Here is a 57,671-nt window from a genome sequence, read left to right as displayed (position 1 = left end):
TTGTACTGCTGAATTACGGAGCAACAGTGGTAAGCGTGGAGGCACCGGACCGAACCGGCAAAACCGCTAATATCGTTGCCGGATTTTCAAAGCCGGAAGAATACCTGGGCCTTCATCCTTATTTCGGTTCAGTGGTGGGACGGTTTGCAAACCGGATCTCCGGGGCAAAGTTTGAGCTCGATGGTGAAGTGTACCAGCTTTCGCTGAATGAAAAAGTGAACCAGCTTCATGGCGGCTGGGAAGGGTTTGATAGAAAGATCTGGCAGGTAGACAATGCATCTTCCAGCTCGGTCACCTTCAGTTATCTCAGTGCAGATGGTGAAGAAGGTTACCCTGGCACTCTTCGTGCGACCGTGAAATATTCACTTGCCGACAATAATACTTTGCTGATCGAATACAGTGCGGAGACCGATAAGCCAACGATCGTCAACCTCACCAATCACAGTTATTTTAACCTGTCTGGTTTTCAAGATCCGGCGATCCTTGATCACACGCTACAGATCGTTGCCGATAGCTATACCGTCAAGAATGAAACAAACACCTCGAGCGGTGAGGTTCGAAAAGTGGAAGGGACGGCGCTTGATTTCCGTGTTGCAAAACAAATAGGAGAAGGCATTGAAGAGTTTGGAGCAGACATGGGATATGATCATAATTATGTGCTGCGTGACAGCCCTCCGGGAACACAGGCATTTGATAAATCGAAATTTAAAGCGGCAACTTTAAAACATGGGTTAAGTGGCCGGATAATGAACGTATACACCGATCAGCCGGGAATGCAGGTGTATACAGCCAACTGGTGGAAAGGAGAGATCACCGGTGCACACGAAATTCCTTACATAAAACATGGAGCTGTTGCGCTTGAAACACAGGCTTGGCCTGATTCCCCAAATCATGCGAAATTTCCGTCAACAATACTGAGACCGGGAGAAGAATACCGGTCATTCACTGCCTATGAATTCCTGGTTGAGTAATACCGGGATACATTTATACAATCTCAGATCTTAAATCATGCGTATGTTACGTTTCTTTTCTTTGTTAAGTGCATCGTTTTTTTCGCTTATTGCAGCCGGCCAACAGACCATTCCCTTACTGACAAAAAATAATGCGCTGGTTCTCCAGGTGGATGCACAGAAAAATGTGAACACTATTTATTTTGGTGAGAAGCTGGGTAATACGGCTGAATATGCGAAAGTGCTTTCGATGTACCGGCAGGGAGAAGAATACACCGGTGTTGCAGATGCTGCCTATAGTTCAGCCGGTTCAAAAGATCTGTTTGAGCCCGCCATTTCTGCGGTACATGCTGATGGCAATACCAGTCTAGATCTCGCTTATGTTTCGCATAACAGCGAAAACATCGGGAAGGGTGCAACACTAACAACGATCATTTTAAAAGATCGTGTTTATCCATTCCAGGTAAAACTGTTCTATAAAACATATGCCGACCAGGATGTGGTGGAGATCTGGAACACGATCAGTCATACGGAGAAGAAGCCTGTTGTGCTGACCAAATTCGCTTCCGCCAATCTGTATTTCCGCGCACCAGAATTCTGGCTTAGAAATTATCATGGTGAATGGGCCCGTGAGATGCAGCCGGAAGAAGCAAAGCTCACACATGGTATCAAAACACTCGATACGAAACTGGGTGCAAGGGCAAACCTGTTCCAGCCGCCATTGTTCATGGTGTCTATGGGTAAACCTGCAACAGAAGATGACGGTGATGTGTTGGTGGGTTCTGTATCATGGACAGGAAATTTCAAAGTAGATCTTGAACTGGATAACCGTGATAATCTTCGTTTGACAGCAGGGATCAGCAATTTTCAGTCTGCGTATACATTGAAACCCAATGAAGAATTTGAAACAGCGAAATTCCTGTATACATTTTCATCTAAAGGAAAAGGATTGGCCAGCCGCAACCTGCACAACTGGGCAAGAGAGTTTGGAATGGTGGATGGACATGGATCAAGAATGACGTTGCTGAATAACTGGGAAGCGACCTATTTTGATTTCAACGAACAAAAGCTGGCGGACTTATTAAAAGATACGAAGAAGCTGGGTGTTGATCTCTTCCTGCTGGATGATGGATGGTTCGCTAATAAGTATCCGAGGAATGATGATCATGCAGGGTTGGGCGACTGGAAAGAGAATACAAAGAAACTGCCGAACGGTATTTCTTACCTTGTCAAAGAAGCGACAAATAATGGCGTGAAGTTCGGGATCTGGATAGAACCGGAGATGGTCAATCCGAAGAGCGAGTTGTATGAGAAACATCCTGACTGGGTGATCAAACAACCCGGCAGACCGGAGCATTATTTCCGCAACCAACTGGTGCTTGATCTGACGAACCCAACAGTACAGAATTTTGTATTTGGTGTGGTGGATGATCTGCTGACAAAGAATCCTACGCTGGCTTATATCAAATGGGATTGCAATGCGGTTATCTATAATGCGCATTCTGCTTTTTTGACCAATCAGCAACATCTGTATATCGAGTATGTGCGGGGCTTGTATAAAGTGTTGCAGCGGATCCGTGCGAAATATCCAACGATCCCGCTGATGCTGTGTTCGGGCGGTGGCGGACGTGTTGACTATGGGGCGTTGCAGTATTTCACAGAATACTGGCCGAGTGACAATACAGATCCACTGGAGCGTATCTATATGCAGTGGGAGTATTCTTATTTCTTCCCGGCCATGGCGTCTTCGAACCATGTTACTGAATGGGGCAAGCAACCGTTGAAATACCGGATCGATGTGGCGATGATGGGTAAAATGGGTTTTGATATTGTGATCAGTAAATTGCCGGAGAAGGAGCTTGCGCTGGCGCAGCAGTCGGTGCGGGTGTATGATTCTGTAAAGAACGTGATCTGGCATGGTGATCAGTATCGTTTATCTGATCCATGGAAAGAGCCGGTGGCTTCGGTGATGTATGTTGATCAGCAGAAAAGCAAGGCAGTGGTGTTCAATTATCTCGTGAATAACCGGTATGGTCAGGGGTCGGTGATGCCGGTGAAGTTGAAAGGGCTGGATGCCGGCGGTCAGTACAGGATCCGTGAGGTGAATGTTTTACCGGGTTCGAGGTCGGCTATCGATGCTGCTAGAACTTATACGGGCGAATTCTTGATGAAGATTGGATTTAATCCGGCAGTGAGGCAGGGAAGGAATAGCGTGGTGTTAGTGGTGGAAAGGGTTTGATCTTCGATCGGCGTTATTTAGTATCGCAAAGAACGCAAAGGGCCCGCCAAGAACGCAAAGGAGCACAAGAGAACGCAAAGGACCCGCAAAGAACGCAAAGGGGCGCAAAGCACGCAAAGGGCCGCAAAGCACGCAAAGACCTCCTTAGCGTGCTTTGCGGCCCTTTGCGTGCTTTGCGATACTGGAGTTTTTATCATTTTTTGAGGTTAGCAGATGCTGTAAGTGTTTTGCATTTTCAAACGCATTGCCTATCGTATTATTGAAATACGCATATACCGTTCTCCCATCTTTCAGCCAATCTTTAATTTGCGAAGCCTGCTGCTCCAGAAAAACATCGCTGTATGAATCTCTATAATCTCCTTTCGGTCCATGATACCGCAGGTATACAAAGTCTGCCTTGTCTTTCACTTCATTCATCTTCGCCTTGGGATGATCATGTAATACCATTCCTGCGGAGAACTCATTCAGCAGTTCCCGGGTTTCGCTGATGTACCAGCTGTTGTTCCGGAACTCTACCGCTTTATGCCATGAATGGTCATAATCCAGGGTGCTTATCTTTTCAAGGATCCGCTGCACTTCATTGAAATGATCAAGCGTGATCTTTCCGGGAAATTGAATAAGGAGGCTTCCTTTTTTATTACCGAGGCCCTTAGCTGTTTGCATGAACTTTTCAACAGCTTCTTCATTCCATTCCAGGTTTTTTGCATGACTGGCTTCTTTCGTGAGTTTTATAGAAAAGCGAAATGATGGAGGCACTTCTGTTGCCCATTTTTCATACGTTTTTTCCTGTGGGATTTTATAAAAAGAGCTATTGATCTCGACACTGTTAAAGATGCTGGCATAGTAATGCAGCCGGCTTGATTGCTGAAAGACGGGTGGGAAAGTTGTTTTATTACCGGGAACGACTACGTTGGAAGTACCGATCCAGATCTTGTTGGCGGGTGTCATAAGGGTGAGAGAACAAATGGTATGCCCGTCCCGCGTTTGCGACATGTACAGTTCTTTAAAAACGGTACGATCGGGCACTTTTGCGGTTGTAGGATTAACGCGAGGGAAATCCCAGGTACGCCAAAGATCTTTGTACTATTTAACCTCTTTATAGTCGGATTAAATATCTGCAAATACCCAATCCGTCCATGTTAAATTTTCCAATGATCATATCACATAAAGGGTTTAAGACGTCACCTTTTTTGTAAACACTTAAACCTGCCATTTTATGAATGGGATTCTCTTCAGCATTTCATCGCTGTTTTTTGCCGTGTCATTTTCTGCCCAACCTGAACTCAAGAACCTTTCATTAACGGATCCAGCCATGGATATTATTTATATCGGCGTGGTGAATGATCTGGCAGTAGAAGGTGTCTCTGAGAGGCAGAATATGGAGGTTGTTGTCGGGGGAAAAGACGCTGAGGGATCAAATGGCCGTTATTATGCGATGGTACATACACCCGGAACTGTTAAAGTGGATGTTTACAGAAAAGTACAAGGCGACAGGCGGTTGCTGACCAGTAAAGTGTTCCGTTCTGTACTCCTGTCACGCCCGAAGGCCAGGCTGATGGCTGCGGCAGATAGTAATTTATCAGTTGGCGTTATCATTGCCAACCCACAATTGGAAACCTTCTATCCTGGTAGCCAATTCAAGTCTGACTGCGATATCAGCAGCTTCATGCTGAAGATAACCGATAGCAATGGCGAAGAGTTGCTTGAGCAAACGGGCGGCGAAGAAAACCGTCTGACGGAGAAGATGATCACTTTGATCCGGAAACTTAAGCCAGGAGATAAATTGTTTTTCGACGAGATCCGGGTATTTTGCAGGGACGGACGGGGGCAGAAATTTGAGCCGTTCACCGTATATATAAAGTGAGACAAAGTTGCTCATTGTTGCAATTCATTGAATTTAAACGGAATAAAGGCGTTTTTTTAAGCTATCCATTCCAGCCTGCCGGAAGACACCGGGACAAACGGCTAAAAGACCGCATGTGGTTACTTATACGCGACAACTACGCCTGGTATACGCGACAACTACGCTTACGATACGCGACAACCCCACCCACAGACCGGAGATATAGTACAGATACATAGCTTAAGTACGCCCTGAACGATGGATCATCAGCTTGTGCAACTTTTAAGAGTGGAAGGACAATATGAAAGCTGAAGAGATCGAGGTGATGATTGTGGCTGAGGGAGCAGGGTAAAGCGAAATGAACAGGGATGTTCGTGATGGGTAGAATGAAATTTTATTGAGCCCATTCGGGCGATGAAATCCTTACGGATGCGGCGGAAACGGACTCAGTCCCCGGAATCCGACATTCGGTCCCCGATATTTACGTTTAGGACAGAAAATTCCGCCTTTTGCCCTATTATTGGTCAATTTTGCAGGAATTCATGGCTACCAGGAAAGACACATTTTTAAACAACAAGTACAGGCGGATCCTCTTCATCGTTTCAGCTTTCTTTTTGTCGTACCTGATCTCCTTCATCCTCGATCCTTATGCATATTTCTGGCAGGTCTATTTCGAGCGCAGCCTGTCGGATATGATCCTTGAATGGACGATCACCCTGGTTTTCTGTATTCTTGTTTCAGAGGCCAGTATCCGGATCGGCAATAAATTGAACGATCATCTTCCCTGGACGGAACGGCCGGGCAGGAGATTGATTGCGGAAGCTGGTTTCAATATGCTGGCTGTTTTTATCATCATCGGCATTATCAGTGTCGTTTGTTATTTCTTTCCTCCGGATGACAGGCTTTTTACCATTCGCCCTAACTATATTATTGAGCGTAATCGTGGCATGCTGCAATGGGTGGTGGTAAGCTCGATGATCGCGTTTATGATGATCGCCATTAATACCGGCAATTACCTGATCGTGAACTGGAAGAATACCGCCATCAAAGCAGCTGAGTTGAATGAAGTCGCCATGGAAGCAGAGTTACAGGCATTGAAACTCCAGATCGACCCCCATTTTGTATTTAATAATCTCAGTGTTCTTTCGGAACTCATTCTCGAAAGCCAGCAGCTCGGCTATGAATACGCAGAGAATTTTTCGAAGATCTACCGCTACATGCTGGTCAGCTCCAGGAAGAATACAACCTTGCTGGAAGATGAACTGAAGTTTCTCGACGCTTATATGTTCCTGATCAAAAACAGGATCGGCGAAGGCGTGATCTTTGAGATCAATGTAAGTGCAGACAGCCGGAATTTGTACATGCCTCCGCTTACGCTGCAGTTGCTGGTGGAAAATGCATTAAAACATAATAAAACGAGTAAGAAAGATCCGCTAAGGATCAGGATCTATACTACCGAAAAAAATGAACTGGTAGTGGAGAATGCCCTGAGGCCGATCGAAAAGCCGCTGGATTCTTCCGGTATTGGAATACGAAACATTGTGAGGAGATACGATCTTCTGTCACAACGCCAGCCGGAGATCTATAAAGACGAAAATATTTTCCAGGTAACCATTCCTCTTATCAAAGCATGATCAATACGATACTGATAATAGAAGATGAGAAGCCCAATGCTGACAGGCTGCTGCGGTTGATCCGCACGATCAGGCCGAAGGCGGTGGTCGTGGCTGTGCTGGATAGTATATCGGATAGTGTTGACTGGTTCCGTAAGAATGAACATCCGGATATAGTATTGATGGATGTGCGTTTGTCAGATGGGTTAAGCTTTGAGATCTTTGAAAAGACGACGATCAATTCCCCGATCATCTTCACCACGGCGTATGATGAGTATGCAGTAAAAGCATTCAAGTATAACAGTGTTGATTATTTGCTGAAGCCGGTGGAGCAGGAAGAACTGGCGGCGGCATTTGAGAAGTTTGAAACAATACCTTCAGCTGTTCAGCAGCCGGCGATTGAAGGGCTGATCAATTATCTGCAGCCGAAGGAATATCGGGGGCGGTTCTTATTGCCGTTCCGTGATGGGTATAAGACTGTACTGGTAAGCGATATCGTGTTCTTTTATTCAGAGTTGAAGATCACGAGAGCGAAGCTGTATAATGGGGCAGACGAGATCCTGCCGCAAACGATGGAGGAATTAGAGCAGCAATTGAATCCGAAACAGTTTTTCAGGGCGAACCGGCAATTCATCATTCATATTGATGGCGTGAGCCAGGTGCATAATTATTTCAATGGAAAGTTAAAAGTGGAGATGAAGGGAAATGCGGACACGGAGATCATTGTGAGCAGGGATAAAGCGCATTTGCTGAAGGGGTGGATGGATTATTGAATGGCGTAACAGTATCGCAGAGGGCGCAAAGAGACCGCAGAGAGCGCAAAGTTTATCTTCGCGCTCTCTGCGGTCTCTTTGCGCCCTCTGCGATACTTAAATGTTGATCAGACAGGTATGGACAATAACGGTACATTATTTCCCGAAGCCATCATCCTCGTCTTGCTTCGGTGCACCAGTGAATTCCAGAACCCGTATTTATATGGCACCATCACCAGCAGGTCCGCATTCGACTGCACAATTTCTTCACGTATCGCATCGATCACTTTCCTTGATTCTATATTCTTGTGGTAATAACTGATGCCGGACATTACCTCTGAGATCTTTTCTGTTTCCGCACTGGTACTGATCAGTTCGTCAATTTTTTCCCGCACATGAAATACTTCTACTGTTGAACCGAAATCCGCGGCAACTGTTTTTACCTGGTCAAGAATATGTTTCTGCACACCTCTTACGATATCAGCCGCAAAAAGGATGTTTTTGATACCCTTGTATTTTGCCTGAAGAGGAACAGCGAGGATCGGTGTCTTTAAGCGGTGAATGGCTGTAGTGGTGGTATCTCCCAGCAGATCCTGTTCGAGATATTTGCCGGCCATTCCCAGTACGATAAGGTCCGCGCTGAATGACTCAATGCATCTGTTCAATTCTTCAAAGAAATTTCCTGTTGCGAAATGCGGTACAACCGGGATCTTATAAGCTGAAGAAATGAGAGTGGCTGTTTCGTTCAGCTGATTGCTTTTTACAGTGATCAGTTCATAGAGGGCTTCGCCGGAGATCCTTGCATTCATGGCGTGAATAGACATATTATGCAAATGAAAAAGGATCAGTTCATATTGTTGTTCGGCGGCTGCGGCGGCGGCGTATTGAAGGGCATTGTCCGCTTCGGCAGAGAAGTCTGTGGCTACGATTATTCTTTTCATTGGGATGATTGTTGGATAAAACTATTTAATGCTATAACAGTAGTGGAGTGAGATTGTTCTGAGATGGAGAAAGATGTTTCCGAAAGGAGATTTTGGGTTGCTGAACCGTCTGGCGTAGGAGTATCGCAAAGGACGCTAAGAAATCGCAAAGTCCGCAAAGCATTCCTGGCGTCCTTCGCGGTTTCTTAGCGTCCTCTGCGATACTCTTACGCCAGACTAATTAAAACATCTTCGGTCTCCTCCATTTTCGCTTCGGCCCCGATTAATTCCGGTTGGGTCGCTTTTGATCGCCTGGTCAGCTGTTTTTTATGTTTTTTTGCGCCCTGAAATGTAATTACAGATATGGCAAAAAAAACTCAAACCAACATCAGCCTGCCGGCCACTTTCTTCTCGCTGGCAGTAATTTTAATAATGTCTTCCTGCGGCGGAGGTCAGCAGCCCGCTCCCCAGTTCGCCCCTACGGATGTTGATTTTCTGACACTCGCTTCCGGCGAAGCAAGTGTTGAAAAGAAATATCCCGGAGCAGTTGAAGGAACCGTGAATGTAGACATCAAAGCACAGGTAAGCGGTTATCTCGATCAGATCTATGTAAAAGAAGGCGATTTTGTTCAGAAGGGGCAATCACTGTTCCGCATCAAAGGCGATGTGTTCAATGAACAGGTGCATAACAGCGAAGCAGCATTGAAAGCCGCCATCGCTGCGCAGGCCAATGCCCAGCTGGAGATCGAGAAAGTAAAGCCACTGGTAGAAGGTAAAGTCATGTCTGAAATGCAGCTTAAAACTGCGCAGGCAAATTATGATGCGGCCACTGCACAGGTAGCGCAGGCGAAAGCCGCCCTTGGCTCTTCACAGATCAATGCGGCATTCAGCCTGATCAAAGCGCCGGTCAGCGGTTATATCGGACGCATTCCGAATCGTGTCGGCAACCTCGTAACACCGGCAGACGTTATGCCGCTGACTTCCCTGTCAGAGATCAACCAGGTGTTTGTTTATTTCTCCTTAAGCGAAGCTGATTATATCTCTTTTGTAAAAGACAGGAAAACGGATAAAGGAATGAATACCGTTTCCCTGATCATGGCAGACGGATCTGTTTATGATCAGAAAGGAACGGTCGAGATCGCGAGCGGTAATATCGAACGAACAACGGGAAGCATTCCGCTGAAAGCGATCTTCCCTAACCCTGACAAACTCCTTCGCTCCGGCGGTTCCGCGAAAGTGGTGATGACCCGTACGCTGGATTCCGCATTGACCATTCCCATGGCAAGTGTAAAAGATATACAGGACAGGTTCTTTGTCTTTACCCTTGCAGACAGCAATAAGGTGGCGATGACGCCGATCGAGATTGCCGGTCACTCCGGAAACAATTACATCGTAAAGTCTGGTTTGAAAGCAGGAGATAAAGTGGCGTTGAATCGTATTGATGTACTCAACGAAGGTATGCCTGTTACACCGGGCACACCGGCCGCAGCTACTGATTCAACTGCGAAAGCGAAGTAAACCAACCTTCAAACAGATTAAAGGATTCAAAGCATGTTAAAAAGAATAATAGACAGGCCAGTGCTGGCCACGGTGATCTCCGTGGTATTTGTGATACTGGGTATAATCGGGTTGATCCGCCTTCCGGTAACAAGGTTCCCCGATATTTCTCCGCCCACGGTGGCGGTAAGCGGTAGCTATCCCGGCGGTAACAGTGAAGCGGTTCTCCGTTCCGTGGTAACGCCACTGGAAGAACAGATCAATGGTGTGGAGAATATGCAATACATCAGCTCCACAGCAAGTAATGACGGTTCATTTAATGTTCGCGTGATCTTCAAACAGGGAGTGGATCCTGATCAGGCAGCTGTGAACGTTCAGAACAGGGTGCAGCAGGCAACACCGATCCTTCCACAGGAAGTGATCAGGATGGGACTGACCACCTCGAAGCAGCAGAACAGCATGATCATGATCTTCAATATTTATGCGGAAGACAATGCGAAGTATGATGAACTGTTCCTTCAGAATTATATCAATATCAACCTTGTTCCGCAGATCAAACGGGTGCCGGGTGTAGGCCAGGCACAGATCTTCGGTGGAAAGGATTACTCGATGCGCGTCTGGCTCAACCCGCAGAAAATGGCTTCTTATGGATTGATCCCGGAAGATGTTACTTCCGCTATCTCTAAGCAGAGTTTGGAAGCGGCGCCGGGTAAACTCGGTGAAGAATCCCATGCAGATCTGGAGTTCGTGATCCGGTATAAGGGAAAGAAAAACATGCCGGAAGAATATGAGAACATCGTAGTGAAAAGAGAAGGGAATAATCTTGTAAGGTTGAAAGATCTCGCACGGATCGAATTCGGTTCTATCTATTACGGGGGTAACAATATTGCCAATGGAAAGAATGCGGCAACAATTGCGATCCTGCAAACCTCCGGTTCGAATGCGAATGAGATAGAAATTGGTGTGAAAGCAGAACTGGAAAAAGCATCGAAGTCTTTCCCTCCGGGAATTAAGTACGCGAGCCTGATGAGTACAAAGGACAGGCTGGATGAAGCAACGGGACAGGTGAAGACAACATTGATAGAAGCGTTCATTCTGGTGTTTATCGTAGTGTTCTTATTCCTGCAGGATTTCCGTTCGACGATCATCCCGGCAATTGCGGTACCCGTTGCGATCGTTGGTACCTTCTTCTTCCTGCTTGCGTTTGGTTTTACGATCAATATCCTTACACTCTTCGCGTTGGTGTTGGCGATCGGGATCGTAGTGGATGACGCCATCGTGGTGGTGGAAGCGGTTCACAGCAAGATGGAAGGATCGAATATGAATGGTAAGGAAGCGACGCATAGTGCAATGGGCGAGATCACGGGTGCGGTTATTTCAATCACGATGGTAATGGCTGCCGTGTTTATCCCGATCGGGTTCATGACGGGATCATCAGGATTGTTCTATAAACAATTTGCGTATACACTCGCGATAGCGATCATCATCTCAGCGGTGAACGCACTTACGCTGACTCCTGCATTGTGTGCGCTGTTGTTGAAAAATCCGCATGCTGATGGTCATGGTAATCATCCGAAGAAGACCACCTTCAGCAAACGATTCTTCACTGCCTTCAACAGCAGCTTCAATAATATGACGGGTCGTTATGTAAGAGGGGTAAGATTTTTGGCAAAGAAAAAACTGATCGGTGGCGCATTGATCGCTGTAATCATTGCGGCAGCTGTATGGCTGATGACAAGTACCTCGAAAAGCTTTGTGCCGATGGAAGATGATAACTTCATCGCCTTCGCGGTAAGCATGCCTCCGGGTACGGCACTTGACCGTACGACCGTCGTCGCAGGAAAAGTGAATAAACTGCTGGAGGAGTTCGAAGCGATCGAGAATACCAATATCATTACAGGGTTCAATATCCTGAACAATAGCGCAGGCCCTGCCTATGCAATGGGTTTTATCAAGCTGAAAGAAAAGAAGGATAGGGGCGCTGTGCAGGATATCGATGTAATACACGGAATGATCTCGGAGAAATTCAATACCGTGAAAGAAGCTACGCTGATGGCATTCCGTTTCCCGCCGGTTGATGGTTATGGTGTGTCGAGTGGTGCGGAGATCGTATTGCAGGACAGGATGGGTAAAAGCCCTGCGTCATTGAAAGCGATGGCGGATAATGTGATCGGACAGATCATGGGGCAACCGGGCGTGCAGTTTGCGTATACCACCTTCCGTGCAGACTTCCCGCAGCTTGAACTGGAAGTGGATGAAGATAAAGCCAACCAGCTTGGCGTTGATGTAAGCAGTATGCTGAACACGATACAGGTTTATTTCGCCGGAGATCAGTCGATGAACTTTACCAGGTTTGGTAAGTTCTACCGGGTGAATGTAAAGGCAGATGGGATCTTCAGAACGGATGAAGATGCATTCAACGAGATCTTTGTACGTAATGAAGCTGGTCAGATGGTTCCCGTTAAATCAATGGTAACGCTGAAGAAAGTATACGGACCGGAATCTGTAAACCGGTATAATCTGTACAATTCCTTAACGATAAATGTTGTCGCCCTGCCTGGATTCAGCAATGGTTCGATCATGGAATCACTGGAGCAGAATGTGCTGAATAAACTTCCGCTGGATTATAGCTATGAGTGGACGGGGCTTAGCCTGGAAGAGAAATCTTCCGGCGGTCAGACCATGTTCATCCTTATGCTCAGCCTGTTATTTGTGTACTTCCTGCTGGCTGCACAATATGAGAGTTATTTGTTGCCACTGGCGGTATTGCTATCGATCCCGACGGGCGTTGTTGGAGCTTTCCTGGCGATCAAGGCAATTGGTTTGGATAACAATATTTATGTGCAGGTAGGTTTGATCATGCTGATCGGTTTGCTGGCGAAGAATGCGATCCTGATCGTGGAGTTTGCCGTGCAAAGAAGGAAATCCGGATTGTCTATTCTTGAATCGGCGCTGGATGGAGCGAAAGCGAGGTTGAGGCCGATCATCATGACCTCTCTGGCCTTTATCGTAGGTATGATCCCGCTGATGCTGGCGAAGGGCGGCTCTGCCATGGGTAATAAATCCATCAGTACAGGTGCGGCAATGGGGATGTTGAGTGGGGTGATCCTGGGAATATTCGTCATTCCATTATTGTATATGTTGTTCCAGTATCTGCAGGAAAAAGTTTCCCGGAAAAATAAAGTGATTCCTTCTTAAACTCAGTATAATGAAATTATTGAATCGATATACGGTATCAGGCGCTATAATGGTGTTGGCGCTTTCTGCCTGCACTGTCGGGAAGAAATATTCCCGGACGGAGTTGAACATGCCTGATTCTTTCCGTGAGCAGCCCGTTGCTGTAACAGGTGATACGGTGTTGCTGCCCTGGAAGACATTTTTTAAAGAACCCGTGCTTGTAGCACTGATAGAAAAGGCACTGGCAAAAAATAATGATGTTGCTGTGGCAATGATGACGATGCAGCAATTGGATCTGAATTACAAACAGGCAAAGCTTGGATTGATGCCTACGCTTGACCTGAGTGTGGGTGCGAACCGGAACTGGTTGTCGAAAAATTCATTGAATGGATCACTCAGTGAGCAGTTCATCGGAACAAGCTACCTCGATGATTACAGCGCAACGATCAGGCTTTCCTGGGAAGCGGATATCTGGGGTAAAGCGAAAATGCAGAAGCAGGTTGCATTGTCTAATTATTTCGCGCAAAAGGAAAATCTTTCTGCATTACGGACGCGCTTGATCGCGCAGGTGGCGCAGGCGTATTATAACCTGATCTCTTTGGATGAACAGTTGAACGTAGCGAAGAGAAATGTGGTGTTGGGCGATAGCACGCTGTACATGATCCGTCTTCAGTATAGTTCCGCGCAGGTGAATTCGCTGGCGGTTGAGCAGGCTGAAGCGCAGAAGAAAACAGCAGAGCTGTTAGTGCCATTGGCATTACAGGACATCGCCGTCCAGGAAAATGCGTTGAGCATTCTTTGCGGAAGTTATCCGGAGGCGGTTGACAGAACGGGTAGCCTGGATGCGGCAATGCCGGAGGAGGTCTTTCCAACGGGAGTACCGGCAATGTTATTAAGCAGAAGGCCTGATGTGAAAGCGTCGGAGTTTGCAGTGATGGCGGCTAATTCACAAACAGGGTTGGCCAAAGCGGCGATGTATCCGACATTGAGTTTGACGCCTTCGATTGGAACCAATTCATTCAAGTTTAACAGCTGGTTTGATCTGCCGGGGTCGTTGGTGAAGAATGTGGGGGCTAACCTGACGCAGCCGATCTTTCAGAAGAAGGCCTTGCGGACGGCATATGAGGTAGCGCAAATTGAGCAACAGAAAGTGGCGCTTCAGTTCAGGCAGTCAGTGTTGACAGCTGTGGGTGAGGTGACGGATGCACTGGCGAAGTCGAAATATGCCAATGAAAGGCGGGTGCTGGTTGATCAGAAAAAAGCATCGCTTACAAAGGCGACGAATGATGCGTTGTTGCTTTACAGGAATGGATATGCGAACTATCTGGAGGTGATCACAGCGCAGAATAATGCGCTGCAGAATGAGCTGGAAGCGATCAATATTAAACGTGAAAAGCTGAATGCGTTGACGGATTTATATAGGGCGTTGGGCGGTGGAGTGGAGTGAATCGCGCCCCTTGTTTTGCAACTGGCGTAGGAGGAGCGCGGCGGACGCAACGATACGCAACGGCCGCAACGAAAATACCCGGGAAAATTGTATTTCGCTGCGTTCGCCGCGTATCGCCGCGTCCGCCGCGTTACTCCTACGCCAGTTCTGACTTTTTAATACTCAACTGGTAATCTGTTTACAATTCTACGAATACCGTCCTTCAGGAAGACTGTTTTGAAATTGAGAATAACTCCCAGTCTTAGATCGAGGAACTTCAGATAGGTTAATGTTTGTGCGAAGTGTATATCGATGAGGGCATCGACGCATTTTATTTCGATCAGAACCATATTTTCTACTACAAGATCTGCGCGGTAGCCGCATTCGAGTTTTATGCCTTCAAGAATTACAGGGATAGGAACTTCCCGGCGGACGTTCAGTCCTGCTTTTTTTAATCGATATTCAAGATAATAGGAGTAGACGGACTCAAGCAAGCCGGGACCAAGCTTTCTATGAATGTAAAAGGCTTCATCGAGGATTATCTTAACGATTTCATTGTGTGTCATAGCTGGTAATTTTTATCAACGCGGAGAGCGCGGCGAAACACAGGTTTTTCCCCGGCTGTTTCGCTGCGTCCGCTGCGTATCGCCGCGCCCGCCGCGTTCCCCAAAGCAATCTATTACAAGCATCTCCATGATCCTCGGGTAAAACACCGCTCAAAAATGTTTTTTCCCCATAAAAAGTAAGAGTCCGGAAAAAGTTATGTGAATCCGCCTGATTGAGCTATTTTTCGTTTAAGCCCGATCCGGTTATGGGTAGAAGATCTGTGAAAAGGGAAGTTATGATCAACCTTAAAAAATCCAGATGAAACTTTTTCTCACTGCCTGTTCTTTCCTGGTATCCGGTGTACTGCTCCAGCTTAATGCCCAGCAGGAAATAATGCAGCAGATAGCACAGATCCGCAAAATGCCCCTTGACACTTCCCATGTAAACAGCCTGCGTCGTTTAGGCGGACAAATCACCGACAGCACTCTTTCAAAACAACTGCTCGATGAAGCTTTGCAGAAAAGCCTCCAGGTAGGCCATGTCAACACGATCACCGATTGCTATCGCGTATTAGGAGTATGGTACAGCAGTTATGACCTGAAAGATTCTGCGCTGCATTATTACCGGTTGTCCATGCAATCTGCTGAAAAAAATGACAACCTCTTCCTGATCGCCGGTGCACAATTCAACATGGGAAATATTTATTACTGGCAGGGTAAGTATGATAGTTGTATCATTTATTATCAACGAGCCGCAACGGTATATGAAGGCCAGGAGATATTGAAAGATAAAAGTGTTACAGAAAAGCAGCTCGACCGCCGTAAGTCTGATCTGTATGGTAATATGAGCGCAGTATTCAACATGCTGAAGAACCTTACCAAAGCGGACGAATACATTGATAAAGCGATCGCGATCTCCAAAAAATATAATTCGTCCGCAGCAGCTGATGCACTGGCATTTTATATGCAGACGAAAGCGGATAATTATACGGCCAATGGATTTGTTGAAAGAGCATTGCGCACAAGGCTTGAATTCCTGGGCCAGATGCAGGAAGGACAGAATGCAAAAGTGTATCTACAGCAATCTTATCAGAATATTTCCCGGGAGTATTTTTCGCTGGATAAGATCGATTCATCGCGGATATACGCTGATAAGAGTCTTGAACTGGCTTCATTATTAAAAGTCCCCGGAGCTATAGCAGCCTCTAATTGGCAGTTGGGGCGGATCGCGATGAAGAATGAACAATATGGGCAGGCGGAGAAATATCTGATGCAGACAAAAGACTTTTATGAGTCGAGCACGGATCCAGCAGAGCAGAAAGGTTACTATGATGTCATGCGCGAATTGAATTTTAAGTTGGGGAAATATAAAGAAGCGTATTTGTTCTTCGAGAAATACCAGGAGATCAATGACAGTTTGCTGTTGAGCGAAAAAGCCAGGGAATTTGCAGAACGGGAAGTCCGCTATGAGACGGAGAAAAAGGAAACGCAGATCGGGTTACAAAAAAGCGAGATCAGGCAGAAGAATGTGCTCAATTATTTTTTAATAGGCAGTTCACTGGCGCTGATCGTTATATTCTTTCTTACATACAGGAACTATAAGAACCGCCAGCAGCTGCAGCAGCAGCGGATCGGTGAGCTGGAAACCGAAAAGCAACTGGCTGCCACACAATTTCTGTTGCAAGGGCAGGAGGAAGAACGGAGCCGGCTTGCGAAAGATCTGCATGATGGCCTGGGTGGTTTATTAAGTGGTGTTAAACTTCAGCTGGGAGCGATGAAAGGCAACCTGGTCTTGAACGATACCAATACTATTGCGTTTGACAGGACCTTAACCAAACTTGATGAATCCATCAGCGAGATGCGCCGCGTGGCACATAACATGATGCCGGAAGCATTGCTGAAATTAGGATTGAAACAGGCGGTGTATGATTACTGTGAGAGTCTTTCACATGACCAGGCATTCAGGATCAATTGCGAGGTGCATGGGTTTGACATGCGGATGAATAGTTCTTCAGAAATGGTACTGTATCGTATTGTGCAGGAGTTGCTGAATAATGCGGTGAAGCATTCCGGGGCATCGGGTATAATGGTGCAGTTGATGCGACAGGAAGATGGCGTTGTCACCATTACGGTGGAGGATAATGGGAAAGGATTTGATATGGCGAATACTGATGTGTTGAGATCTGCCGGTGTGCGGAATATTCAGTCGAGAGTTAAATACCTGAATGGGACGATGGATATCAAGTCGGCACCGGGGAAAGGGGTGTCTGTTTATATTGAATGTAAAGTTGTTTGACTGGCGTGGGAGTAACGCAAAGAATGCTAAGGTCCGCAAAGGACGCAAAGGATCTTAGCGACCTTTGCGCCTGCTTAGCGCTCTCTGCGTTGCTCTTACGCCAGTCGAACAGCGCTAAGTTCTACTCATCCGTCCGGAAGGGCGATGCCATCAATCCCTCCTTGTTACGCAGGTTCGGATTCACCGGATTATCTGCCCATGCATACCGCACATATTTCGGTGCTTTAACGTCTTCATTCCAAATGATGACTGTATTACCTTCAATCTTCGCCGTTGCCCATACAAACTTTTTATCATCTCCCGCAATGCTGAATTCAGCAGGAAGCGCTCCATCGGCTGTCATAAGTCCACTGCCTGTATTACTGAATGTGATCACGATCTTATCCCCGTCTGCATTCACCGATTGTACCGTTGGTCCGGAATGAACAATATTTTCTTTGTACACGGTCTTATACGCCGCAATCGCCAGTCTTTCTCCTACATCTTTTTTGTTATCCGGATGGATATCATTCCATTCGCCCAGATCGATCGCAACCACCATCGCCGTATTGGGAACAGATAATGTTTTTCCCTGCGATTCTCTCATCATTGCCCAATTACTTTCTGCAGGCAGATAGTTGTAGTCCATGAATCCGGGCAGTTGGACATACAGGAAAGGAAGACTGTCGTTGTTCCATTTGCTTCGCCAGTCTGCGATCAGTGCAGGCTGCAGTTTTTCATATTGCTTCGGCTGACCTGTATTGGCTTCACCCTGGTACCAGCAAAATCCTTTGATGGTATAATTGATCACGGGAGCCACCATTGCATTATATAAACCGGCCGGTTGATTTTGTGCACTGATACCTCCTGCAAATCCGCCGGTTTGCGGACGATAGGCCACCCCGACCTTATACTGCCAGGTTCCCTTCAGGTCAACGGTATCTTTGCCTGAAAAGATGCAGTAAGGCTTATCCGGTACAAATCCCCCTTTACCAGCGGTATTGGTAACGCGGATCACAAAGAGGTTCTTTCCCTCTTTTAATAAGCCTGCGGGCACATTGTAACGGCGTTGGGGATACTGGTATGAAGTAGTGCCAACCTGTTTGCCATTGATGTACAATTCATCGGCATCAACGATCCTTCCAAGGAAAACCTTAGCAGGCTGACCAGCCATTGATGCGGGGATATGAATTTCTTTTCGATACCATACAACGCCATTGAGATCTTTAAGACCCTGGTCTTCCCAGTACCCGGGGATATTGATCGGATGCCATGCGACAGGTTGATAAGATGCGTCAGACCATTTGACCTGATCTGTCAGACCCCTGTCTTTTGGTTGCTGGAAATTCCCACGTGAAGATGCTGCCTTCCTGTTAAGCCCGTTGATATAAGCGGTGTCTTTATTACGCTGAATAGTTTGTGTGATTGCCGGGAACTCTTTGAATCCTTCTTCGCTTGTCCATGCTTCAACCGGTGTGCCCCCAACGCTTGCGTTGATGATGCCGACAGGGATCTTGTATTTTTCGTGCAGCTGTTTAGCGAAGAAAAATGCAACGGCTGAAAAAGGTCTTACCTGGTCTCCGATCGCGGGTTGCCAGTTGCCGGCAGGAAGATCAGCTTGTGGTGCATTCAGATTGGTCAATGTCGGGATCCAGTATTGCCGGATCTGCGGATAGTTCGCGTCAGCGATATCCTTTGCATAAGTTACGTCATGGATGTTCATCTGGTGCACCATGTTCGACTGACCGCTGCAGAAGAATACATCGCCGAAGAGCACTTCTTTCACAGAGATCTTATTGCTTGCAGCAAACTCAATCGTGTATGGTCCCCCGGCCTTCGTTGCAGGAAGCTGCGTTTTCCAGTTGCCGGATCTGTCTGTCGTTACAGTAAAAGTTTTCTTATTGAACGAAACCCGGATCTTCTCATTTGGTGCGGCCCAGCCCCAGAGGTTGATCTTCGCATCGCGCTGTAAGATCATACTGTCGCGAATGATAGAGGGCAACTTTATCTGTGCGGTGGCACTGCGAAAAGAGAATGCACTGAGCAGGGCTATGATAATTTTTTTCATCAATGATTATTGAATGGTAACAAACTGATCGATGACGTTGCTGGTCGTTTTGTTTTTCACATCTGGCTGTCCACCACCGATGCTGATCCTTAATTTTCCTGTTGGCTGATACTGGCTGCCGTCTTTTTCATTGATCAGCATCAGGTCTTCAGCGTTCAGTGTAAAGGTAACGGCCTGCGTTTCCCCCGCTTTCAATGCAACACGTTTAAAACCTTTCAGCATGCGTAACGGGGCCTTGCCGGTGGCACCGGGATAGGATGCGTAAACCTGGACCACTTCTTCTCCATTGCGTTTTCCGGTGTTGGTGACCTTACAGCTGATCGAGAGTTTTTCCCCTTTTTTCAACCGTGCGGGTGCTTTAACAGCAGCGTAGTTGAAGGTGGTATAGCTCAGTCCAAATCCAAATGGATATAAGGGCGTGCCTTTGAAATAGCGGTAGGTTCTTCCATCCATGGCGTAGCTGCTGAAGCCGGGAAGATCCTGGTCGTTCTTATAGAACATTACCGGCAGTCTGCCCGCAGGGTTATAATCTCCGAACAGCACATCGGCAATGGCCGTTCCCGCGCTCTGACCGCCATACCATGCATTCACGATGGCGGGAAGGTTAGCGTCTTCCCAGGGAATAGCGATAGCGCTGCCGGTCATCATGACGAATACAACAGGTTTGCCGGTTGCCTTTAAAGCCTTCAGCAGATTGGTTTGTACTGCTGGTAAGAGAATGCTTGTTCTGTCGCCACCATTAAATCCCGGCGCGTTCACCGGCATTTCTTCGCCTTCCAGTTGTGGAGAGATCCCGCCGGCGAAGATGATCGCATCGGCGGAAGAGAGTTTTTTTGTTAGTGCGGCGTAATCTGTTCGCTGGAAATTGCCGGTCCGGATAGCAACATTCGCGTTGTCATCTCCCTGCCAGTATTCCAGGATGACCTGGTAAGTAGAATCTTTTTTTGTTTCGAGTTTATGCGTTCTGGCTCCCCAGCGGTTGCGTTGCCATGCATCGATCACCTGTTTGCCATTTATGATCAGGCGATAGCCGTCATCCGCTTCCACTTCCAGCATCGTACTGCCATTGGCGGTGGCAGTGAACGTACTGGTGTATCGTGCGGAGAAGTTAGTTGCTGTCAGACCTGTTGCGATGATATCGCCTCTTTGCCAGGAATGGTCAACGGCATCTTCCGTTCTTGTCGTTACAGGTGATCCTTCCAGTTCACGGCCTTTGTAATATTCAGCTTTGAAGCCCTGCTGTCCGTTAAAAGCGAATTGCTTTTTGAGATCGGTATAAACAAGCAGGGTGTCGTTCGTGAAGTTGACACCTTTTTCATAAATGATCTCGACATTGCTTCCGAGCTTTTCCCGGAGGCCGTCAACAACAGTAGCGATCTTTGATGGAATGCCATTGTAGTTTCCTAATACTGAAATACGATTGTCTGCATTTGGTCCAACGATGGCGATCTTCCGGATGTTCTTATTAAGTGGAAGGGTGTTGTTGGTGTTTTTCAGCAGCACGATCGATTGCTGCGCCATCTTCAATGCATGTGCCTGGTGCGGCTGGCTTTCGAGTACGGATGCAGGCGTCTGTGCATATGGAACCATTGATACAGGATCAAACATGCCAAGCTGGTACCGGATCGTAAATAATCTTCTCAGCGAAATGTCCAGTTGTGCTTCGGTGATCAGTTTGTTGTTGACTGCGTCAACGAGTGTTTTATAAACGGTTTGCCCACATTCTACATCTGTGCCATGCAATACGGCGTCAATTGCTGAACTGGTTGCATCCGGATGTGTTTTATGGTATTTAAAGAAATCATCGATGGCCCAGCAATCCGATGTTACATAACCTTTGAAGTTCCATTGCTTGCGGAGGATGTCATTCATCAGGAGATCATTGCCGCAGCAGGGTTGGGTATTCACTGCATTATAGGCGCACATCACACCGGCAACGTTTGATTGCGTGATGAGTGTTTTGAAGGCAGGTAAATACGTATCCCAGAGATCATAGACCGTTGGATTGAAATTGTCTGCGTGACGGCTTGGTTCCGGCCCGCTATGTACAGCGAAGTGTTTGGCACAGGCTGCTGCTTTCAGGTAGCGGGGATCTTCGCCCTGCAGGCCCCGGACAAATGCGCGTCCAAGCGATGCGGTTAGGAAGGGATCTTCGCCATAGGTTTCCTGGCCGCGTCCCCAGCGTGGATCGCGGAAGATATTGATGTTCGGCGTCCAGTAGGTGAGGCCCATATATCTTTCGGCGGTTCTTCCCTGTTCGATTGCTTTGTTGTGAACCGCGCGTCCTTCCAGTGCGGAGAAATCGGCCATGCGATAAAGTGAGTTGGTATCCCATGTAGCAGCCATCGCGATCGCCTGCGGAAATACGGTTGTTCGGAATGGTGTCCGCGCAACACCGTGCAGCACTTCATTCCACCAGTCGTAAGCCGGAATTCCTAACCGGGATACAGCAGGTGTTGCATTCAGCATTTGTGCAACCTTCTCTTCAAGCGTTAGGCGGCTTACCACGTCATTTACTCGCTGCTCCATTGGCAGCGCAGTATTCCACATCGGGAATGTTTTGTAGTCCTGCGCTTTTGCCTGCATGGCAACAATCAATACAGCAAAACAGATCGTTCTTTTCATATACATTGACTTATGTGATCATTTCTTATAGACAGCATCATTGTTCTTTACTTCGAAAAATTCGAAAAGGGCAGCATTGGAGGAAGGCTGTCCGTTGGATGTCGCATACATACCGTAAACGCTGCCGACGAAGCCGCCGGCGGTTTTTGTACTGAGGTGTTTCGCATCAACATCTCCCTTCAGCAATTGCCATTTATTTTTCCTGGTGGCATAGAAGAAGGAGTATTTGTCTTTATCAGCCTGGATCTTCAAATAAATAAAATGATGTGGAGGCGTGGCGGGAATACTCGCCAGCAGTTCATTTTCCTTGTACAGTGCAACAACCTGTTGCCCGTTGATCGTCGTTCTGCACAGAAAGTAATAAGCTTTTTCGTTTTGAAAGACTACGAGTCCTGCACGCTGATTGCTATCCGCTCCGTGAAATTCAACTCCGGTGGAGGCATGCCCTGTAAGATGCGGTTGATGAAATCCAATGAATGATGGATTTCCATTGCCTGACATTGTTTCCGGCCGCAGCTTTAATTGAAGCATTTTATGATCAGTGATCCTGTACCAGCTTTCGTGAACTGTTCTGAGAAAGCGATAACGTTTATTCAGCGTGTCTTGGGGGAAATTGTCATAAAATGTATAGTTGCCATTGAAGCGCGGCGTTTTGTTATTCTGTTTTGCATCGATGGGATAACTGTATTTAATTTCATCGCCACCGAGGTTAAATTCCGGCCAGCCCTCTTTCCAAACAACCGGCGCCATGAATGTTTCTCGGCCGGTATTGTAGAAATCTCCTTCGTATGGACGGCAGGCAAGGAATACACCCCACCAGTTCCCGTTCTTATCTTCCACGAAATCTGCATGACCTGCTGTTGTGATTGGATCTTTCCTGTTGGGGTCAAGCTGGCGTTGCGTAAGGATCGGGTTTTTATCGTAGGAAACAAATGGCCCTTCGGGCGACTTGCTTCTGAATACAACTTCGGAATGATCATAACCTGTGCCGCCTTCTGCGCAGATCAGGTAGTACCAGCCATCTTTTTTGATCAGGTGTGGTCCTTCGATCCAGACAGGTTTTTTTGACATATCTGTTCCGCCATTCACCAGTAATTTTTCTTCACCCACCACTTTCAGATTCTGCACATCGAATTCAAACATACGGATGGTTCTATGTCCCTCATGTAAGGAAATATTGTTAGGAGGAATGCTGTTGAAGACGATATAGGCTTTTCCATTGTTGTCGAAAAAGAGTGACGGATCGATGCCGTTTACCTGGGGGAGCTTGACAGGATCGCTCCAGGGGCCACGCGGATCTTTTGCCGTGATCACAAAGTTTCCGAGTTTGCTTACTTCAGTGCAAACGATATAGAAAGTTCCGTTGTGATAGGAGATGGCTGGGGCAAACAAACCTCTTGATACGCCGGCACTGTCGAGGTTCAACTGACCGGGTCGATCCATTGCATAACCAATCTGCTTCCAGTTCAAGAGGTCTTTGCTATGAAATAAAGGGAGCCCGGGGAAATAGGCGAAGGAAGAATTCACGATGTAGTAATCATCGCCCGCTCGGCAGATACTTGGATCGGGATAAAATCCTGCAAGAATGGGATTGGTGAATGATTGCGCATTCGATATCCGAGCCAGCAGGAGAGTAAGTAAGAGCAGTGAAGTTCTTTTCTTCATATAGATACTTTTTATGGATCCGGTTTCCGTGCGGGAACCTCCGCGCCATTCAGTCTTATGTTAGCCCCGATATGGATCGATGGTCCTGATCATTCCGTTCTCATCATGTATCAATTCCGTGACCTTTACACTTCTCAGGTGAGTAACTCCTTTTGATAAGCTGGAATCGTGATAGAAAAGGTACCACTTCTCGCCGAAGGCGCAAATGGAATGATGACTTGTCCAGCCCACCACCGGGTTTAAGATCCTTCCTGCATACCTGAACGGTCCATAAGGATTATCTCCAATACCATAGCACAGAAAGTGTGTATCCCCGGTTGAATAGGAGAAATAGTACTTGCCATTGTATTTATGTACCCAGCTTGCTTCGAAGAAGCGGCGGTCATTATCTCCTTGCAGGAGCGGTGAGCCATTTTCATCAGTGATCACAACGTCCTGTGGTGCTTCATCAAATTCCAGGAGGTCTTTTGTAAGACGTGCTATTTTACCACAGAGTGCGGGCTCATTGTCGCCGGGAATATGTACCAGCGGACCTTCGCCTTCCGCATTGAATGAGCCGTTTCTCCAGCGCTGGAGCTGGCCGCCCCAGATACCACCGAAGTAGATGTAGTATGAATCGTCATCATCTTTGAAAACGGCGGGGTCTATGGAAAAACTTCCTTTGATCGGTTTGGGTTGAGGAATGAAAGGTCCTGCGGGCGACTTACTTTTAGCAACGCCTATGCGGAAGATGCCTTCATGATCTTTTGCAGGGAAGAAGAGATAGTAAGTGCCATTACGTTCTGCGGCATCCGGCGCCCACATTTGTTTATCAGCCCAGGGTACATCATTCACATGCAATGCCACGCCGTGGTCCGTTGCTTTTCCATCAGGAGTGTCCATGGACAGCACATGATAATCTTCCATGGCGAAATGGCTGCCCAGATCATCGAAGGGAATATTTGATTCCACATCATGTGAGGGATAGATATAGATCTTTCCTTCGAATACGTGTGCCGACGGGTCTGCTGTGTAGATATTTGTAACGAGCGGTTGGGAGATCGCTTTTTTATTCAGTTCGTCAAAGTCGATGTGTTCAATGTTGTCTTCGGGCATAATGTATTTTTAATGTGTTTTACTATTGTATCTGACAGACGTAGGTTCCCGCAGATTTGCGGAGTTCTATGCACGGATTCGAAGATCCCAGTCAGGTATCAGCAGCTGATCCGCGCATCAGCGAGTTTGATCAGCATTCATCTGCGGGAACCTGCGCGCTCCGGATCTTGCGGTAATTAGCAATTTCAACTGCCTGTCAGTCTTCTCTGTTTAAGCTCTGCTTCTATCTGAAGTTCTTTCGTTTTATTGATCTCATAGAAAAACAGCAGCGCAGCGCCGATCAGGAATGGGATTGCCGGAAATACGCTTACCAGCAATTTGATGCCCTGTATGGCGGATTCGGGCTGTGCGTCTGTACTGTTTGGTGCATAGTGAAAGACGGAAAGGATCTTTGCAACCAGTGCACTGCCGATGCTCAGGCCGCCTTTCAGCCCGACCATCATCGCAGAGAAGATGATCGCTGTCGCGCGACGGTTATTTCTCCATTCGCTGAAGTCTGCCACATCCGCGATCATTGCCCAAAGCAATGGAATGGTGATGCCATAGAAGAATCCATGAAGGATCTGTGAGGCAAACATCAGTTTTACCGACGTTGGCGGAAACAGGATGAATGCGAGTACAAATAATGTGGAGATGAAAAGGGCAACACCGAACACATCGCGTTTACCGTATTTGTCTGCAAGTCTTTTTGATAAAGTGATCCCAACAATCATGAAGATGATACCGCCTGCATTGAACAAGCCAAACCCTGCAGATAATGCGTCTTCACCAAAGAAGTTCAAACCGATACCAGACAATGCATTGTTGATCGGAGTGATAAAGCTGGTAAGGCTTTCCTTATCTACATAATTCTTGAAATAGTAAACATATGAGCCGCCTTTCAGTGCGAGTGTGATGAACACGAGTGTGGTAAGCACGAGCATGATCACCCAGGGGCGGTTTTTAAACAGGTCGCCGAGGTCTTCTTTCAGACTTGATTTTTGCTCCGGTTTCGGAATGATACGTTCTTTAGTGGTAACGAATGTGATCAGCAGCATCACCGTACCGATGATTGCTAACCATGTCATCACTTTCTCAATACCGATTGCTTTGTCGCCACCGCCAGCTGATTCGATGATCGGAAGCATGAACACCTGTACAAAGAATTGTGCGAACATGACAGCAACGAATCGATAAGCCGACATGCTGTTTCGTTCTTTCATATCACCGGTGATGACCCCACTTAGTGCAGAATAGGGAAGATTATTGGCTGCGTAAAGCAACAGGAGCAGCGTATACGTGACGGCCGCATAGATGACCTTTCCTTTATAGGAAAAATCCGGTGTGCTGAATGCCAGCAGCGCAGCGACGCCGAGAGGAATGGCAGTGAACAGGATCCATGGTCTGAACTTTCCCCATTTTGAGTGGGTTCGATCCGCCAATGCGCCAATGACCGGGTTGAAGCCAAATGCGGCGATCAATCCTACCGTTAAGATCAATGCGGAAGCATCGTCAGCGTCCAGTTTGTATATATCCGTGTAGAAATAAGCGAGATAGGTCATCAATGTCTGGAACACCAGGTTGGCAGCAAGGTCGCCCAGGCTGTAACCTACTTTCTCCGCAACGGATAATTTTTGTGAGGTGGATGTGCTCATGTTGTTTTTTTATGTGATGATCGCTGAGGTTTGATAGGTTGAACAGGTTGAAATGAATTACAGTTTCTCACTTTTTTTTTGTTTCAATGACTTTGAAGAAAGCGGGTTTTGGCTGGAATTTACGGTCGAACAGAAGTGGGTAGTTCGTTCTTCCACGAACAGGCCAGTCATTCAGCCAGCTTTGTCCGTCATCCACTCCCCAGAAGGTAACGCGCGAGATCTTGTCTTTATGCTTCAGGAAGAGATTGAACAACGCTTCGTAATCTTTCGCGAGCTGTTGCTGAATGCTATCTGGTAAGCCGTTTGGATAGGGATTCATTCCCGGGGTGTTCGCCATTCTTGAGCTTACATCGGCACCCTGGAAGTTGCGGGGAAGTATTTCAACATCGAGTTCAGTGATCGCTACTTTCAAACCGAGTGCGGCATATTGTTCGATGCTTTCTTCAATGAACTTCAGCGGGATCTTCCCGAGATGCCAGTGGCCCTGAATGCCGACACCATCGATACGAACACCTGCGGCCTGTATCTTTTTGATGATCGCGATGCAACCGGCGCGTTTGGCTGGTTGTTCGTTATTATAATCGTTGTAGTACAATTCAGTACCCGGAGATGCTTTTGCCGCTAAGCGAAATGCTTCTGTTACAAAGTCGGGGCCGAGCCTGTCAAGAAAGATCGACTTGCGCATGGTACCGTCTTCATTCAGCGCTTCATTTACTACATCCCAGGAAAGTACTTTGTCTTTATAGCGGCTGGCAACGGTTTCTATATGATTATTGAAGAATGTCTTGAATGAGTCAACGCTTTGGATACGGCTGGCGAAGCGGGGAAGCTGACTGTGCCAGATCAGGGTGTGTGCTGTGATCTGGATATTGTTCTTCTTCCCGTAGTCAACGAGTTTGTCTGCCAGCGTGAAATCATACCGGTTCCATTCAGGATGAATGATCTCTGCTTTCATGATGTTCTCGGGAGTGGCGGCGTTGAATTGTTGTTTGACGAGTTTATCCGCCGCCGGATCTTTCTCTTCGATCTGTTGAGCATTCAAAGCTGTCCCGATGAGGAAGTCATCTTTAAACGTTTCTTTCAGGGAAGCGATGCTGCCGCCTGATGTGGTTTTTTGTGCGCTCGAGCAGCCAGCTGCCAGAAAAGCGGCAGTCAGTGCTATGGCGGGAATCAATTTTATATGCATGCAATCATTTTTTTTCTTTTGTGAGAATCGTTTCTTCAGGACCGAGATAAGATGGCTTTACATTACCGAAATCTACAACGATCTTTTGCAAGACCGGTCCCGGGGTTACCATCCAGTATTTCACTGTGTGCATTCCCGGTTTGGATATTTTATGTTTGGTCGTTTTGATAATGATGCTTTCCGATACCCATTTATTCCAGATCCCGCTGATAGAGTTCTTATCTTCTTTATTAATAGAGATGATCTGTGGCGTTTCGTCGTCAATGGAGATGGCGTACTGCAGACCTTCTTCAGATGAATAAAAATTGAGGGAAGGAGAGTGATACGTGTGTATGGAGAAATCTCCCGTGCTGGAGGTGAATACATCGTATTGCAGATGTGGACTGGTCTTTCGGGGCGTTTGAGCTGGTGCGGTTACAGGAAATGCCGTGATGGCTGAAGCTGTTCTTCCATGATCGGGCAGGATCTGCCATTTAACAGGACCAGCGTTTACAGCAGTTGTATAGTTGGTAGCGTCGATAGATACACCCGATCCTTGTTTTTCTAAGAAGGTATTTCCCCGTGATTTTGTACCGGCTGTTAAATGAGGTTGAATGTATGCTAAGACCGAATCGGATGGTGCTACAGCTGAGTCTGCTGGAAGATAGGTGACTGCGGGCATACGCTGCCATCTTGGTTCCTGCCAGGAGGTGTAGCCGATGTGTTTCTGGCTCATCATGTGGTTCCACTTTCCTCCATTTAACTGATGGTACTGAAGTGTGATCAGGGAATCATTTTCATAGAGCTTTCTGACATTGTCTGCGTAACCATTAGCTTCTATCCATTTATTAGTAGAGGCGTTTTTGTTAAGTGCTGCATTATAATACATCTCGTTCAGGTTTGCGCAGGCTTTTACGGGATGAAGTACAAGCTGGAAGAATGCATCTTTATATGCAGCCGGAAGCTGTGAGTTGATCTGTTCTGTTTTTTTGAGTAGGTCGTTATAGTCATTTACAACTGTATGCCATTCGGAAGGCAGGGTGTATGTCCTTGCGTCCAGTAATTCTGGTTTTCTTCTGCCATTGAATTTTGCATATTTGGCAAGAATCTCACCTATTTCTTTTGAATGTTCTGTTCCAAACTGAGCAGCCGCCCAGCTATCTGTATATTTCTGTATATCCGTTGGCCCGATCTTATCAGGATTCCATGCATAATCGAGAAAGAAGGAGATCGGCAATTCCATTGGTTTGATATCTCCCACATTCACGATCCAGATATCTTTTACATCATGCTTCCAGGCGAGATGCATTTGTTCCCAAACGCGGGGAAGCGGATTTGTGTTCAGCCATTTGTAGTTTCTTGGTCCGCCGACATAATCGAAGTGATAATAAATCCCATAACCGCCTTTTCGTTTCTTATCTGTTGGTTTGGGAAGTTTACGGAGATTTCCCCAGTTATCATCACAAAGCAGTAAGGTCACATCGTCGGGTACACGCATGCCTTTGTCGTAGTAATCCTGTACTTCTTTGTATAATGCCCAAAGCTGTGGTGTTTGTTCGGCAGGCTTTCCGGTTACGTCTGCAATGATCTCCCGCTGGTCTTTTACGATTCTTTCCAGGAGATCGGTTGCTGTTTCCCTGGACATTGGTTCGTCTCCATCGCCACGCATCCCGACAGATACGATCTTTTCATTGGTAGCTCTTTGCATTCCCCCGCGCCAGAATTCCTGGAGTTTTACTTTATTGCTGTCGTAATTCCATTTACCTGTACCGTGCCTTCTCCATTCATCGTGCGCACGCATCAGCGGTTCATGATGGGAGGTTCCGATCACGATCCCGTATTTATCGGCCATTTTTATATTGAGTGAATCATCGTCATAAAATGCATTTCCCCACATGGCCGGCCAGAGATAGTTGCCTTTCAGACGAAGGATCAGTTCGAATACTTTTTCGTAGAAGAAGTGGTTGAAGCCGCCGAATTTTTCTTTGCTCCATCCTGATAAAGCCGGGGCTTCATCATTGATAAAGATGCCACGGTATTTTACGGAAGGCTTATCAGTATGGGTTTGATTCTTTTTGAAAAAAAGTTCCTTCTTTGCTTTAACCGGCACATCTGCCCACCAATACCACGGCGAAACTCCGATCTGTTTGGAGAGTTCGAATACGCCGAATGCGGTTCCGCGCCTGTCGCTGCCTGCGATGATCAACTGGTTATTGTTGCTCTTCCAGGTAAATGCTTCCCATTGCTGGTTGATGCCAGTGAGATTGATCGTCTTCTTTGCTGCCAATGATCTGATCAATGAAGATCTGTCTGCTGATCCGATCACGATACTTGTTTTCCCTGTGATCGTTGAGCTGATCGCTGGTTTGATACCGGTCACTTTTTCAAGATCGGTTTGTAATAATATAGCTGATTGGCGAACCAGTTCATGATCATTCGGGTCAACGCAGATCGTTGCTTCCTTCAAAGAAAAGAATAACGGTGAGGCTTTTTCTGAAATAAGTGACTGTGCCTGTCCATAAATGGCGAGTACCGTCGTGATAAAAAGAAGAAGACGTTTTTTCATACAGTTATTTTAGAAGCCGACGCTGTTTCCGCCGTCAACGGGCAGGATCACGCCGGTGATATATTTTGCTGAATCGCTGGCAAGAAAGTATGCGGCTTCACCGATATCTGCTGCTTGCCCCATGATGCCCATTGGTGTTCGTCCGAATACTTTTGCTTTTCTTTCCGGGTCGCTGTCCAGCGCTTTCGCGGTCATATCAGAATAAATAAACCCGGGAGCGATCGCATTCACACGGATGCCTTTTGGCGAAAGTTCCACTGCCATGGCGCGGGTCATGCCGTCAATGGCTGTCTTACTGGCTGAATAGGCGATCACTTTAGGAATGCCGTATTGGGCAGCCATGGAACTGATATTAATGATGCAACCGTTTTCCTGTTTCAGCATTTGTTTTACCACTTCACGGCTTAGCGTGAACACAGAGCTCACGTTGGTCATGATCACCTGCTGGAAATCTTCATCTGTTACGTCGGTGAATTCTTTTTTCATATTGATCCCGGCATTGTTGACGAGAATGTCTATCTGCCCGAATTTGTCTACGATCTGTTGTATAAATTGGGGCAATGATTTGAGATCAGTCACATCACAGGGCTGTGTATGGCATAGTTCTCCCAGTTTATTTTTTGCCTCATTCAGTTTCTGTTCATTTCGTCCGGCGATGATGGTATCGATTCCCTGCTGCACAAATTTTTCCGCGATCGCGAAGCCCAGTCCTGAGCCACCACCTGTAACAATTGCCACTTTCCTTTTCATAAAATTCTTCTTTATTGGTTCGTTGATTTTGTTAAATGCCCGGCGCAAAAGGGAAGCGCAGGCTCTTGTAATAGTCGAGTGATCTATCTGGTTTTTCGTAATTCGATGGAATAGGCATTTTGCTGAATGTCTGGAAATACAGCAGGCAGGCATTGCGCCACCAGATCGCTTCTTCGTATTGAACGTTGAAAAGCATTGTGATCTGGTCAAAGCGTTGCGGGTCTACAAATGGCTGCATCTTTTTCCACGAGGCCTGCATTTGTTTTACTTTCTCCGCACCTGTATAGTAGTTGTAGCAAAGTTCTTCCCAGACATTGCGGCCGCTTTTCATTTTGAACGTCCAGGGAACATGATGAAACCAGAGAAGGTTCTTTTCTTCACAGGTATTTATATCTTCCCAGAGCTTTCTTACTTCAGGAGCGTACTGGCCGAGTGCATTGCTGCCTTTGGAGGTCCGGTCGAAACCGATACCGAGACTGTCGGCCTTATGGTAGTACACTGGATTCCATTCAGGGCGATTCAGATTGCTGACCCAGGGTGCAGGTCCATAGTGATGACTCGTTCCCATAATATGATGCAAACCGATCGGGTTCATGTATCGGACAACGGTTTCGCGGCTATTGCACATCAATGGGATCATGGTTGAAAGGAAAGCAGCATTATTGGAGAAACTCATCCGCAGCCATTCTTCGGCGATTTTTTCACTTGAAAGGGAATGATCCCAGGCAAGCCGACCGAGGGCGTACCAGTTTGCCTGCGAGAGCGGGTGACCTGTCCAGTTAATATCGCTGCCGATATTGGATACGCCTGCCATTCCATTCAGTGCATGCTGATCAACACTGCCGTCGATCACTTTTGCTACGGTGCTTCCTTTTCCTTTGCTGTAGGTATCGCTCTCCAGTGTTTCTTTAAATAAAGGAGCAAGGAAGGCGAGCGTTGTTCCCTGGCCGAGATATTCCTGTGTGACCTGGAATTCCATCATCAACGGTGTTTTCGGCATGGCGCCGAATAACGGATGGAAAGGTTCGCGTGGCATGAAGTCGATTGCCCCATTCTTTACCTGCACCATGACGTTGCTGTTGAATTTTCCATCAAGCGGAACAAAGTCGTCATAAGCCTGTTTATGCCTGTCGACAGGATTTTCATTACTGTATACGAACGCGCGCCAGATGATAATGCCTTTATGCGGAGCGATGGCGGAGGCTAGCATGTTTGCGCCGTCTGCATGTGTGCGTTTGTAGTCCTGCGGACCTGGCTGCCCTTCGCTGTTTGCTTTCACAACAAATCCGCCGAAGTCGGGAATCACCTGGTATATTTCACTGATCTTGTCATTCCACCATTGCTGTACCTGCGGGTCAAGAGGATCAGCTGTTTTTAGTTTGCCGATCTCTATTGGAGCGCTGAATCTTGCGGTGAGATATACTTTAATGCCGTAAGGTCTGAATGCATCGGCAAGTGCTTTTACTTTTTGCAGATAAGGTGGTGTCAGAAAAGTAGCGTTGGCATTTACGTTGGTTAACACGGTGCCGTTAATGCCAATAGAAGCGTTGGCTCTTGCATAGTCAACGTATCTCGGATCGATATAGCCCGGTAAGGTATGCCAGTTCCAGATAGAAGAACCTGAATACCCGCGTTCAACCGTTCTGTTCAGGTTGTCCCAATGATTCAGCATCCGTAATTTCATCTTCGGCGTTGATATGATCTGAAGGGAAGAGATATTCTGTTGAGTTTGTATCAGCCGGAGAAAATGGAATGTGCCATACAGTACGGCGATGTCCGTATTCCCGGTGATGATGATATGCTTCTTATTATTGACTGTTTTTGTGGCGATCACAAATCCTTCTTCTCCGGTTTGCTCCAGCAAGGATTTCAACCCTGCTTTGCCTGATACGCCGGCGGGATTGTAGGTTTCTGCTGACAGGATACCGTTTAAAGCAGTCTTTCCAGTTGTATCTATTTTCTTTCCAAGCAAGCCTGTGAGGCCGGAGATCAGTTCATTTTTTACGATGCGTAGAGTAGGGGATCCGGTATTTACAGCGATACTATTTATCTGCAGTCTGTATGAATTCAACAATGGTTGATTTTGCACAGGCACATAACGCATCCATAATTCATAACCTGTTTCTGCCCCCGCCTGCATAGCAAGCAGCATGGACAAAGCCATTGCCACTATCATCCCTGTTGTTCTCTTAATTCGTGTAATTCGTGTAATTCGCGTAATTCGTATCATTTTCATAATTGGCATCTCCATTATCATTAGCGTGCATTCGTGTTAGCTGGCGACCATTCGTGCTTATTTGCGCATAGAAGATTTACGGATGATCAGATCAGAATGTATCACGATCGTACTTGTATTTTCAATACTTGCCACTCCTTTCAGGTGATCAATCAAATGCCTGGCGGCGATGGTTCCCATATCCACGCCAGGGTAATCAATCGTTGTAAGCTGTGGTTCGACGATCTTTCCGATCGCGTCATTATTAAAACCAACGATGGCGATATCTTCGGGAACTTTCATGCCATTTTCCTTTAATGTTTGCATGCATACGGCGGCGGAGAAGTCGTTTGTGACAAACACGCCATCGGGGCGCGGTTTCATTTTCAGGATCTGCTTTGCGGCTTCCATACCACCCTGTTCGCTAAGATCTTTGATCAGGACATGATTTTCGATAAAAGGAATATCATTGTCGAACAATGCATCTTTATAGCCCATGTAGCGGCGTTTGTAAACATTACGCTTCAGGTCGGCGGTAACGAGTACAATGCGTTTACATCCCTGGCTGATCAGGTGAGAGGTTGCTTCATATCCGCATTTATAGTTATCGATGACAACTTTTGTGCTTTCGGAATTTTCTTCCACACGGTCGAAGAAGACGATTGGAATTCCTTTTTCCTGGAACGGTTTGAAATGTTCAAGGCCGGTGGTATCGAATGAAAGGGAGGCGATGAGGCCGTCCACTCTTTTGTGAAAAAGGTTGAGTGCGTTTGCTGCTTCTTTTTTGAAGCTTTCGGAAGAGTGGGCAATGATCAGATCATACCCGGCTTCGGAAGTGATCTTTTCGATACCTGCAAGAACGGAGGTGATAAAGCTGCTCTTCAGCTCGTGAACGACCACGCCGATCGTGTGGGTCTGTTGTTTACGGAGACTACTTGCAAAGGTATTGTGGCGGTAGCCAAGGGTTAGAGCGGCGGCCTGTACTTTTTCCTTTGTTTTCTTATTTATGGCGGGGTGGTTTTGCAAAGCCCGGCTGACGGTTGCAGAGGAGAGTTTCAGCTTTTCCGCTATATCATAAATGGTTATATCCTTTTTTGGCTTCATTTTTTTGCAATCGGTTGCCTGAAGATCGCAAAAAAAATTAAATATCAGTTCTCATTTTTGCCGAAGAGGCACGGACGATCAGTTCTGACCGGAGAGTGATCTGATTTGTCATATATAAGTCGCTGATTCCCTTGAGGTGACTAATAAGGTTAGAGACAGCCGTGGTACCGACGACCTCGCCGGAGTAGTCGACAGTCGTCAGATTCGGCTCAACTACCTTACTGATCGGGTCATTATTAAAACCAGCAAAGGCGATATCCTCCGGGATCCGGAGTCCGGCCGCTTTCAGACCGATCATGCAATGAACGGCCACCGTATCATTGGCGCAAAATACCCCATCCGGTCGTTTTGAGACGGGCAGGTCGAGGATATACCTGGCTGCATCGGTACCGGCATCTTCGGAAAGGGTACTGATGATATGTAATTCCTCTATAAAAGGGAGGTGATGATCTTTAAGAGCCTGTTGAAAGCCCTCCAGGCGCTGGCGGTATACATCCCTGAGGAGATTGCCTCCCAGGTGCATGAGGCGTTTGCATCCCTGCTGGATCAGGTGTGAGGTGACTTTGTAGGCTGCACCATAATTATCTATGATGATGGAGGTCGTATCTGCGTGCGGATGCACGCGGTCAAAGAACACAACCGGGATCTTTCGCTTGAAAAATGAATCTAAGTGATTGAGATTCTCTGTATTAGCGGAAAGGGAGATCAACAGGCCGTCTACCCGTTTATTGAACATGGTGGAGGCGTTTACAACCTCCCGGTCGGCGTCCTCAAGCGATTGCGCAATAATGAGGTTGTAGCCCTGTTTACTGGCCGCTTTTTCCATGCCGGCCAGAACGGACGACATGAAGTGGCTGTTCAACCTGGGAACGAGTACGCCCAATGTATGTGTATTCTTACTCCGTAAGCTGCTGGCAAATGTATTCGACTGATATCCAAGTTCTTTCGCGGCGTCGGCAATTTTCTTCCGGGTGCTTTTGCTGATCATGGTATTGTTCTTCAGGCCACGGCTGACAGTGGCAGCGGAGATCCCGAGGTGCTTTGCAATATCATAAATCGTTATTTCCCGGTCTTCTGACATAAGTTATAATTGCCTGAGCCCAAAGAAAATGTGATTTTTCGAAATAAAAAAATGCAATCGGTTGCGGATTTATATAATTTTCCTATATTCGTTGTGCAAGACTTCAGAAAGTCAGCCAAACGATTGAATTGTTATACTAAAACTGCTGTATGAAAAATGAATTTTTCCTCTGCCGGCTGCCCATTTTAGCGTGGATGACCATGTCTTTTTCCGTTATCTCTTTCCCGCAGCCATTTCCAGTTTTTCTTTCAAAAGGTTTTATTGCAAGGCACTCGTTTAGTTTTCCCCTCTCCGGAGTATCAATTACTCGCTCGTATTATTAATACTAACTGCTAAAAACAGCCAAACAATGATTATGAAAAAGAAAAACAAAAAGCAGCCGTCGGCAGGCTCATTATCAAAACTGCTGACGGGTGTATTTTTCATGGTGGTCATGCTGATCTGTTCCGGGGTTGCGTTCTCCCAGGACAAAACAGTCAGGGGTCGCATTACCACAACCACAGGTACGCCGATACCTGGCGTGTCAATCCAGGTCAGCGAAACGAATCTTGGAGCCACTACCAATGAGAATGGGGAGTTCTCTATTAATGCTGTTAAAGGAAATGTGCTGGTCGTTTCAAGTGTGGGGTATACAAACAGGCAGATTACTGTTGGGGATGATGTAACGATCAATATCCAACTTAGTTCGGCTGTTCAGGATATGGGTGAAGTGGTTGTTGTTGGATATGGCACGCAACGAAAACGTGACGTAACCGGTGCTGTTGTTTCAGTGAGTGAAAAGGCATTGCGTGAAGTACCGGTTGCCAATCTTCAGCAGGCGCTTATAGGAAGGGCAGCGGGTCTCGAGATACAGGCCATCGGCAATCAGCCGGGTGCGGGCGGTCAGATCCGCATTCGTGGTAACCGCTCGATCAGCGGTTCGAATGAGCCTCTATTCGTAGTAGACGGAATTCCGTATGACGGGAGCCTGAATGATATAAACCCTGATGATATCGCATCAGTTGATATTTTAAAGGACGCTTCTGCAACTGCGATCTACGGTTCGCGGGGTGCTAATGGCGTTATACTTGTTACAACAAAAAAAGGACGTAATGGGGAGACACGGCTTTCTTATAACGGATATTATGGCATTGGAAGTCCATTATATAAATATCCGTTGTTCAATGCGTCGGAATACCAATCGCTTCGTAATTTGTCCACATGGACGGCTGGCTATATGCCTGAGGAGCTTGTTGGCATAACGGAAGGGCGCAACACAAATTGGCAGGATCTTATGTACGAGAATGCGCAGCGCACCGATCATAATTTAAGTGTATCTGGTGGCCGCGATGGCAACACCTTTATGCTTGGCGGTGGGTATTACAAAGAAACAACTCTTATGCCGGGAGAGGATTATACCCGATACACTTTAAGAGCTGCTATAGATACCCGCGTTGGCAAACATATTAAGCTGGGTGTGTCTACTCAGAACACGGTCAGCATTGCAAAAGGTTCGCAATTTGTGTCCGGATCAGCAATGTTCCGTACGCTTGCTTTAAGCCCGCTGATGCCGGCGTACAATCCTGATGGAAGCATTTATCTTTTGCCAAATGGTAACGTCGATGATAATAACACAGACGGTCGTTACAATCCTTTATTACTTAAAGATGGTCCTCAGACATGGGTTGACCGTGTGCGTCGCCTTCGAACATTCAATACGGTGTATGCAGAGATTGAATTTTTCAAAGGACTTCGTTATCGTGCAAACGTTGGTCTCAACTATGCGCAGGAAAACAGCGGTCAGTTCCGCTCTGCCGATAGACTTCCGGCAAATCCAAGCTTTTTCCGTCCGGCACAGGGTAATATCGCGCGCGTCGGTAATGGTGAGACATGGGGGTATACAATCGAAAACCTTTTGTTTTATGATAAAACAGTAGGGGATCATAAATTCAATTTTACAGCTCTTTACAGTATTCAGGAAGCTCAATCCTTTAATAGTTTTGTTCAGAAAGATTCTATTACTGAGGACTTTGTTCAGTTCTATAACCTTGCACAATCGACACCGGTCAATTCTTCCAACACCGCTTTAGGCGGAGGGGAGTCAAAGACTTCGTTGATCTCTTATATGGCGCGACTGAATTATTCATTTAAGGATAGATATTTGTTAACGGCAACTTTCCGTCGTGATGGATCTTCACGTCTCGCACCAGGTAATAAATGGTTTGATTATCCGGCGTTGTCAGCTGGTTGGGTGATATCTGATGAGTCGTTTTTCAGTAATGTAAAAGCGGTGAATACGTTAAAGCTTAGGGTTGGTTGGGGTAAAACATCTAACCAGGCAATTGATCCTTATCAGTCGAAAGGTCTGGTGAACAACTCTAACGGACTTCCTGCTGGCAATACAGGAGGAAACGTGATCCGTTATAACTATGGTCCCACTGTTGTGACCGGCTATAATGTAATCACCCTGCCAAATCCAAACCTCTCATGGGAGTTTACTACTACTACCAATATTGGTCTTGATTTCGGATTGCTGAAAAATCGCATTACCGGTACCTTCGAGTATTACAACTCGCGTACAAAGGACATTCTTTATGCCGTAAATCTTCCTGTTACTTCTGGCGTAGCCGGTGGCTTCGTTACGAACATCGGAGAGATGGAGAATAAGGGAATGGAGTTTACTGTTTCTTCAGTGAACATTGAATCAAAGTCTGGCTTTAATTGGAGCACTGATCTTAATTTATTTTTTAACAACAACAAATTGCTGAAGCTTAGCAATAACGTTTCAGAAGACATCGGCAGTCAGTTGTTTGTGGGTCATTCTATGACTGCAATCTATGACTATGTGAACCAGGGTGTATGGCAGTTAGATGAAGCAGCAGCAGCAGCAGCCGTTGGCGCTATGCCTGGTCAGATCAAGCTCCTTGATTTTGGTGGAGCGAATGGCAGACCTGACGGAATGATCAGTTCTACCAATGACCGCCGGATTATCGGCGATATGGATGCGGATCTGCAGGGTGGCATTACAAACCGCTTTAGTTATAAAGGCTTTGATCTTTCTTCAGTGATCACGGCAAGATTTGGTGGCACACTGGTCAGTCAGATCCATCAGCCTTTGTCTTCTTATATCACATTCCTTGATGGACGCCGTAATTCTGTAAAGGTTGATTATTGGACCCCGACGAATCCTTCTAATTGGTTTCCTATGCCGCAAACGAATGTAGCAACTGTAACAGACGGATCCAGAACTCTCGGTTACTACGATGCGAGTTATATCAGAATCAGAAGCATCAATCTTGGTTATACATTCAACCGGAATTTTGTAAAGCGTCTGAATGCACAAAGCCTCCGTGTATATTTTACAGTTGACAACGTGGCACTTTTGTATTCTCCATATTGGGAAAAAACAGGGATTGATCCACAGGCGACAGCGTCAGGTGATCGCGGTGTAGGCGGTTCTACAAGCAATATCCGCACAAATGAAAGAGGCAATGGCGCTTTGGTTGTAGGATTGGGCACGCCTCCGAGACGAACATTCACATTTGGCCTTAACCTTTCGCTTTAACTTATTCTCAAAACTTAGTTATATGAAACTCAGTAATAAAATATTTATCGCAGCGCTTGCGACAACCATGCTCACAACGGGGTTAAGTTGCAAGAAGAAGCTGGAAGAGAATCCATACACGGTTTTTTCTGTGGATTATTTCAAAACGCCAAGCGGTTTTCAAAATGGTGTGAATGCAATTTATTCAGGCATGCGCTTTTTGTACGGCCCGGAAGGCGCTGTGGCAATGGGTGTAGCCGGTACAGATGAATGGGCTATGGCGAGCGAAACGCGGAGAGGTGCAGCAGGGGATCTGACAAGTTTCTGCGATTACAGCCTTGACAACACGGGCGGGTCAATCCTCACCCCATGGAACAGGAGCTTTAACAATATCAATCTCGCAAATGCCCTGATCGAATATGCTCCCGAGGTACAGATCAATGATGCGGACAAAAATGTAGCACTTGGAGAAATACGGTTTTTAAGAGCTTTGTATTATCTGAATCTTATTCAATATTTCGGTGCAGTTCCGATCGACCTCGGTAGCGGTGAGTTGAAATTTAATCAGTCACCATTTCAAGGTTTCAATCGCCTCCCGACAGCCGAAGTATTTGTAAAGAATTACAATACCATTATAGAAGACTTTACTTTTGCTACGCAAAACCTGCCTGATAGACGTCCAGCTGGTGCATTTAAACTTTCGAAAGCTGCTGCTTTTCATTTCCTGGCCAAAGCTTACCTCTTCCGGGGATATTCAGCTGCAAAGCAACAGTCTGATTTTGCGAATGCCTATACGGCAGCTTCTGAGGTAATAAACAACCAGGCTAAATACGGAGTAGCCCTTCAACAGACTTATGCAGAGGTTCACAGACCTGGTAATGATTATAACAGTGAGATACTCTTTTCTATCGAGCGTATTCCCGGGAATTTTGCTGCAAATGAAGTAGGAGATCCGCCTAACACCATCGGTGGAGGTAAAGGTGTAGATGCTGCCAACGATTTCTGCGGAGATTATACATCCGTATCAGCACCACTCGCGAGTTCAGGTACAAGACCTGTTAATACACGTACAGTAACCTATGGTCGACCGATTCGCCGTTTTTGCCCGACACCATGGCTGTATAACACTGCTTTTGCAGATAAATTCAATGATAGCCGTTATGAAGGATCCTTCCGTACTGCTTATATCGCTTCAGTAACCGGCGGTGGCTTTACCGCTGATGTAGATACTGGTTTTGTTATGGCGCTGACGAATAGAATTGCTGATTCTCTGAATGGCATTTCTCCGGCGGGACCAAGATTGAAACCATACCGCGTTATCGCTCCGCGTGAATTTTACTTTGTCGGTGGGCTTCTGGATGCAAGTACACAAAATATGTATCCAAGTCTTAGCAAATATGAAGATCCGGGAAGAGGTCTTGCCAACAATCCGGGTTCAAGGCCGTTTCCCGCAGCAAAGCTTTCTGAAACTTATTTACTTGCTGCAGAAGCTGCGATGCAAAACAGCAATCCAACCGAAGCAATGAACCTGATCAATGTGTTAAAACAAAGAGCGGTTCGTCGTCCCGGATTAACACCAACCCAGATCACTGATCGTTATGAAGCAATCAGGCTGACTGCTGCATCGCAGGTAACGCTCGATTTTATTCTTGATGAGCGTACCCGAGAGCTATGCGGGGAAAGTGTAAGATGGGGCGATCTTGCGGTGAGAGGTAAGCTCATTGAAAGAGTGAAACTTTACAACACCGATGCAACGGCGAAGATCACAGCAAATAAACATGAGCTGCGCCCGATCCCGAAAGAACAACTTGACAGGATCACTGATGCGAATAAACAACAGTATCAAAACCCCGGATATTAATAATGCTTCCACTTAAAAGCTTGTTTATGAAACAAACATATATCAAAATAGGGCTGATCCTTTTCCTGCCGGCCGCTTTTGCCGCATGTAAAAAAGGACCTGATTCAAACATTCAGGACCGCGGTAACTTTACAGAAAACGGAACAGCATTAAGAGATGTTGCGGATTTTCCAATAGGTACAGCGATCAATTATCAACCATTGACCAATGAGCCAAAATTTGCAGAGATCGTGAAAAGAGATTTCGATGCCGTTACTTTTGGGTACGAAATGAAACACGGCGCTATAGTACAGTCAAATGGAACTTACAATTTTACGAATGCAGACGCGATGGTGGCTGCAGTCGGACCGATGGAAGTGTTCGGTCATACCTTACTCTGGCATCAGAATCAGAATGCCACCTATCTGAAAAACTATGCAGGTATCACCGTGCCTGCTGCAACAGAGCTTGCAACGAATCCCGGTTTTGAGTCAGGACTCACTGGTTGGTCCGTTTTCAATTCGGGAAATCCTGCAGGCACTTCAACCATAACAGCAACCAGTGTGACCTCGGAAGTCAGAACAGGTACAGGCGCGATGAAGGTAGTTAACCCGACAGGTTATCCCGGCAGTCAATGGCGCGTACAGGTATCCAGTGGAACGTTCAATACCACAGTTGGAGCACAATACAGAATTGCATACTGGGTAAGGGCGGCCTCTGCGGGAGGGTCCATTCGTTTGTCAACCGGTGGCGCAGGAAGCGCTCAATACCAGGGTGATCAAACGATCGGAACAACATGGCAGGAAGTTTCCTGGACGATCACGGCGAATGGTGCCACGACAAGCTTTCTCTTCGATCTTGGGCAAGCGGCCAATACCTACTTTATTGACGATGCTAGCGTGAAGGAAGTTGTCGTTCCTCCATCCGGTGGAGCAGTTGCGGCGAAACTTGAAACCGCCCTTACCGATTGGATCAACGCACTTGTAGGACGTTATAAAGGCAAAGTAAAAGCATGGGATGTGGTAAATGAGCCATTCGCAGATAATCCTGTTGCTATACGCAATAACTCAAATACCACTGCCGCTACCGACGTGCTGGTTTGGTCTAATTATCTTGGCCGCGATTTTGCCCTGAAAGCATTTAACCTGGCTAAAGCGGCTGATCCCACAGCAGATCTTTATATCAATGACTATAACCTTGAATCAAATGCCGCCAAACTGGATTCTCTCATAGCCTATGTAAAGGAGCTTAAAGCAAAAGGTGCAAAGGTGGACGGTATTGGAACGCAAATGCATATTACACGCTCTACCAGCTACGCCGGTATTGAAGTAATGATGCAAAAGCTAGCTGCTACCGGTCTTAAAATTCGCATCTCTGAGCTCGATGTAAGAGCACTGATGGGTAGTGCGGCTGGAAAAATGACAGATGATCTCCTCGCTTTCCAGGCGGCAATGTATAAATACGTTATAGCATCATATATAAAACATATTCCCGCACCTCAGAGAGCAGGAATCACAATATGGGGCATTAACGATGCAAATAGCTGGCTTTATGATAACGGAAAAGAGTTCCCGCTGTTATACGACAATGATTATAATAAAAAACCAGCCTATGCTGGAGTTTTGCAGGGACTTAAAGGAAATTGATGTCTTGTAGACCGAATCATAAGAAATCGTAGAGACTTTTTTGTAAAAAATTAAGGGAGGATGACTATCATTCTCCCTTATTAATTAGCACCACAGTATAAGTAAAAACTAAGAAAATGGACGTTATAACAGGAGATAAAGAATACTTCAAAGGCATAGGCCAGATCAAATACGAAGGTCGTGATAGCGACAATCCACTGGCATTCCGTTGGTATGATGCGAACAAAAAAGTGGCGGGTAAAACCATGGCGGAATACCTGCGTTTTGCCTGTGCATACTGGCACAGCTTCAACGGTAACGGCGCCGATCCCTTTGGTGAGCCAACACATGTGTTTGGGTGGGACGAAAGCAAAGATGTGATCCAGCGGGCAAAAGATAAAGCCGATGCGGCATTTGAGTTCATCACGAAAATGAATATTCCTTATTACTGTTTTCATGATGTGGATGTGGTGGATTATGGAAATGATATCGCGGAGAATGACAACCGCCTGCAAACCGTCGCGGAATACCTGAAAGAAAAGCAAAAGGAAAGCGGTGTTAAACTTCTTTGGGGTACGGCCAACCTGTTCAGCCATAAACGCTATATGAACGGCGCTTCTACCAATCCTGATTTTCACGTGCTCGCCCATGGAGCAGCGCAGGTAAAAGCAGCATTGGACGCAACGATCGCATTAGGCGGAGAGAATTATGTATTCTGGGGCGGTCGTGAAGGTTATATGAGTCTGCTGAACACAGACATGAAGCGCGAGAAAGATCACCTGGCGCGTTTCCTGCAAACAGCCCGCGACTATGCAAGAAAGAACGGATTCAAAGGCCAGTTCTTTATCGAACCCAAGCCATGCGAGCCAAGCAAACATCAATATGATTATGACTCTGAGACCGTGATCGGTTTCCTGCGTCAGCACGGACTACTGGAAGATTTCAGCCTGAACATTGAAGTGAACCACGCCACGCTGGCGGGACACACCTTTACGCATGAACTGCAGGTGGCCGCTGATACCGGACTGCTCGGCAGCATTGATGCCAACCGTGGAGATTACCAGAATGGCTGGGATACAGACCAGTTCCCGAATGATATCAACGAACTGACCGAAGCGATGCTGATCATCCTGCAGGCAGGAGGTTTCAAAGGCGGCGGTATCAACTTTGATGCGAAGATCCGGAGGAACAGCACGGATATGGAAGACCTGTTCTATGCGCATATCGGTGGCATGGATACATTTGCGAGAGCGTTGCTGACGGCGGAAGCGATCCTGGAAAAGTCTGACTATAAGAAGATCAGGAAAGATCGTTATGCAAGCTTTGATAGTGGAAAAGGGGCGGAGTTTGAAGCGGGTAAGCTTTCTCTGGAAGACCTGAGAGCGTTTGCGGTGGCGAATGGTGAGCCGAAGTCGGCGAGTGGAAAGCAGGAGTATCTGGAGAACCTGATAAATCGCTACATTTAATCCAATTGATTGGCGTAAGAGGAACGCGGCGGATGCAACGATACGCGACGGACGCGGCGAAACAGCCGGAAAATATTTATTCGCCGCGCCCGCTGCGTATCGCTGGGTCCGCCGCGTTCCTTCTACGCCAGGCATTCAAAAAAAAATTCTATGCTAATGCACCAAACCATGCGCTGGTTCGGTCCCAATGACCCCGTTAAACTTTCCGATATCCGTCAATCCGGTTGTGATGGCGTTGTGACCGCCCTTCATCAGATCCCTGTTGGAGAGGTCTGGACCATCGATGCCATCAACGAAAGAAAAAAACTGATCGAAGATGCAGGTATGACATGGACTGTCATTGAAAGTCTCCCCGTAAGCGACGACATCAAAAAACAAGACGGTCAATATCTTCAGCATATAGAGAATTACAAACAAAGTCTCCGCAATGTAGCCACCTGCGGTTTGAAAGTAGTAACCTACAATTTCATGCCCGTACTGGATTGGTTGCGCACGGATATCGAGCGCGTCATGCCCGACGGAAGCAAAGCCCTCTATTTCGAGCGTGCAGCCTTCGTGGCTTTTGACCTGTTCTTACTAAAGCGTCCCGGAGCAGAAACAGATTATAGTAAAGAAGAAAGGGAAAAAGCACTAATATTTTTTGATTCCTGTTCAGATAAACAAAAGCAAACGATCTTCAATAATGCAATGCTTGGTTTGCCTGGTAGTGATGATGCCTTCACGCCTGAGCAGGTATTAATGGCTTTAAAAAGTTATGAAGGTATCGATGCAAACAAACTTCGTGAGCACCTCATCTTCTTTCTTCAGCAGGTAGTTCCTGTTGCTGACGAATGTGGCCTGGTGATGGCCATCCATCCTGATGATCCGCCATACGCGGTGCTTGGCTTACCTCGTATCCTGAGTACGGAAGATGATATTGCCGCCATTGCCGCCGCAGTTCCTTCTGTTGCAAATGGTCTTTGCTTTTGCACAGGGTCACTGGGAGCCAGAGCGGATAATGATCCGTTAAAGATCCTGCAGCGTTTTGGCGATCGTGTTCATTTTCTTCATTTGAGAAATACGAAGCGAGATGCCGATGGGAACTTCTTTGAAGCTGATCACCTCGCTGGAGATACCGATATGTTTTCGATTGTAAAAGAAGTAGTGCTTTTGCAGAGAAGAAGAAATGTGTCCATTCCGATGAGGCCAGATCACGGTCATCAGATGCTGGATGACCTCAGTAAGAAAACCTATCCCGGATATTCCGCGATCGGAAGGCTCCGAGGTCTTGCGGAATTGCGCGGCCTGGAAATGGGTATTGCAAGAAGTATATAGTACTGGATTCCTCATCTACATCTGCCATAAAATGAAAAAACTTTTCTTTTTATCTGCCCTGTTCAATGCGGCAGTTGCTTTTGCGCAACCATCACAAGCATACAGGGACAGTATCAATAAACTGACGCAGGCAGATTACCGGAATATGCTATCGCAGTTAAAGATCGATTCTACGCGTCGAGGCCCTTCGGGAAATCCTTCTGCGCCTGATGCGGCGAATGTAGATGAATCAAAAGCGACGACTTACAAAACTATTCCAGATCCGTTGCTATTAAAAAACGGGAAGAAAGTATCTGATGTAAAAACATGGTGGGATAAGCGAAGGCCCGAGATCATTGAAGATTTCAATAAGGAGGTATATGGCCGTGTTCCGGTCAATACACCCAATGTAAAATGGGAAGTGGTGAGCACAGTTGATACTGTATTTGGAGATCAACCGGCTGTTACGAAGAATTTGCTTGGTCATGTAGATAACACATCTTATCCGCAGATAAAAGTTGATATCCAGCTTTCGCTTACCGTTCCGAAAGAGCGGAAGAAGCCGGTACCGGTGATCATGGAATTCGGATTTATTTTTCCAGCAGGTTTTCGCCCGCCACCACCACCTGCAGGAGCTCCTGTCACAAAAAGCTGGCAGGAACAATTGCTGGACCAGGGCTGGGGTTTTGCGATAATAGTGCCTACGAGTTACCAGGCGGACAATGGGGCAGGTTTAACGCAGGGGATCATCGGCCTTTGCAATAAAGGTCAGCATAGAAAGCCGGATGATTGGGGCGCATTACGTGCCTGGGCATGGGGAGCAAGCCGTGCTGTTGATTATCTCGAAACGGATAAAGATGTGGATGCAAAACAGATCGGTATAGAGGGTTTGTCGAGATATGGTAAGGCAACTGTTGTGACAATGGCTTTCGAGCCAAGGTTGAAAATTGCTTTCATCGGATCTTCCGGCAATGGTGGCGTGAAGATCATGCGGAGAACATTCGGTGAGCAGGTGGAGAATCTTGCTTCATCGGGAGAATATCACTGGTTTGCCGGGAACTTCATTAAATATGCTGGTCCGCTTACGCCAAATGATCTGCCTGTTGATGCACATGAACTTGTTGCGCTTTGTGCGCCGCGCCCGGTATTTATCAGTTCGGGTTCTCCAAAAGTGGAAGGTCAGTGGGTGGATGCAAAAGGAATGTTCCTGGGCGGAGTGTATGCTGCGCCTGTATATGAACTGCTTGGTAAAAAAGGATATGGCACTGCTGAATTTCCTCCGTTGGAGACTTCGTTGGTAAGTGGGGAGATCGCGTTCCGCCAACATAGTGGAGGACATACAACCGGACCGAATTGGCCCACCTTTATTGAATGGGCAAAAAGATATCTCCAATGATACTGGTGCGGACGGGAAACGTATTCATTAAATGTCAATGTCCTGTATTATGACTTTCGGTATTTGCCATGCTGACCCTGGTTTAACGTCAAATTAACCCCTTTTAACGAGCATCTCTGCCAGCTTGCCTACTCATGCTGTTGCCTGCCATGCAGGCTTCCTAGCTTTACAGTACAAATAGCAAAGGCTTCAATGTTGAAGACCGGGTACTGTTTACCAACTATATGGAACAGATGATCGGCATAAAAGAACAGAATGCCCATGCAGTAGCCCTGCAACTATCTAAATTACTGGCAGACGAATTCCTTCTCTATACAAAAACCAGAAATGCTCACTGGAATGTAGAAGGCCCCAGTTTTCATTCCATGCATCTTTTTTTTGAAGCGCAATATGAGCAATTGGATGAAATGATGGACAGTGTTGCCGAACGCATACGGCAGATCGGGCATTACGCGCCCGGAACATTGAACCAGCTTCTCCGGTTGACACACCTTTCCGAGTATACGGAACGGGATAACAGAAGTCTGAGTTTTATCCAGGAGCTGCTGAATGATCATGAAAGTGTCATTGAGTTTTTGCGTGGCAATATCACGCCATTTGCAGAGACGCTTCGCGATCTGGGCACCAGTGATTTTATCACGGGATTGATGGAGAAACACGAAGCAATGGCCTGGATGCTGAGGGCTCACCTGAAATGATATCCCAGGAGTAGTATGGAACGCGACGAACGCAACGAAATCAATCTTTAGAGAAATGATACGTTGCCTTCGTCGCCTTCCGTTGTACCCGTTTTCTTTCTTGCTATGTATTCTACCGGCTTATACCGGTATAAAAAAAGCGTGAATTACTTCACGCCTTTTTCTTTTATAAACACATTCTTTTTCGGAAATTTTTTCACCAGTTCTTCCGGTATTCCGAAGTTGCCCGTTAGTACATCTGGCGGATTTGTTGCCAGCCATTCACTCAGATCTATTGATTGATACAAACCGCTGTTAAACCCAATAAGGATCTTGCAAACATCCTTGCCGGTATTCAGTATATAATGACCGGCTCCCATGGGAACATAGCCTACGTCTCCGGGCGAGAATTGCTCTGTGACCGTATTTCCTTCAGCTAGGAATACGCCAACTTCTGCATTGCCAGAGATGAAATACTGCCACTCATCCGCATTGGGATGCCAGTGTAATTCGCGCAGTGCGCCAGGTTGAAGTTCGATCAGGGATCCTGTCATTGTGGTACTGACCGGAAATTCCGCTGCACTGACCACACGTTGTGTGCCTCCACCAGGGATCAGGCGTGGTTGTTGGGCGTGCAGGGGGTAGCGATGTGTGCTCACCAGTGCCGGGTGTGATCGTGGATCAGCCAGTGACGATCCTTCATCCGGGATCTCTCCTTGGGAGAAATAAACTTCTTGTTTTGGGAGTTTGTCGATTTCCTCTTCGGTGATGCCGAGGTTTTGGGCTGCTACTTTTTTAGGAACATGCGAAATGAAATCTGTGATGCTGAATGTGTGATCTTCCGAGAAGTTTCCGTTGTCGAATATCAGAATGAAATGACATTCGCCGGGTCCCAGTCCCTGTATCATATGGCCATAACCTTTTGGAAAATACCAGACGTCGCCGGGGCCAAAAGAATCTGTATAGCTTTGGCCATCCGGATGAAGGATGGTAGTACGGCAATTGCCTTCTATGACATAAGCCCATTCAGCGGCGTTCGCATGCCAGTGTAGTTCACGCATAGCGCCGGGCGCCAGCCGCATCGATACGCCTGCAATTCCCTGAGACGCGGGAAATTCGTGAACGGAAGCACCCCTGGTGATCCCGCCAGGACCTACACGGGGCGCGGCCTTTTCCAGCTCGTATTTAAAACGAAGTTGTTCTTTTTCCATGATTGACATTTTTTACAGATGATTGTTGACGGGTCTAAAACTATTGATCATCAATGTGGGTGAACTACTCTATTCGTTGAAATGGCATAATTCATCGTTTGATGACGATCGTGAGAAAAGGGCGTGTAAAAGGTACTTGAACACGGAAAAAGGAGTTTCAACGAGTGATTTTGTCAATCCGGCTTTTTGTAATTTACAGCCGTAAGAAAAATCGCAGATTTACCGGAATGGCAGCAGAGCCGTTTTAAAACCTCTCTATTCTTTTATGAAAGCAATAATTGTCGACGACAATAAAATGGCCCGGGCAACAATGGTTGAATTAGCCAAAAAGGTTAAAGATCTTGTCGTTGCCGGCGAATGCAAGGACGCCGTGGAAGCGTATAATTTTCTGCAGCAAGGGTCGGTGGACCTGTTATTGCTTGATATAGAAATGCCGGGCATGACCGGCCTGGATCTTATCAAAAATCTGGGTAGTAAGCGGCCGGTGATCATTTTCGTGAGCTCCAAGAAAGAATATGCACTCGAAGCTTTTGAATTGAATGTTGCTGATTACCTTTTAAAGCCTGCTACGGTAAGCCGTTTTATTCAGGCCATCGATCGTGCAAGGGAAATACTTGACAGCAAAAAGCAGGATGTTTCTTTTGAAGACGATGAATTTATATTCATACGTGACTCAAATATTGTCCGTCGCCTGAAACTGGACACTGTTCTTTTTGCGGAAGCAATGGGAGATTACGTGAAGCTTTATACAGGCGATAGGTTTTACGCTATTCACTCAACGCTTAGCGCCGTTGAGGAGCGGCTACCGGCGACAAAATTTATGCGCGTCCATCGCTCGTATATCGTGGCGATCAGTAAGATCGACAGTATACAGGATGGGGCACTCGTCATCAATGGTAAGTCGTTGCCGGTGGCAGACTCATTCCGTAAAAAACTAAACACCAGGATGAACATACTGTAAACTATTCGTAACAGGCAGGGCTGACCTGAACGATCCAAAATGCCCATTCAGCTATCCGCATACCCGTAGCAATCTGGCCTGACCTACTTTTACCCTATTATAACCCGGTAGCAGACGATGACAAGTAACACTTTTGCAAAGTATATTCTCGCCGCATTAATTGTGGCGGTAGCAATACTGGTTTCAATACAGATCAGTTCAAGGAATAATATCAGCGAATTGATCAGTTATAACGAGCAACTACTTCGTGAATTGAACACGAGCGACAAACTCCGTCAGGTTGAGCGTGATATAATCTCCGCGGAAAGCCGGATCAGGGGAGCTGTGGCAACAAACGATTCCACCTTCCTTAATGAGACAGACAGGCAGATCACTGAAGCGAAAAGTTATCTCAGCGAGCTTAAATATGAGATCGGTAAAGATCACACGGAAGCTGTTTACATAGACGCACTACTGGGACTCGCAGACCAAAAACAGCGGCTGAAAAATGAAGTACTCGATTCATTTCATGACAAGGGCTTCTTTTCTCCAACCTTGTTAAAGAATATTGCTCTTGCAAGGCGTGATTCCAACGCTGTAAATAAGGCTACCAGGAAGATCACTGATGCCCGCAAAGTGATGATGCAACAGCTTTCCGTATCCATCCAAAAAAATGCGGAGCGCGCAAACAGGATGGGACTGATGCTGACGATACTTGCATTACTCGGCGGTATTGCGTCGTGCTGGTTCATCCTCAGCCGTGCAAAACAGCAGCAGGTGCTGATCAAAAGTCTTAATGAATCTGAAGCTAAAGTGCGGGAAACAGCGAGGGTCAAAGAAAATTTTATGGCGAACATGAGCCATGAGATCAGAACGCCGCTGAATGCCATCCTGGGATTCACCAACCTGATGAAGACAAGGAATCCGGATCAGCAAATGAATGTTTTTGTGAACTCGATTGAAAAAGCAGGTGAGAATTTGCTGGTGATCGTCAATGATATCCTGGATCTTTCCAAGATAGAGGCTGGAATGATGCGCATTGAGTCAACACCTTTCAGTGTTCGCGGGATGGTACACTCGATTGAAACATTGTTCCGTGAACGTGTTAAAGAAAAATCATTACTCCTGAATACATTTGTTGAAGACGAAGTTCCTGATACACTTTCGGGTGATGCCACGAGATTGACACAGATCCTTGTCAACCTGTTAAGTAATGCGATCAAGTTTACGGAACAGGGCATTATCACTGTCCGTGTTTCAAGTTACGGTATCAAAGACAATACCATCCAGCTTGGGTTTTCCATTGCGGATACCGGGATCGGCATCGAGAAGGATAAGATCGACACCATATTTGACCGGTTTCAACAGGCCGAAGATTCGATCACGAGGAAGTATGGCGGTACCGGGCTCGGACTTTCAATTGTCAAAGACCTTGTTACTTTACAACAAGGGGAGATCTCAGTACAAAGTGAAATGGGCCGCGGTACAACTTTCCTTTTTGTTATACCTTACCAGGTATCTGCTGAGCAATTTACGTTCGCAAAAACGGCGCATGCCACCCTTCCCGCAGATGCGGATGTCTCAGGCATCAGGCTCCTTGTAGTGGAAGATAATGAACTCAATCAAAGCCTGCTCCATCATTTGCTGACAGGCTGGGGCATTTCCTTCGATATCGCATCCAACGGGCTTGAAGCTGTAAAGGCTTTACAGGCAAAGAAATATTCCCTCGTGCTGATGGATATCCAGATGCCGGAAATGGATGGATATACGGCTACACGACAGATCCGGCAGGAGTTAAAACTCGATATCCCGATCATTGCAATGACGGCGCACGCCCTGGCAGGTGAACGGGAGAAATGTATGAGCTACGGCATGAATGAATATATTTCCAAACCACTGAAAGAACAGGAGCTGTTCAGGCTGATCAGCCGGTTTGAAAGATCACTGGACAGCAAACAAAAAGAAACCGCCAAAGAAAACAATCTTCCGGTCATGGATCCTTCCGGCAAAAATAACTTAACGCCTGCCGACCGTTACCAGTTCATCAATCTTCAATACATCCGGGAAATCAGTAGTGGAAATACTGATTATGAGAGAAGCGTTACGGGAATGTTCCTGGAAGATATGCCGCAAGATCTTCAGTCCTTAATTGAAGCGCTGGATAAAGGCGATTATGACCTGCTGTCTAAGCTTGCTCATGATCTGAAAACAAGTACTTCTATCATGGGGCTGACGGACAAACTTGGTATCTATCTCGATTCATTAGAGCATCAGCCGCAAACCGAATCATCCGCACGTGATAATGTGGGTAATGTCAGGCGTATTATCAATAGTGCACTGCAGGAAGCCTCGCATTTTTATGCTTCGATCAATACAGACGGTAAATAGAAGATTGAACTGCTGAAAGACTTATCCCTCGAATCAATAAGTCTTCTCTTTATCTGTTGTAAGGTTCCCGAACATTGACGCTGATGGATACGCACAGATACACAGGTAAGTGCCTGTGGTCAGAAATTGACCTGCGTATCTGCGCCTTGATCCGCGTTGATCTGCGGGAACCTTACGCCAACTAAATCTTAAATCGATAGCAGTGGTACCGCAGATACACGTTAGAATTGGTGTTTTTATATTAAAGCCGACCATATATCCGATTCAAACAGGAAAGAGGCGATCAGGACACGGATCTTATTAGGCTGATATCCAAAATGTTTTTTGAATGCCGTGCTGAAATGTGAAGCATGCTTGTAACCTACGGATCTGGCAATTTCAGTCATCTTCTTTGTTCCTTCAAGTAATAAAGCTTTTGCCTTCTCCATTCTCTTTTGCTGCAGATAACCATAGATGGTTGTTCCAAATGCCTGTTTAAAATGTTTTTTCAGGTAACAGTCATTAGTGCCGACCAGTTGAGCAAGATCTATGATAGAACAGGGGCTTGATAAATTTGATTCAATCAGCTCTTTTGCGCGTAGCATCCGTTGCTTATCTTCTGATGAAATACTACTACCGGGATCGTTGTCTTTCTCTGACTGCTCCAGTTGCAATATCAGTAATTCCATTACCCGCGACTGGAAGAATAACTGGTTGTATTCGCCCTGGTGTTCACTTTGCAGCATGCTGTACAATAATGCTACCATTCGCGGCGTCACAACACTGTTTGAAACGGCCTGTTTCAGTGTTCGGTTTCCGGCATGCTCTTTTAGTGCTGAGCGAAGCGGGTGATCAGCCCGCAATAATTGCGAAAAAAACGATATCGATAAATTAATGATGAATACTTCAGCTCTTTTTCCTGGATGCGTATTCAGCCTTATCTCCGGTGCAGAGGCAAAGAACAATGCGTGCTGTCGTTCTTTAAAAGAGACAGGTGTTTGTGATTTGTGCTGATCTATCAGACTGCCAGACCCGGCAACAAAAAAGACGAAGCTGATCATTTGTTCCGTCAGATTGCAGCAGACTGCTCCCTGCGAAAGGATCGCTGATCTGTAATAGCAGAAGTGGATTTCATTAAATATAACTTCGATCCGCTCTTCCTGCTCCTCAGCAAAGCCGGCAGTGTAAGTTGAACCAGCACTTTCGCCATTGAATGCGTGGCTTAAATTATGTTTTCGGCCAGCAGGATGTACTGGCTGGCCCATTCTCATTGCAGTACTCATAAGCATAAAGGTTAGCCTGGTAATATAAATATTACCGGTAGGTGTTATGTTGAAAGATGCTCAGAGTTGAATTAGCACTTGTATTAGAAACGGCTAAGAATGCAAATAAATCTTCCGGTAGAAGGTTTGAGTTGCATGGTGCAAGATTAGCTAATGTGTTTGCTGCACGCGTCATTAATACGTAAAAACGTTTTCGAGATGCGTAAAAATTTCAACGCCTTGTATGGAAAAGATATTCCTTTTGGCGTCATGCTTTTTCCGCTATGGGTAGTTGATGTGTATGACCTTTGTGCCGCGAAAAAATAACCCGCAAACCAAAACAATGGCTATGCAAAGAAGATCGATTTTTTTAATATGGGTAGCGTTAATGTTTTCCTGTATCAACCTGCACGCACAGGCATGGCAGGTAAAAGGAAAAGTAATAGATGAAACAACTGGTGCGGCGCTGGCCGGCGCAACAGTTGCAGTAAAAAGTACAAACAGGATCACGCAGACGGCCGCTGATGGATCCTTCCTGATCCAGGCGGCAAAAGGTCAGGTACTGCATATTACATTCTCAGGATATTCGTTTGTTGAGGCGGCTGTTACAAACGCTGATCAACTGGTTCAGGTTTCCATGACTCCCGATAATAAACAGCTGGATGAAGTAGTGGTGACCGGCGCACTCGGTATTAAGAGAGCTTCCCGGGAATTCGGTGCCGCCGCCCAGATCGTCGATAACCGGAATCTGAACCAGGGGAAAACTGTTAACCCGGTATTTGGACTTGCCAGTAAAGTAGCAGGGTTGCGTATCAATATGTATGATAGTAAAGTTGATCCGCAGGTGCAGATCACTTTACGCGGAACCCGCTCACTCAGTCGTACGTCTGGTATCGATGGCCGGAATCCGAATGCACCGATCTATGTAGTGGACGGTATGCCGGTTCCCGATATTGCAAGGCTCAACCCAAATGATATCGAAAGCATTACTGTACTTAAAGGGGCGAATGCTGCTGCATTGTACGGATCAGAAGGGGTAAATGGCGCATTAATGATCAATACCAAGTCCGGAAAAAAAGGCCGCGGGGTGATCCAGTATAATCACACCACCATCTTCTCTAATGTGTTTTTATTGCCTCCTGCTCAGACGACTTATGGGCAGGGAAATAATGGCGTTTATGACCCTACACAATATGAATCATGGGGGCCGGCTTTTGATGGTACAATGAAAGATTTTGGGCTGCCTTTACCCAACGGAGTGCAGCCGCAATTGCTCTATGCTGCTCCATCAAAAGATGCAAGACTTGATCTTTTTCAAACAGGACTGAATGTGCAGAATGATCTGTCATTATCGGGTGGAGATGACAAGAGCACTTACTTTATGTCTGTACAGCATGTGAACATCAAAGGCATTATTCCGGAAGATAAGAACAACCGGACCAATCTTCGTTTTAACGGATCCCGCAAATTCGGAAAGCTGAACACGAACTACAATATCAACTACAGCTATAATAAAAAGAATACAACGCCTGATGGGCCATGGATCGGCGCGTATCGTTATCCAGCGAATTTCGATTTCGGTATGGTGAAAGACTGGGAAGACCCGCTTTCTCCGGGTAACCCGCTGAATTATTTCACCAGCCAGGGAAGCTGGTTGCGTAATCCTTATTTCCTGATCGATAATATACGTGATCAGAGTACACAGCAAACGCTGACAGGTAAAGTGGAGGTTGATTATCGCTTCAATGATTGGTTTAAAGCGCTCTACCGTGTGGGGTTCTATGCATTGAGTGATGAAACACGAAGCACAGTACGTAAGTTTGAAGCACCTGGTACACGCAATACTGTAGGCAGTGTAAGTGATGGAAGTAATAATTATCGTCGTCTGAATGGTGATCTGATCCTTCACTTTAATAAAGATTTTGGAAAGATCAGCACGGGTTTGATTCTTGGTAATAATATCCGGACCGATTACCGCAAAACAACCAGTATCGGGGCGGCGAACCTGCTGTATCCTGATCTGTTCAACCCCGGCAGCCGGCAGGGAGAATTGAATGGCTCTGTATCGATCGCGGAACAACGTTCTGTAGGCACCTATGGTGAACTATCTGTTGGATATGACAACTATCTGTTCCTGACATTTACAGGGCGTAATGATTGGGTTTCTGTGCTCAGTCCTGAAAACCGTTCTTATTTCTATCCGGGCGTAAGTGCTTCATTTATCCCAACGGATGCGATCACGACACTGAAAGGAAGCAACATCCTGTCTTATGCAAAAGTGTATGCATCATGGAACCGTACGGGTAACGTTACGTTGACGCCGTATCAGCTGAACAATGCCTATACACAAAACAATGGTTTCCCATTCGGCAACATGGTGGGCTTCCTGCCGGGACTTGTAAACCCAAATCCGAATATCGAGCCTGAATTTGTGACCTCTTATGAAGCAGGGATCCAACTAGGGCTGTTCCGAAACAGGCTGAACTTCGAAGCAACGTATGTCTATTCCGATTCAAAAGGTCAGATCTTCAATGCTACGACTTCTAGTTCTACCGGATATAACTCTGCAAGAGTCAATGCAGGTCGTTTGACAAACAGTATCATAGAGATGAATGTGAATGGGGATGTGGTCCGCAGCAAGGATATCAAATGGAACCTTGGTTTCAACTTCAGCTACATCAATAACCAGGTGAAAGAACTGTATGGAGGGTTGGATAATATCAACAACTTCCGTCAATCGTATGGTGTGATCGGTGCGGCATTCCCTTCGCTGCTGGTGAGCGATTATAAGAGAGATGCGCAGGGGCGAGTAGTGGTGGATGCAACAACCGGAGATCCGGTTATTGCCGCAGACAATACATTGCTTGGTACACTGGTTCCCCCGTATCAGATGGGCCTTAGCACGATGTTCCAGTTCAAGGGCATCAGTGTAGGTGCTCAGTTTGACTGGAGAATGGGTGGATGGTTGTATTCTGAGATCGTGCCTGCGATGTATACTGCGGGAACGGATCCGCGCACTGCTGAATATGGCAGACAGCCTTTTGTCTGGCCAAATTCTGTGATCGAAGTTACCCCGGGACATTTTGAGGCAAACACCAGTAAGTTGACTTCCAGCGGAGGCCGTGCTTTCTGGAGCAAGCAGGGTGAAGTGCAGATCAATACTGCGGCACCATCAGATTTTTTCAAACTCCGCGAGCTTAGTATCAGTTATGCATTACCGATCTCTTTGCTCAGCAAACAATCATTTATCCGCGAAGTGAGTATCGGCTTTGTTGCGAACAACCTGTTCATCATCCGTCATAAGGATAATAAATACGGCGATCCGGAATACCTGTATAATAACACAGACGGTTACCTGAGTTTCCGCCAGGTACCTCCGTTCCGTTCTTATGGCGTTAACCTGAATGTGACGTTCTGATAGAAGCTTCATCCGAAAAGAAAACTGTACGACAACTAAAAAAAGAATTCATGAAAAATATATTTCGTTTTGTCATCCCGGTAATGATGCTGATTTCACTGGGATCGTGTAAAAAGTTTCTCGATGTAAACGATAACCCGAATTCGCCTATTTCTGAAACATTGCCGTTAAGAGCGAAACTGCCGGCTGCATTGGTGAGCAGCGTTAACCAGGAATCTATACAGCTCAACCAGATCGGTGCATTGTGGGGCGGTTACTGGGGTACGACCAATGAAGGTATCAGTATGTTCGTAGATCTCAAAAGCTACAATGGACCAGCGATCCGCCATCAGCGGGATGGCATTCCTGTTTGGGAAAATGCGTTCAATACCCTGCTGTATTATCAGCTGCTGAAAGAGGAAGCGGTGGAGGAAGGCTATTTCTTCTACGCAGGCATCAGCAAGATCATGCAGGGATGGCATTTCCTTCGTCTCGTTGATGTATATAATAATATCCCCTTTGATGATGCGTTGCAGGGGACGCAATTTCCTACGCCACGCTACGAAGAAGGAAAGGTTGTTTATGAAAAAGCGATCAGCCTTATAACCGATGGTATTGCAGATGTCAAACGTGCTGTACCCGGTACAGAGCCCACTACAGACGATATCATTTTCAACGGTAACAAAACACTTTGGGCAAAGCTGGCGAATACGATCAAGCTACGCGCATTGCTGCGTCAAAGTCAGGCTGGAAATGATGCCTTCATCAGTATAGAGATCCAGAAAATACAGGCAGAAGGTTCAGGTTTTCTGGGAATAGGTGAGAACGCGTATGTCCGGCCGGGTTATCTTAGTACTGCCGGAAAGCTGAATCCTTTTTGGGAAAGCTATTACCGAAATGTACAGGGAGTGATCACGGGTAACTATCAGGATATCCGTCCGACCGTTTTTGCGATCCAAAGTTATCAGACACGCAATGATCCGAGATTGGAGAAGCTGTACGTGCCCGTGAACGGGAATTACAACGGCGTATTGTTCGGCAATCCCAATACAGCGCCTGCATACAGCCGCGTTAATACTTCAGCATTCAGAGGTCCCCAGGAGAATGGTAATCAGCCTGGGGCATTATTCAAAAGCATTTCTCAACCATCTGTGTTAATGTCTTCATTTGAAAGCCTGTTCCTGCAAGCGGAGGCAACACAAAGAGGCTGGCTGAATGCTTCCACCGCGAAAGCGCTTTATGAAACTGCGATACAGGAATCTTTCAAATATATGGAAGTGGCGGCAGCGGCATTTACGCCATATAATCTGCAGCCATCTGTAAATTATGATGCGGCTACCGATAAGATCAGGCGCATCATAGAACAAAAATGGCTTGCCTTGAACAGCATCAGCAGCATTGAAGCATGGAGTGAGTTTCGCCGGACGGGATGGCCGGAGATCCCGAATTCTTTGGAGGCACCTACCGCG

Annotated in this window: 36 protein-coding genes (2 of these 36 running past the window's edge); 20 read left to right on the top strand and 16 right to left on the bottom strand. The window is 46.5% G+C overall.

Annotated elements, in window-relative coordinates:
* Both LZZ85_RS08475 and LZZ85_RS08470 read left to right on the top strand, forming a co-directional pair.
* A protein-coding gene (locus LZZ85_RS08475; RefSeq protein ID WP_237870623.1) for an aldose epimerase family protein crosses the window boundary here: on the top strand, window positions 1–971 show its 3' portion. Its footprint begins 76 nt before the window's first position; 971 of the gene's 1,047 nt are visible here — the last part of the coding sequence; its start codon lies beyond the left edge, outside the window; it ends in the stop codon at window positions 969–971.
* 43 nt (window positions 972–1,014) lie between these two features.
* Window positions 1,015–3,189 (top strand): alpha-galactosidase, encoded by a 2,175-nt coding sequence (locus LZZ85_RS08470; protein WP_237870621.1) that lies wholly within the window; start codon window positions 1,015–1,017, stop codon window positions 3,187–3,189.
* Between the two features lie 144 nt (window positions 3,190–3,333).
* Here LZZ85_RS08470 and LZZ85_RS08465 read toward each other — a convergent pair whose 3' ends face one another.
* Window positions 3,334–4,182, bottom strand: coding sequence for a DUF72 domain-containing protein (locus tag LZZ85_RS08465; RefSeq protein WP_237870619.1), 849 nt, complete (start codon window positions 4,180–4,182; stop codon window positions 3,334–3,336).
* Window positions 4,183–4,405: 223 nt separating this feature from the next.
* On the opposite strand from LZZ85_RS08465, the gene LZZ85_RS08460 reads away from it, so the two are divergent.
* The 3 genes from LZZ85_RS08460 to LZZ85_RS08450 all read left to right on the top strand — a co-directional run bounded on the left by LZZ85_RS08460 (window position 4,406) and on the right by LZZ85_RS08450 (window position 7,418).
* On the top strand, window positions 4,406–5,053 hold the full coding sequence (locus tag LZZ85_RS08460) for a GldM family protein (RefSeq protein WP_237870617.1): 648 nt from the start codon (window positions 4,406–4,408) through the stop codon (window positions 5,051–5,053).
* A 488-nt stretch (window positions 5,054–5,541) separates the two neighbouring features.
* On the top strand, window positions 5,542–6,666 hold the full coding sequence (locus LZZ85_RS08455; RefSeq protein WP_237870615.1) for a sensor histidine kinase: 1,125 nt from the start codon (window positions 5,542–5,544) through the stop codon (window positions 6,664–6,666).
* The gene (locus tag LZZ85_RS08450) at window positions 6,663–7,418 is read left to right on the top strand and encodes a LytR/AlgR family response regulator transcription factor (RefSeq protein WP_237870613.1); all 756 of its coding nucleotides are present in this window, start codon (window positions 6,663–6,665) and stop codon (window positions 7,416–7,418) included. The genes LZZ85_RS08455 and LZZ85_RS08450 overlap by 4 nt, the downstream gene beginning before the upstream one ends.
* A 107-nt stretch (window positions 7,419–7,525) precedes the next feature.
* Here the strand turns inward: LZZ85_RS08450 and LZZ85_RS08445 are convergent, their stop codons facing one another.
* Window positions 7,526–8,338, bottom strand: coding sequence for a universal stress protein (locus tag LZZ85_RS08445; protein WP_237870611.1), 813 nt, complete (start codon window positions 8,336–8,338; stop codon window positions 7,526–7,528).
* A gap of 342 nt (window positions 8,339–8,680) precedes the next feature.
* Between LZZ85_RS08445 and LZZ85_RS08440 the strand changes: the two genes are divergently transcribed.
* From LZZ85_RS08440 to LZZ85_RS08430, 3 genes are read left to right on the top strand one after another with little or no spacing between them, the layout of a single operon-like run.
* Window positions 8,681–9,835 (top strand): efflux RND transporter periplasmic adaptor subunit, encoded by a 1,155-nt coding sequence (locus LZZ85_RS08440; protein ID WP_237870609.1) that lies wholly within the window; start codon window positions 8,681–8,683, stop codon window positions 9,833–9,835.
* Window positions 9,836–9,868: 33 nt separating this feature from the next.
* Window positions 9,869–13,012, top strand: a complete 3,144-nt coding sequence (locus tag LZZ85_RS08435; protein WP_237870607.1) for an efflux RND transporter permease subunit — start codon at window positions 9,869–9,871, stop codon at window positions 13,010–13,012.
* Between the two features lie 10 nt (window positions 13,013–13,022).
* Complete coding sequence (locus tag LZZ85_RS08430; RefSeq protein ID WP_237870605.1) at window positions 13,023–14,438, top strand: efflux transporter outer membrane subunit; 1,416 nt, start codon at window positions 13,023–13,025, stop codon at window positions 14,436–14,438.
* Between the two features lie 155 nt (window positions 14,439–14,593).
* On the opposite strand, the gene LZZ85_RS08425 is transcribed toward LZZ85_RS08430, so the two are convergent.
* The gene (locus LZZ85_RS08425; RefSeq protein ID WP_237870603.1) at window positions 14,594–14,983 is read right to left on the bottom strand and encodes a GxxExxY protein; all 390 of its coding nucleotides are present in this window, start codon (window positions 14,981–14,983) and stop codon (window positions 14,594–14,596) included.
* 298 nt (window positions 14,984–15,281) lie between these two features.
* On the opposite strand from LZZ85_RS08425, the gene LZZ85_RS08420 reads away from it, so the two are divergent.
* Window positions 15,282–17,258 (top strand): tetratricopeptide repeat-containing sensor histidine kinase, encoded by a 1,977-nt coding sequence (locus LZZ85_RS08420; RefSeq protein WP_237870601.1) that lies wholly within the window; start codon window positions 15,282–15,284, stop codon window positions 17,256–17,258.
* Between the two features lie 121 nt (window positions 17,259–17,379).
* On the opposite strand, the gene LZZ85_RS08415 is transcribed toward LZZ85_RS08420, so the two are convergent.
* The 11 genes from LZZ85_RS08415 to LZZ85_RS08365 all read right to left on the bottom strand — a co-directional run bounded on the left by LZZ85_RS08415 (window position 17,380) and on the right by LZZ85_RS08365 (window position 35,205).
* On the bottom strand, window positions 17,380–19,305 hold the full coding sequence (locus LZZ85_RS08415; RefSeq protein WP_237870599.1) for a sialate O-acetylesterase: 1,926 nt from the start codon (window positions 19,303–19,305) through the stop codon (window positions 17,380–17,382).
* Window positions 19,306–19,311: 6 nt separating this feature from the next.
* On the bottom strand, window positions 19,312–21,930 hold the full coding sequence (locus LZZ85_RS08410; protein ID WP_237870597.1) for a glycoside hydrolase family 3 C-terminal domain-containing protein: 2,619 nt from the start codon (window positions 21,928–21,930) through the stop codon (window positions 19,312–19,314).
* An 18-nt stretch (window positions 21,931–21,948) separates the two neighbouring features.
* Window positions 21,949–23,595: a glycoside hydrolase family 43 protein gene (locus LZZ85_RS08405; RefSeq protein WP_237870595.1), complete on the bottom strand. Its 1,647-nt coding sequence runs from the start codon at window positions 23,593–23,595 to the stop codon at window positions 21,949–21,951.
* 60 nt (window positions 23,596–23,655) lie between these two features.
* Window positions 23,656–24,690 carry a glycoside hydrolase family 43 protein gene (locus LZZ85_RS08400; RefSeq protein WP_237870593.1) on the bottom strand — a complete coding sequence of 345 codons (1,035 nt, stop codon included), beginning with the start codon at window positions 24,688–24,690 and terminating at the stop codon, window positions 23,656–23,658.
* Window positions 24,691–24,875: 185 nt separating this feature from the next.
* Window positions 24,876–26,324, bottom strand: coding sequence for an MFS transporter (locus tag LZZ85_RS08395; protein ID WP_237870591.1), 1,449 nt, complete (start codon window positions 26,322–26,324; stop codon window positions 24,876–24,878).
* A 67-nt stretch (window positions 26,325–26,391) separates the two neighbouring features.
* A complete protein-coding gene (locus LZZ85_RS08390; protein WP_237870589.1) occupies window positions 26,392–27,510 on the bottom strand; it encodes an endo-1,4-beta-xylanase in 1,119 nt (372 codons plus the stop codon).
* 4 nt (window positions 27,511–27,514) lie between these two features.
* Complete coding sequence (locus LZZ85_RS08385) at window positions 27,515–30,055, bottom strand: glycosyl hydrolase 115 family protein (RefSeq protein ID WP_237870587.1); 2,541 nt, start codon at window positions 30,053–30,055, stop codon at window positions 27,515–27,517.
* Between the two features lie 9 nt (window positions 30,056–30,064).
* A complete protein-coding gene (locus LZZ85_RS08380; protein WP_237870585.1) occupies window positions 30,065–30,805 on the bottom strand; it encodes an SDR family NAD(P)-dependent oxidoreductase in 741 nt (246 codons plus the stop codon).
* A gap of 31 nt (window positions 30,806–30,836) precedes the next feature.
* Window positions 30,837–33,041, bottom strand: coding sequence for an alpha-glucuronidase family glycosyl hydrolase (locus LZZ85_RS08375; RefSeq protein WP_237870583.1), 2,205 nt, complete (start codon window positions 33,039–33,041; stop codon window positions 30,837–30,839).
* Window positions 33,042–33,098: 57 nt separating this feature from the next.
* On the bottom strand, window positions 33,099–34,124 hold the full coding sequence (locus LZZ85_RS08370) for a LacI family DNA-binding transcriptional regulator (RefSeq protein WP_237870581.1): 1,026 nt from the start codon (window positions 34,122–34,124) through the stop codon (window positions 33,099–33,101).
* 37 nt (window positions 34,125–34,161) lie between these two features.
* Window positions 34,162–35,205, bottom strand: a complete 1,044-nt coding sequence (locus LZZ85_RS08365; RefSeq protein WP_237870579.1) for a LacI family DNA-binding transcriptional regulator — start codon at window positions 35,203–35,205, stop codon at window positions 34,162–34,164.
* A gap of 355 nt (window positions 35,206–35,560) precedes the next feature.
* On the opposite strand from LZZ85_RS08365, the gene LZZ85_RS08360 reads away from it, so the two are divergent.
* The 7 genes from LZZ85_RS08360 to LZZ85_RS08330 all read left to right on the top strand — a co-directional run bounded on the left by LZZ85_RS08360 (window position 35,561) and on the right by LZZ85_RS08330 (window position 47,046).
* Complete coding sequence (locus LZZ85_RS08360) at window positions 35,561–38,749, top strand: SusC/RagA family TonB-linked outer membrane protein (RefSeq protein ID WP_237870577.1); 3,189 nt, start codon at window positions 35,561–35,563, stop codon at window positions 38,747–38,749.
* A 22-nt stretch (window positions 38,750–38,771) separates the two neighbouring features.
* Window positions 38,772–40,589 carry a RagB/SusD family nutrient uptake outer membrane protein gene (locus LZZ85_RS08355; protein WP_237870575.1) on the top strand — a complete coding sequence of 606 codons (1,818 nt, stop codon included), beginning with the start codon at window positions 38,772–38,774 and terminating at the stop codon, window positions 40,587–40,589.
* Window positions 40,590–40,615: 26 nt separating this feature from the next.
* The gene (locus LZZ85_RS08350) at window positions 40,616–42,214 is read left to right on the top strand and encodes an endo-1,4-beta-xylanase (protein WP_237870573.1); all 1,599 of its coding nucleotides are present in this window, start codon (window positions 40,616–40,618) and stop codon (window positions 42,212–42,214) included.
* A gap of 116 nt (window positions 42,215–42,330) precedes the next feature.
* Complete coding sequence (gene xylA, locus LZZ85_RS08345) at window positions 42,331–43,659, top strand: xylose isomerase (RefSeq protein ID WP_237870571.1); 1,329 nt, start codon at window positions 42,331–42,333, stop codon at window positions 43,657–43,659.
* Window positions 43,660–43,809: 150 nt separating this feature from the next.
* Complete coding sequence (gene uxuA, locus LZZ85_RS08340; protein WP_349291738.1) at window positions 43,810–44,973, top strand: mannonate dehydratase; 1,164 nt, start codon at window positions 43,810–43,812, stop codon at window positions 44,971–44,973.
* Window positions 44,974–45,004: 31 nt separating this feature from the next.
* Window positions 45,005–46,348, top strand: coding sequence for a glucuronyl esterase domain-containing protein (locus LZZ85_RS08335; protein WP_237870569.1), 1,344 nt, complete (start codon window positions 45,005–45,007; stop codon window positions 46,346–46,348).
* A 224-nt stretch (window positions 46,349–46,572) separates the two neighbouring features.
* Window positions 46,573–47,046, top strand: coding sequence for a Dps family protein (locus LZZ85_RS08330; protein WP_237870567.1), 474 nt, complete (start codon window positions 46,573–46,575; stop codon window positions 47,044–47,046).
* 146 nt (window positions 47,047–47,192) lie between these two features.
* Here LZZ85_RS08330 and LZZ85_RS08325 read toward each other — a convergent pair whose 3' ends face one another.
* Window positions 47,193–48,236 carry a cupin domain-containing protein gene (locus LZZ85_RS08325; RefSeq protein WP_237870565.1) on the bottom strand — a complete coding sequence of 348 codons (1,044 nt, stop codon included), beginning with the start codon at window positions 48,234–48,236 and terminating at the stop codon, window positions 47,193–47,195.
* A gap of 265 nt (window positions 48,237–48,501) precedes the next feature.
* Here LZZ85_RS08325 and LZZ85_RS08320 point away from each other — a divergent pair, with 265 nt between their 5' ends.
* Both LZZ85_RS08320 and LZZ85_RS08315 read left to right on the top strand, forming a co-directional pair.
* Window positions 48,502–49,197, top strand: a complete 696-nt coding sequence (locus tag LZZ85_RS08320; RefSeq protein WP_237870563.1) for a LytR/AlgR family response regulator transcription factor — start codon at window positions 48,502–48,504, stop codon at window positions 49,195–49,197.
* 117 nt (window positions 49,198–49,314) lie between these two features.
* The gene (locus tag LZZ85_RS08315) at window positions 49,315–51,564 is read left to right on the top strand and encodes an ATP-binding protein (RefSeq protein WP_237870561.1); all 2,250 of its coding nucleotides are present in this window, start codon (window positions 49,315–49,317) and stop codon (window positions 51,562–51,564) included.
* Between the two features lie 236 nt (window positions 51,565–51,800).
* Here LZZ85_RS08315 and LZZ85_RS08310 read toward each other — a convergent pair whose 3' ends face one another.
* On the bottom strand, window positions 51,801–52,826 hold the full coding sequence (locus LZZ85_RS08310; RefSeq protein ID WP_237870559.1) for a helix-turn-helix transcriptional regulator: 1,026 nt from the start codon (window positions 52,824–52,826) through the stop codon (window positions 51,801–51,803).
* Window positions 52,827–53,154: 328 nt separating this feature from the next.
* Between LZZ85_RS08310 and LZZ85_RS08305 the strand changes: the two genes are divergently transcribed.
* Complete coding sequence (locus LZZ85_RS08305) at window positions 53,155–56,223, top strand: SusC/RagA family TonB-linked outer membrane protein (protein ID WP_237870557.1); 3,069 nt, start codon at window positions 53,155–53,157, stop codon at window positions 56,221–56,223.
* Between the two features lie 50 nt (window positions 56,224–56,273).
* Window positions 56,274–57,671 carry the 5' portion of a SusD/RagB family nutrient-binding outer membrane lipoprotein gene (locus LZZ85_RS08300; RefSeq protein WP_237870555.1) on the top strand. 117 nt of this gene lie beyond the right edge of the window, so 1,398 of the gene's 1,515 nt are visible here — the first part of the coding sequence; it begins with the start codon at window positions 56,274–56,276; its stop codon lies beyond the right edge, outside the window.

Origin of the sequence: Terrimonas ginsenosidimutans (assembly GCF_022012415.1) — a bacterium.
Classification (GTDB): domain Bacteria; phylum Bacteroidota; class Bacteroidia; order Chitinophagales; family Chitinophagaceae; genus Terrimonas_A; species Terrimonas_A ginsenosidimutans.
Note: the sequence above shows the minus strand (reverse complement) of the source record. Positions and strands in the feature narration are given on the sequence as shown.

Coding starts and splice junctions, on each gene's coding strand:
- LZZ85_RS08470 (WP_237870621.1), top strand. CDS start 1,015: ATGTTACGTTTCTTTTCTTTGTTAAGTGCATCGTTTTTTTCGCTTATT.
- LZZ85_RS08465 (WP_237870619.1), bottom strand. CDS start 4,182: ATGTCGCAAACGCGGGACGGGCATACCATTTGTTCTCTCACCCTTATG.
- LZZ85_RS08460 (WP_237870617.1), top strand. CDS start 4,406: ATGAATGGGATTCTCTTCAGCATTTCATCGCTGTTTTTTGCCGTGTCA.
- LZZ85_RS08450 (WP_237870613.1), top strand. CDS start 6,663: ATGATCAATACGATACTGATAATAGAAGATGAGAAGCCCAATGCTGAC.
- LZZ85_RS08445 (WP_237870611.1), bottom strand. CDS start 8,338: ATGAAAAGAATAATCGTAGCCACAGACTTCTCTGCCGAAGCGGACAAT.
- LZZ85_RS08440 (WP_237870609.1), top strand. CDS start 8,681: ATGGCAAAAAAAACTCAAACCAACATCAGCCTGCCGGCCACTTTCTTC.
- LZZ85_RS08435 (WP_237870607.1), top strand. CDS start 9,869: ATGTTAAAAAGAATAATAGACAGGCCAGTGCTGGCCACGGTGATCTCC.
- LZZ85_RS08430 (WP_237870605.1), top strand. CDS start 13,023: ATGAAATTATTGAATCGATATACGGTATCAGGCGCTATAATGGTGTTG.
- LZZ85_RS08425 (WP_237870603.1), bottom strand. CDS start 14,983: ATGACACACAATGAAATCGTTAAGATAATCCTCGATGAAGCCTTTTAC.
- LZZ85_RS08420 (WP_237870601.1), top strand. CDS start 15,282: ATGAAACTTTTTCTCACTGCCTGTTCTTTCCTGGTATCCGGTGTACTG.
- LZZ85_RS08415 (WP_237870599.1), bottom strand. CDS start 19,305: ATGAAAAAAATTATCATAGCCCTGCTCAGTGCATTCTCTTTTCGCAGT.
- LZZ85_RS08410 (WP_237870597.1), bottom strand. CDS start 21,930: ATGAAAAGAACGATCTGTTTTGCTGTATTGATTGTTGCCATGCAGGCA.
- LZZ85_RS08405 (WP_237870595.1), bottom strand. CDS start 23,595: ATGAAGAAAAGAACTTCACTGCTCTTACTTACTCTCCTGCTGGCTCGG.
- LZZ85_RS08400 (WP_237870593.1), bottom strand. CDS start 24,690: ATGCCCGAAGACAACATTGAACACATCGACTTTGACGAACTGAATAAA.
- LZZ85_RS08395 (WP_237870591.1), bottom strand. CDS start 26,324: ATGAGCACATCCACCTCACAAAAATTATCCGTTGCGGAGAAAGTAGGT.
- LZZ85_RS08390 (WP_237870589.1), bottom strand. CDS start 27,510: ATGCATATAAAATTGATTCCCGCCATAGCACTGACTGCCGCTTTTCTG.
- LZZ85_RS08385 (WP_237870587.1), bottom strand. CDS start 30,055: ATGAAAAAACGTCTTCTTCTTTTTATCACGACGGTACTCGCCATTTAT.
- LZZ85_RS08380 (WP_237870585.1), bottom strand. CDS start 30,805: ATGAAAAGGAAAGTGGCAATTGTTACAGGTGGTGGCTCAGGACTGGGC.
- LZZ85_RS08375 (WP_237870583.1), bottom strand. CDS start 33,041: ATGAAAATGATACGAATTACGCGAATTACACGAATTACACGAATTAAG.
- LZZ85_RS08370 (WP_237870581.1), bottom strand. CDS start 34,124: ATGAAGCCAAAAAAGGATATAACCATTTATGATATAGCGGAAAAGCTG.
- LZZ85_RS08365 (WP_237870579.1), bottom strand. CDS start 35,205: ATGTCAGAAGACCGGGAAATAACGATTTATGATATTGCAAAGCACCTC.
- LZZ85_RS08360 (WP_237870577.1), top strand. CDS start 35,561: ATGAAAAAGAAAAACAAAAAGCAGCCGTCGGCAGGCTCATTATCAAAA.
- LZZ85_RS08355 (WP_237870575.1), top strand. CDS start 38,772: ATGAAACTCAGTAATAAAATATTTATCGCAGCGCTTGCGACAACCATG.
- LZZ85_RS08350 (WP_237870573.1), top strand. CDS start 40,616: ATGAAACAAACATATATCAAAATAGGGCTGATCCTTTTCCTGCCGGCC.
- xylA (WP_237870571.1), top strand. CDS start 42,331: ATGGACGTTATAACAGGAGATAAAGAATACTTCAAAGGCATAGGCCAG.
- uxuA (WP_349291738.1), top strand. CDS start 43,810: ATGCTAATGCACCAAACCATGCGCTGGTTCGGTCCCAATGACCCCGTT.
- LZZ85_RS08335 (WP_237870569.1), top strand. CDS start 45,005: ATGAAAAAACTTTTCTTTTTATCTGCCCTGTTCAATGCGGCAGTTGCT.
- LZZ85_RS08330 (WP_237870567.1), top strand. CDS start 46,573: ATGGAACAGATGATCGGCATAAAAGAACAGAATGCCCATGCAGTAGCC.
- LZZ85_RS08325 (WP_237870565.1), bottom strand. CDS start 48,236: ATGGAAAAAGAACAACTTCGTTTTAAATACGAGCTGGAAAAGGCCGCG.
- LZZ85_RS08320 (WP_237870563.1), top strand. CDS start 48,502: ATGAAAGCAATAATTGTCGACGACAATAAAATGGCCCGGGCAACAATG.
- LZZ85_RS08315 (WP_237870561.1), top strand. CDS start 49,315: ATGACAAGTAACACTTTTGCAAAGTATATTCTCGCCGCATTAATTGTG.
- LZZ85_RS08310 (WP_237870559.1), bottom strand. CDS start 52,826: ATGAGTACTGCAATGAGAATGGGCCAGCCAGTACATCCTGCTGGCCGA.
- LZZ85_RS08305 (WP_237870557.1), top strand. CDS start 53,155: ATGCAAAGAAGATCGATTTTTTTAATATGGGTAGCGTTAATGTTTTCC.